Origin of the sequence: Bacillus halotolerans (assembly GCF_001517105.1) — a bacterium.
Lineage (GTDB): Bacteria > Bacillota > Bacilli > Bacillales > Bacillaceae > Bacillus > Bacillus halotolerans.
The window spans coordinates 519,043-576,713 of record NZ_LPVF01000010.1 but is presented as its reverse complement, the minus strand read 5'-3'; the positions used below and the strand labels follow the sequence as shown (position 1 = coordinate 576,713).

Below are 57,671 nucleotides of genomic sequence, written 5' to 3'. Positions count from 1 at the left end.
AAAAAGAAAACGTTATTGACGAAATGGTCACAGTTCTTGATAAGGCTGGAAAATTAAATGACAGACAAGCCTATAAAGAAGCCATTTTAAATCGTGAAAGCCAAAGTTCAACGGGTATCGGTGAAGGAATTGCTATTCCGCATGCGAAAACGGCAAGCGTTATCAACCCGGCGATTGCGTTTGGGCGTTCAAAAGACGGTGTCGATTATGAATCACTAGACGGCCAGCCGGCACACTTGGTCTTCATGATTGCAGCGACTGAAGGTGCAAACAACACTCACCTTGAAGCACTGTCAAGACTGTCTACGCTGTTAATGCGTGAAGAAATTCGCAAACAGCTGCTTGAAGCCGAATCAGAAGACGCGATTATTGACATTATCAATCAGCATGATAAAGATGATGACGAAGAGGAAGAAGAAGAAACGGCACCAGCACCAGCCGGAAAAGGTAAAATCCTAGCGGTTACAGCTTGTCCGACAGGTATCGCCCATACTTTCATGGCAGCGGATGCCCTTAAAGAAAAAGCGAAAGAGCTTGGTGTTGAAATTAAGGTTGAAACAAATGGTTCAAGCGGTATTAAGCACAAGCTAACTGCTCAAGAAATTGAAGATGCACCTGCAATCATTGTCGCAGCGGACAAGCAGGTTGAAATGGAGCGCTTTAAAGGCAAACGCGTGCTTCAGGTTCCAGTAACGGCAGGTATCAGACGTCCGCAAGAGCTTATCGAAAAAGCGGTGAATCAAGACGCACCGATTTATCAAGGCAGCGGCGGCGGTTCTTCTGCACAAAGTGATGAAAATGAACCAAAAGCCAAATCCGGCGGTATTGGAAACGCGTTTTATAAGCACCTTATGAGCGGTGTCAGCAACATGCTTCCATTCGTAGTGGGCGGCGGTATACTCGTTGCAATTTCATTCTTCTGGGGTATCCATTCTTCAGATCCGAATGATCCTAGCTACAATACGTTTGCTGCAGCATTGAACTTTATTGGCGGCGACAATGCATTAAAACTGATTGTTGCAGTTCTGGCCGGCTTTATCGCGATGAGTATTGCAGATCGTCCGGGATTTGCTCCTGGTATGGTCGGCGGGTTTATGGCCACTCAAGCGAATGCTGGATTCTTAGGCGGTTTGATTGCCGGATTCCTTGCTGGTTATGTCGTGATTTTATTGAAAAAAGTATTTGTGTTTATCCCTCAGTCCCTTGATGGATTGAAGCCTGTATTGATTTATCCGCTGTTTGGTATTTTTATCACTGGCGTATTAATGCAATTTGTAATCAATACACCTGTAGCAGCATTCATGAATTTCTTAACAGACTGGCTTCAAAGCCTTGGTACTGGAAACTTGGTGTTAATGGGTATTATTTTAGGCGGTATGATGGCGATTGACATGGGCGGTCCGCTTAACAAAGCAGCCTTCACGTTCGGTATTGCGATGATTGATGCAGGCAACTATGCGCCTCATGCAGCGATCATGGCCGGCGGTATGGTTCCTCCATTAGGTATCGCACTTGCAACAACAATTTTCAGAAACAAGTTCTCTCAGCGTGACCGTGAAGCAGGTATTACATGCTACTTCATGGGTGCGGCTTTCGTAACAGAAGGCGCAATCCCGTTTGCTGCGGCGGATCCGCTTCGCGTCATTCCAGCGGCTGTGGTCGGTGCAGCGGTTGCCGGCGGATTAACTGAATTCTTCCGTGTAACCCTTCCTGCACCTCACGGGGGCATATTCGTAGCCTTTATTACAAACCATCCGCTCCTTTACTTATTAAGTATTGTAATTGGTGCTGTGATTATGGCGATGATCCTAGGTATCGTGAAAAAACCTATAACTGAAAAATAAGGAAAAAAAGCGTCCTGTTACTAAAGGACGCTTTTTCTCTATCTTCTCGCGGCAGCGCGGTTAAGTTATGTATTTTATAATAAATTATGATAAAGTAAAAGAAGGGAAACAACTGACATAGCAATCGTCTAGGAGGAAACACTTTGACCGAAGAAAATCAAACAAAAACTGAAAAAGCGGGGAAGAAAAAAACAAATACGTATTGGGAATGGGGAAAAGCAATTGTCATTGCTGTCCTGCTGGCACTCATTATCCGCCACTTCCTATTTGAACCGTATTTAGTCGAAGGTTCATCTATGTACCCCACTTTACATGACGGCGAAAGACTGTTTGTCAATAAAACGGTACACTATATCGGTGACCTGGAGCGGGGAGATATCGTCATTATCAATGGTGAGACTTCAAAAATCCATTACGTCAAACGATTGATCGGTAAGCCTGGAGAAACCGTGGAAATGAAGGATGACACGCTTTATATAAACGGAAAAAAAGTTGCCGAGCCTTATTTGTCTAAAAACAAAAAAGAGGCAGAAAAGCTTGGTGTCAGTCTTACAGGCGACTTTGGCCCGGTGAAAGTACCGAAAGGCAAATATTTCGTCATGGGGGATAACCGGCTAAACTCCATGGACAGCAGAAATGGCCTCGGACTGATTGCGGAAGATCGGATTGTGGGTACGTCGAAGTTTGTATTTTTCCCGTTTAATGAAATGCGCCAAACCAAATAAAAACGCCTTGCTGGCCTTTGGACAGCAGGCGTTTTTTAATTGGAAAAAGAAGCGACTAATGCAATGCATAATACAGTGACAAATACTGAACCGATAATGGCCAGCACACTGAAGAAAAGGTGCACTTGCTTGTTCTCTTTGCCGCGTTTTTCTAATAACCGTTTAGAGAAGATATGTGAGAAGATATAAATCAGGGCGATCCCGATATATAAGCCGATATCTTTGGCGGTAAAGCCAGTTACGGCAAGGTAAAAGCCTGTAAAAAAGATCAATAAGCAATATTCAGTCAGTGTTAAAAGCTTCAATGTGTTCCTCCGAGTAAGAATGTATGATTTTCCATCTGGATGCATCCTCTTTGTCTTCAATTGTATCACAGCTTCGCCCTTTTAGTGTAGAAGTGTTTCTGCCTGCTTTTATCAGTGAAGCATTTCTCTTGTCTTCCATTCATGGTATACTTTTAATGATGATAGACATGATGGAGGATATTAAATGATTGCTGTAAATAATGTGAGCTTGCGCTTTGCGGATCGCAAGTTATTTGAAGATGTAAATATTAAATTTACCCCAGGCAACTGCTACGGGTTAATTGGTGCCAATGGTGCTGGTAAATCAACGTTTCTGAAAGTGTTATCAGGAGAAATTGAGCCTCAGACAGGCGATGTTCATATGAGTCCTGGCGAGCGTCTTGCCATCCTGAAACAGAACCACTTTGAGTACGAAGAGTATGAAGTGCTAAAAGTTGTGATTATGGGACATAAGCGTTTATACGAGGTCATGCAGGAGAAAGACGCAATTTACATGAAGCCTGATTTCTCGGATGAAGACGGAATTCGTGCGGCAGAGCTCGAAGGTGAATTTGCAGAGCTGAACGGATGGGAAGCAGAAAGTGAAGCTGCGATCCTTCTAAAAGGTCTCGGCATCTCAGAAGATCTTCACACGAAGAAGATGGAAGATCTTGGCGGTTCCGAAAAAGTGAAAGTTCTCTTGGCTCAGGCATTATTCGGCAAGCCCGATGTCCTGCTTCTTGATGAGCCGACGAACCACTTAGACCTTCAGGCAATTCAGTGGCTGGAAGAGTTTCTGATTAACTTTGAAAACACTGTGATTGTTGTATCCCATGACCGTCACTTTTTAAATAAAGTGTGTACACATATTGCTGACCTTGATTTTAACAAAATCCAAATCTACGTCGGAAACTATGATTTCTGGTATGAATCAAGCCAGCTTGCTTTGAAGCTTTCTCAAGAAGCGAACAAGAAAAAAGAAGAGCAAATTAAACAGCTACAAGAGTTTGTGGCCAGATTCAGCGCAAATGCGTCTAAATCAAAACAGGCGACTTCAAGAAAGAAACTTCTTGATAAAATTTCTCTTGATGATATTAAACCGTCTTCACGCCGTTATCCTTACGTCAATTTCACACCGGAACGAGAAATCGGTAATGACGTTCTCCGGGTAGAAGGATTAACGAAAACAATTGACGGTGTAAAAGTTCTCGACAATGTCAGCTTTATTATGAATAGAGAAGATAAAATTGCTTTTACAGGGCGTAACGAATTGGCTGTTACTACTCTGTTCAAAATCATTTCCGGGGAAATGGAAGCTGACAGCGGAACATTTAAATGGGGCGTGACGACATCTCAAGCGTACTTCCCTAAAGACAACAGCGAATATTTTGAAGGCAGTGATTTAAATCTTGTAGACTGGCTTCGCCAGTATTCTCCTCATGACCAAAGTGAGAGCTTTTTACGCGGCTTCTTAGGACGCATGCTGTTTTCCGGTGAAGAAGTACACAAAAAAGCAAATGTTTTATCTGGGGGAGAAAAGGTTCGCTGCATGCTTTCGAAAGCAATGCTTTCTGGCGCCAATATTTTAATTTTGGATGAACCGACCAACCACTTAGACCTAGAATCTATTACAGCGCTCAATAATGGCTTAATCAGCTTTAAAGGCGCTATGCTGTTTACATCACATGACCACCAGTTTGTACAGACGATTGCCAACAGAATCATAGAGATTACACCTAATGGCATTGTTGACAAGCAAATGAGCTATGACGAGTTCCTTGAAAATGCTGATGTGCAGAAAAAACTGGCTGAACTATACGCGTAATAAAAAAAGCAGAGAATTCTCTGCTTTTTTTTGTACATAGAAAAGAAAGGGGACATTAACTTGAAATTTTTAATTGTCGGAGCAGGTGGAGTAGGCGGTTATATTGGCGGACGGCTTGCAGAGAAAGGGAATGCGGTGACGTTTCTTGTCCGCCAAAAAAGAGCTGAACAGTTAAAACAAACGGGACTAGTTATTCATAGTGAAAAGGGTGACGTGTCCTTTCAGCCCGCAGTAATCACTGCAGGAGAAAAAGAACAGTTTGATGTGATCATCATCGCTTCTAAAGCATATTCACTCGGTCAGGTGATTAGCGATGTCAAACCTTTTGTCCACAGCGAATCAGTCATTATTCCTTTCTTAAACGGTTATCGTCACTACGAGCAGCTGTTTACGGCATTTTCGAAAGATCAGGTGCTGGGCGGGCTGTGTTTCATAGAAAGTGCTTTAAACAATCTGGGAGAAATCAAACATACAAGTGCGTCGCATCGTTTTGTGTTCGGTGAATGGAACGGTGAGCGCACGGAACGGATAAAAGAGCTTGAGGAAGCATTTGCAGGAGTGAAGGCAGAGGTCATCATTAGCGGGCATATTGAGAAAGACATCTGGAAAAAATATCTGTTTATTGCAGCACAAGCAGGAGTGACAACCTTATTTCAAAGACCGCTTGGACCAATCCTTGAAACAGAGAGCGGGCGGCACACTGCGCGAACACTCATTGGGGAAATCGGCATGATCTTGCGCAAGGAAGGAGTTCCGGCTGATCCAGAGCTTGAAGAAGACAGCTTCCGCACAATGACAAGCATGTCTTATCATATGAAATCCTCCATGCTCCGTGATATGGAAAATGGCCAAACGACAGAAGGAGATCATCTGCACGGCTTTTTGCTTGATAAAGCAAAGCGTTTGTCTCTGTCAACACCAATATTAGAAACAGTTTATGCCAATCTGCAAATGTATGAAGCAAAAAAATAAGAAGGAGGCGAAAGCCTCCTTCTTTATTTAAAAAGCCCAATTTCCATTTCTAAAGATAGGTTCTCTTTTTCCGTCTTCAGTAATTCCATCAATGTTCATATCCTTAGAACCAACCATAAAGTCTACGTGGGTAATGCTTTCATTTAAGCCTTCTTTGACAAGCTCTTCGCGAGACATCTGTTTTCCGCCCTCAATATTAAAAGCATAGGCACTGCCGATCGCCAGGTGATTTGACGCATTTTCATCAAATAAAGTGTTGTAAAAAAGAATATTTGACTGTGAAATAGCCGAATCGTACGGGACAAGAGCTACTTCACCAAGATAGTGAGAGCCTTCATCTGTTTCGACCAATTCTTTTAAAATGTCTTCTCCTTTTTCGGCTTTAATGTCAACAATACGGCCGTTTTTGAATGTGAGCGTGAAGTTTTCGATAATGTTCCCGCCGTAGCTTAGCGGTTTTGTGCTCGATACAAACCCGTCAACCCCGTCTTTTTGCGGCAGTGTGAATACTTCTTCTGTCGGCATATTGGCCATAAATTCATGTCCGCTTTCATTTACGCTTCCGGCACCTGCCCAAACGTGTTTTTTCGGCAGCTTGATTGTTAAATCAGTTCCTTCTGCTTGGTAATGTAAAGCGGCATAATGTTTTTGGTTCAAATGATCAACTTTTTCATGAAGGTTTTGATCATGATTGATCCACGCTTGAACCGGATTTTCTTCGTTTACGCGTGTGGCTTTAAAAATTTCTTCCCACAGGAGCTGTGTCGCTTCCTCTTCTGATTTGCCAGGGAATACTTTCTGAGCCCAACCTGCTGATGCAGCACCGACGACAGTCCAGCTCACTTTATCAGATTGAATGTATTGTCTGTATGTATGTAACGCTTTGCCTGCAGCTTTTTGGAAGGCGGCAATCCGTTTGGAATCTACCCCTTGCAGTAAATCTGGGTTTGAGGATACGACTGAAATGAAAGCAGCTCCTTTCTTGGCAAGCTCTTCTCTGCCTTTCGCTTCCCATTCAGGATACTCTTCAAAGGCTTCAAACGGCGCCAGGTCATATTTTAATTTGGCCACTTCGTCATCCTGCCAATTCACTGTTACATTTTTTGCGCCTTTTTCATATGCATGTTTTACAATCAGACGGACGAAATCGCGAACCTCCGTCGAAGCATTTACCACCACATACTGGCCTTTTTGGACATTAACGCCGACCTCAACCGCCAGCTGGGCATATGTATTTAGTTTCTCTGAAAATGTATCCATCAATCTTTCCTCCTCGTGCTTTTTTCTCATCATATCAAATAATCTCCTATAAAGAAAAGAAAGGAGTGCAAAGAGAAAAACCCAAAACAAAATGGTCTTGGGCTTTTCAACACTTATGGATGATTCATTTTTACAGTGCCTTCAGGCGCATGAGGCATGTTTGCCAGTGAAATGCTCATGCCTCCAAGAATGATTCCGCTCAAAATGGCTGCAATCGCTACCCGTCTTCCTAAATCTCTAAGCATCTGTTTCCTCCTTATCGTTTCTCCATTTCCCACAATATGAAGCGAGAGAGGAAAAAAGAAGCAGGAATTTCAATTACTTTCTGAGATTTTGCGAGAAAAGGATTATTTAACCGCTTTTTGGAGCTTATCAATCACCTCTAAAGAACGGCCGGTGCCGATTGCCACGGATTCAAGCGGGTTTGGCGCAACGTGTACAGGTACAACGATTTCTTCTGACAGCCATTCTTTGATTCCGTTAAGAAGCGCCCCGCCGCCTGTTAAAATTACGCCGCGATCGACAATGTCTCCGCTTAATTCAGGAGGACAGTCCTCAAGTGTGGCTCTAATCGCTTCAAGAATATGAAGGAGAGATTCACGCATCGCGTTTTGAATTTCATTTGATTGAAGCATAATGGTTTTCGGTAGCCCCGTCACAAGGTCACGTCCGCGAATTTCCATTGCATCCGGCACATGCTCAATCAATGCATGGCCAATTTCCATTTTAACCTGCTCAGCTGTGCGTTCACCGATCAGCAAATTGTACTTTTTCCGCACAAAAGCAACGATATCCTCATCAAGCTGGTCTCCGCCGATTCTGATTGAATGGCAGGAGACAACGCCTCCAAAGGAAATAATCGCGACTTCCGTCGTCCCGCCGCCGATATCTACCACCACGTTAGCAACCGGCTCGTCAACCGGCAAATCCGCTCCGATTGCAGCTGCCACCGGTTCTTCAATTAAATGGACGTTTTTCGCTCCGCAATTTTTCACCGCGTCACTGATGGCGCGGCGTTCTACTGCAGTTGAGCCTGATGGTGTGCACACAACGACATTCGGCTTTCTGAACGACATGCCGATGCTCTTTCCGGCTTTTTTCATGATGTGCTTTAACAAATCAGTTGTCATGTCGTAGTCAGCGATAACGCCGTCTTTCATCGGTCTGACAGCGACAATTTTTCCCGGTGTTTTACCGATCATATTTTTCGCGTCAGTCCCGATCGCAAGCACTGCTTTAGTCGTTGTATCTACTGCGACAACAGAAGGTTCATTTAAGATGATTCCTTTATTTTTGCTGTAAACAAGTATATTAGCTGTTCCTAAGTCAATTCCAATTTCAGTTGATTGAAACATGTTTTCACCCAATCTTTATCCTGATTTTATATGATTCTACATTTAAAGTTTCTAAGAAAAGAAGCGATTTTTGGGGGTGTGCGTCGGGAAAGAAATGTTTTTGTAAAAAACTGCGGAAGGGTGTAACAGAAGTAATACATTTTTCGGTTTTATGGAAAAAATATCTTGCGATTCTTCAAGAAAGCAGGAAACTTTTTCTGCGTTTCGTACGTCTACGATATATTGAGGGACAACCTTGAATATTACATGAAAAAAGAAACATTTAAGGAAGAAGGGTTTTTATGAAATCAATAGGTGTTGTAAGAAAAGTAGATGAATTAGGCCGTATTGTTATGCCGATAGAGTTAAGACGGGCACTGGATATTGCTATTAAAGACAGCATTGAGTTTTTTGTCGAGGGCGATAAAATTATTTTGAAAAAGTACAAACCTCATGGCATTTGTTTAATGACTGGGGAAATCACTTCAGAAAATAAAGAGTACGGCAACGGTAAAATTACGTTAAGCCCTGAAGGCGCACAGCTGCTTCTCGAAGAAATTCAAGCCGCTTTAAAAGAATAATATATGTTGAAAAAGGCGGAATGGTGTAATCTCCGCCTTTTTTTGCGTGCCGATTTCTGATTACCGCCGCCTAAGATATGACATCATGAACAAAAGGTAATGAATGATTTGGGATACTTTACATATTTTACTCAATTATTTGTCGAAGAATGGTACAATAAACAGAGAAACACAAGCGGCAGGTGGTCATATGAGAAAATATCAAGCACGTATCATTTCCATTATTTTGGCGATGATTTTTATTATGTTTTGGGATTATTTATTTTATTTTATAGGCAAAAACCCGATTAATTGGCCTGTTGACATTGTGTATACAGCAGTAACGATTTTCAGTGTCTGGATGCTGGCGTATTATGTCGATGAGAAAAAACAGCTGGTCAAGAAAATGAAAGATAATGAATGGAAGTATAAACAGCTTTCTGATGAGAAGAACCGCATCATGGATAATTTACAGGAGATCGTTTTTCAAACAAATGCAAAAGGCGAAATTACATACTTAAATCAAGCGTGGGCAGCTATCACAGGTTTTTCGATCAGTGAATGTATGGGGACAATGTATAATGATTACTTCATAAAAGAAAAGCATGTAGCTGATCACATTAATACTCAAATCAAAAACAAAGCGTCCTCGGGGATGTTTACGGCAAAATATGTGACAAAGAACGGGACAATTTTTTGGGGCGAGATTCACTATAAACTTTACTATGACCGAGATGAGCAATTTACCGGAAGCCTGGGTACAATGTCAGACATCACTGAGCGAAAAGAGGCTGAAGATGAGCTTCTGGAAATCAATGAACGGCTTGCGAGGGAGTCGCAGAAACTGTCAATCACGAGTGAACTGGCTGCCGGCATTGCACATGAAGTCAGAAATCCTTTAACGTCCGTCAGCGGATTCCTTCAAATTATGAAAACATCATATCCGGATAGAAAAGATTATTTTGATATCATCTTTTCAGAGATTAAAAGAATTGACCTGGTGCTCGGCGAGCTGCTGCTGCTGGCGAAGCCGCAGGAAATTACATTTAAAACGCACCCAATCAATGAAATTTTGAAACAAGTCACGACATTGCTTGATACGAATGCCATATTGTCCAATATTGCTATAGAAAAGAATTTTGGTGAGACGGAAGCCTGTATGATTAAAGGGGACGAAAACCAGCTGAAGCAGGTTTTTATCAATATTATCAAAAATGGAATTGAAGCAATGCCAAAAGGCGGTATCGTAACGATTTCCACTGCTAAAACAGCTTCACACGTCGTAATAAGCGTAAAAGATGAAGGAAACGGCATGTCACAGGAAAAGCTTGAGCAAATCGGAAAACCTTTTTATTCAACAAAGGAGAAAGGCACAGGGCTGGGGCTCGCCATTTGTTTGAGAATATTAAAGGAACATAACGGGGAATTGAAGATTGAAAGTGAAGCTGGAAAAGGCAGCATCTTTCAAGTTGTTTTGCCTTTGAAATCTGACAGCTGAGAGGGGAAAAACAAGATGAACTCGCTTCTGTTTGTATATGGGACTTTAAGGAAGCATGAAAAAAATCATCATTTGTTATCACAGTCGGCTTGTATCAGTGAGCAGGCGCGGACAAAGGGAAGTCTTTTTAATACGGCAGCCGAGGAACCTGCGGCCGTGTTTGGGGCTGATGGCTATATTTGCGGTGAGATATATGAAGCAGATGAATTGTGTATACATAAGCTTGATCTTTTTTATCAAGGCTACCACAAGACATCTGTACATGTCGAAACTGATGCTGGAATCAAGGAAGCAGTTGTATATTATATGAAAAAAGATGATTGTGCTGACTTTGTGAAAATAGGCAGCGGTGACTGGAAAGAACATCAGATGATCAGCAAATCTAAAGATCCCGTGTACTATTTTGCCTACGGATCTTGTATGGACAATGCCCGTTTTCAAAAAGCAGGGGTTGATCATTATTTTCAAGATCCAGTGGGAGGAGCTGTTTTAAAAGGGTATACAACCCGCTTTACGTTAAAAAGGCCAGACGGCTCAAGGGCGGATATCACTGAAGACGGAGGTACGACAGAAGGGGTGTTGTATCGTCTTCCTTTTTCAGCTGTCGCCTATTTGTATAAAAGGGAAGGGGTTGAATCTCATACCTATCGGCCGGCATTTGTAGACGTTGAAGCAGGGGGAAAGCTCTATACCGATTGTTTAACCTTTCTCGTCCTCCGAAAAGAAGCAGAAACAGCACCTCCTCAGCATTATCAAATCGAGATTGAACGGGGAGCGGAGCTTTATTTGACCAAGGGCTTTACTGAACGGCTTAAGCAGCATATGAATTCGCTGCCAAAAGGTTGATGAAATTAACACTGCCTCAAAAGAATATGTTAAAATTTGATCAATATGATGTTAGGTAAAGGAGCACCACTATGAAAAAAGAATTTGCCGTAATTGGACTCGGCCGTTTTGGTGGAAGTATATGCAAAGCATTGAGTGAAGAGGGCGTCGAGGTCATGGCGATGGATATTGATGAAGATAAAGTCAACGAGTATGCCAAGATTGCATCACATGCCGTCATCGGAGACTCGACCGATGAATCTGTTCTGAAAAATTTAGGTTTGAGGAATTTTGACCACGTCATTGTTGCGATCGGTGAAAATATTCAGGCGAGTATATTAACAACTCTGATTCTCAAAGAACTGGGTGTCAATACGATTACAGTTAAGGCTCAGAATGATTACCATGAAAAAGTGCTGTCCAAAATCGGCGCGGATCACATTGTCCACCCGGAACGTGATATGGCAAAAAGAATTGCGCATAATATCGTTTCAAACAATGTACTTGATTATTTGGAGCTGTCAGAAGAGCATAGTCTTGTCGAGATCGTTGCCAACAGCCGTCTTGCCGGAAACACTCTTCTCGATTTAGATATACGGGCGAAATACGGTATTAATATTGTAGCGATTAAAAGGGGCAAGGAAGTCATCGTGTCGCCGCTTGCGACTGAAGTGATACATCAAGAAGATATTCTCATCGTCATTGGATCGGTTACGGATATTTCACGTTTTGAGAAAAGAGTTCTTCATACGAAATAGAAGAAATATAAGCCGTCCTTAGGGGCGGTTTTTTAATATTATCAGAATATAACAACTTTAATGAACTAAGCGCCAATTTACTAAAATTTTATTGACTACGGATAAGCGTTCCGATAGCATATTGTACCATATAAATAAAAAAGAGGAGGGGGCTATTTGAATAAAGAAGCGCTGGTCAAAAGGCTGAATGCTTCAGCCCGCAGACAAAAAGCTGACATCGTCATTAAGAACGGGAAAATCATGGACGTATATAATCATGAGTGGATTTATGAAGATATTGCGATAACAGACGGAGTGATTGTAGGCCTCGGCCAGTATGAAGGTGAAGAAACCATTGATGCAGAGGGGCAAGTCATTGTGCCGGGATTTATTGATGGTCATGTACATATTGAGTCATCAATGGTGACACCGATCGAGTTTGCAAAAGCCGTATTGCCGAATGGCGTGACGACCATCATTACCGATCCGCATGAAATAGCGAACGTGTCCGGTCAGGAAGGGATCAAATTTATGATTGAACAGGCTCGGCAAACACCGCTGAATATCCATTTTATGCTTCCCTCCAGTGTGCCTGCCGCCAGCTTTGAGCGATCCGGTGCGGTACTTCGGGCGGCCGATTTGAAGCCATTTTACGAAGAGAAAGAGGTATTGGGTCTGGCTGAAGTGATGGATTATGTATCGGTTGAGCAGGGTGAAGCAGACATGGTTAATAAGCTGTTTGATGCCCGGAGCGCGGGGAAACGGATTGACGGACATTTAGCAGGCTTGTCAACTGATCTCATCAATATTTACAGAACCGCTTTTGTCTTGACCGATCATGAGGTAACGACGAAGGAAGAAGCGCTGGATCGTATCAGAAGAGGAATGTACGTCATGATGCGAGAAGGGTCAGTCGCCAAAAATACAATGAAAGTGCTGCCGGCTGTTAATGAAAAGAATGCGCGCCGTTTCTTTTTCTGTACTGATGATAAACACGTAGATGATTTATTGTCAGAGGGAAGTGTGAATCATCAGGTGAAAATGGCTATTCAAGCTGGCCTCGATCCGTTTTTGGCATACCAATTGGGAAGCCTGAATGCAGCGGAATGCTACGGACTAGATACAAAGGGAGCGATTGCTCCGGGATTTGACGCCGATTTGCTCTTTATTTCAGATGTGGAAAATGTCACTGTCACAAAGACGTTGGTAAAAGGACAAACTGTTGCTGAAAATAATAAAGCAGTCTGTCAGGCACAAGCTCATACGCTAACACCAGACCCGGCGCTGCTTCATTCCGTTAACCTTGCTGCTCCTCTTTCCGAACAGGATTTTCATATGCCAATTGATCCCCAGCAGCAGATGAATGTCATTCAAATCATACCAAATCAGCTTGAAACACGCCTGGTGAGTGTTCCGGCTCCAGAAGCACCCATTTTTCAGCCTGAAATCGATCTTGACTTGTTAAAGATTGCAGTCGTGGAACGGCATAAGGGATTAAAAGAAACGGGACTTGGTATTGTGAAAGGATTTGGTTTGAAAAGCGGGGCGATTGCAACAACGATTTCACACGATTCGCATAATATCATTGCCGTGGGGACAAATGACACCGATATCGCAGCCGCAGTTAATAAGCTGCAGGAAATTGGCGGCGGATTAACAGTTATAAAAGACGGGGAAGAACTTCACTCGGTTGCTCTGCCGATTGCGGGGTTATTATCCGACCAATCTGCAGAATTGGTGAATCAAAGCTTAATGACGCTTCATGAAAAGCTCTCATTTATCGGTTTTAAAGACCGGTTTAACCCATTTTTGACGCTTTCATTCTTGGCTTTGCCTGTCATTCCTGACATCAAAATGACGACAACAGGATTGTTTGATGTAAAGTCATTTCAGCATATAGCACTGCAATAAAAAAGATGCACTCCTAAGTGAGTGCATCTTTTTTTAAACCTCCATAATGATCGGAAGGATCATTGGGCGGCGTTTCGTTTTTTCATATAAGAACGGAGCAAGCGTATCCGTGATCTCATTTTTGATTTCTGACCATTGAGTGGTTTTTCGTTCCATAACTTTTTGCAAGTGGTTTGAAATAAGCTCCTGGGCGTCATTGATCAAATCACCTGATTCTCTCATGTAAACAAACCCTCTGGAAATCAAGTCAGGGCCCGCTGAAATCTTAAAGTCATCCATATCTATGCTGACAACGACGATCACAAGACCTTCTTCAGAAAGAATTCTGCGGTCGCGAAGCACGATATTTCCAATATCACCGATACCGCTACCGTCGATGTATACTGAACCGGATGGGATTTTACCGGCAACTGAAGCTTCATCGCCTTTAAGCGACAATACTTCACCGTTATCCATGATAAAGCAGTTTTCTTCAGGGATGCCGCAATCTGTCGCAAGCTTGACGTGCATCTTTTGCATTCTGTACTCACCGTGAATCGGCATGAAGAATTTAGGCTTGATTAAACGAAGCATCAGCTTTTGTTCTTCCTGTCCGCCGTGACCGGATGTATGGATATCATTAAGAGGTCCGTGAATAACTTCGGCCCCCGCACGATACAGCTGGTTAATTGTGCGGCTCACGCTGATTGTGTTGCCCGGGATAGGGGATGAAGAAAATACGACTGTATCCCCAGGATTGATTGAAATCTGCCGATGTGTGCCGTTTGCAATTCTGGATAAAGCCGCCATCGGTTCCCCTTGGCTTCCTGTACACAGGATTGTTACTTTATTGGCAGGAATGCGATTGATTTCGTTATGTTCAATAAACGTATTTTTAGGACAGTTAATATAGCCGAGAGTTTGTCCGATTTCGATAGCCGATTCCATACTGCGTCCAAATACGGCAACTTTTCTTCCATTTAATACAGCAGCCTCAATTACCTGCTGCAAGCGGTGAATATTCGACGCAAATGTAGCGAAGATAACTCGGCCGTCCACCTTGCGGAAAATGTCATGAATGCTTTCTCCGACACGGCGTTCAGACATAGTGAACTCCGGGTTTTCACTGTTTGTGCTGTCTGAAAGGAGGCACAGAACGCCTTCTTTGCCGATTTCGGCCATTTTCGTTAAGTTTGCCGGCTCGCCGACTGGAGTAAAGTCGAATTTGAAATCTCCAGTATGTACGATGTTTCCGGGCGGTGTTTTTACAACAATACCGTAGGAATCCGGAATACTGTGTGTTGTTCTAAAGAATGACACAGCCGTTTTGCGAAATTTTACGATATCATCCTCACCGATGATGTTAAGCTTAGTCTGTCTTAATAAACCGTGCTCTTCAAGTTTATTCCGAAGTAAGCCGATCGCGAGTTTACCGCCGTAAACGGGAATATTGACTTGTCTAAGCAGGTACGGGATGCCTCCGATATGGTCCTCGTGCCCGTGAGTGATAAAAAGCCCTTTAATTTTATCTTCGTTTTTAACTAAATACGTGTAATCGGGAATGACGTAATCAATACCGAGCAGTTCGTCCTCGGGAAACTTGATCCCCGCATCAATCAGCACAATTTCATCCTGAAACTGCACCGCATACGTATTTTTACCGATTTCACCCAGTCCTCCGAGGGCGAAAACAGCAGTCTGATCGTTTTTTACAAATTTCATACCGCTCATAACTCCAATACTTTAAAATTTTCACTCTGTTGCTCATATTCTAAAAAAGCACCGTCAACAGGTGTGATAAATTCAATATTAAATTTCTTGTCTTTCAGTTTCGTTCTGACGTCACGCTCTGATACGCCTTCAATATAAAGTGAATCTGTTTTTTCCCGAACAGGTACTTCCTCAGCTTTTTTTTGATAAAATACCTTATAAATCATCCAAATCTCTCCTTAAATGCCGTATGTTAGACTCGCTTATTCTATTATATTCGAAAACGGAATATAAGGAAAGTCTTGAGCAAAATAAGGACCTTTCAAAAAGGGACAGATCCCTTATCAGGCAATGGCTTTCCTGCGGAGCATTCCGTTCCATTGTCTTCTGAGTTTCTTTTTTAATTTCCGAAGCATAATGCGGTCCCTCCTTCGATTGATACTTGTCCAAGGCTGTTTTATACAAATAGTATGCGGAGTTTAGCACGGACTTTTCGTGGATATTAATGGAATTTTATTTTGTTTTTGAGGGAAATAGTTTGCTGAACCGAAATCTTTTTGTATGATGAGTGTGGGAATTGCAGATTTAGACGATAAAGGGGAATAACGATGGACTCAAAATTAATTTTTTTCGATATTGACGGCACGATATATGATCACGACAAAAAGATACCGGAAAGCACAAGAAAAACGGTAGCGGAGCTTCAGAGGCAGGGACACCATGTGTTTATCGCCAGCGGGCGGTCCCCGTTTCTGGTGAAGCCGATTTTAGAGGAGTTAGGCATTCACTCATTTATTTCATACAACGGTCAGTATGTCGTCTTTGAAAATGAAGTGATTTATAAGAATCCGCTGCCTGAAGAGGCAATCAGAAGATTGTTAAAGCAGGCGGGAGAAGGGAGCCACCCGGTTGTATTTATGGCTGAAGATACAATGAAAGCGACTGTTGCTGACCATCCTCATGTCTTGGAGGGAATCGGCAGCCTGAAAACCGACTATCCTGAAACCGATGACCTCTTTTATGAAGGAAAAGAAATTTTTCAGCTTCTGCTATTTTGCCAGGATGAAGAAGAAAAAGTTTATGGGGCTTTTCCAGAATTCGATCTTGTGCGCTGGCATGAGCTTTCGACTGATGTTCTGCCGCGCGGCGGATCGAAGGCGGAAGGGATTAAAAAAGTAATCGAGCGCCTTCCGTTTGATATCAGCGATACATATGCCTTCGGTGACGGATTAAATGATCTGCAAATGATTCAGTTTGTCGGAACAGGCGTTGCCATGGGGAATGCCGTTACTGAATTAAAAGAAGTTGCGGATTTTGTAACAAAGCCTGTAAACGAGGATGGAATTGCTTATGCTGTCAAAGAATTAGGCCTGCTAAAATAAAAAAGCGGCTGGCACTTATAGTGTCAGCCGCATATTTTCTTTTAGCGGTCAATCGCCATCGCGTTTTCAGGTTCTTTAAATGGATTTTCTTTATCGATATGATCATAAAACATAACGCCATTTAAATGGTCGATTTCATGCTGAAATACAATCGCCGGAAATCCTTTTAAACGAATGTCTATTTGTTCTCCCTCCAGTGTTGTTCCTTTCACTCTGATACGAGCGTAGCGCGGAACATAGCCGGGAATTGCCTCATCAACTGACAGGCAGCCTTCACCGCTTGTTAAATAGCTTCTTTCAACGGAATGGCTGACGATCTTCGGGTTAAATAATGCATAGCTGTATAACTTCCCGGAAGCATCTTCTGCATGGACTGCAATCATCCGTTTATTAATATTAATTTGAGGTGCCGCAAGTCCTACGCCGGGGCGCAGATTGTATTTTTCAGCTAATTCCGGATTTTGGCTGTTTTTTACGAATTCAATCATATCTGCCAGCTGCTGTTTTTCTTCTTCTGTGGCAGGCAGCCCGACAGGCTCTGCTGTCTCTCTTAAGGCAGGGTGGCCGTCGCGCACGATGTTTTCCATAGTAATCAAGAAACTTCACTCCTAAAGCTTAATATGTAAATTATATCGGATTTCTTCGTAAAGGTGCAACGAAACGAATGACCAGCCGTAAAGGCTGGTCAGTGTTTTACTGTGTAATTAGCAACAGCCTCCGCCTAAATAAGCAGCTCCAACAATGATTAACAGAATGAATAAAACAACGATTAACGCAAATGTGCGGCCATATCCTGCTCCGCCATATCCGTAACCATAACTGCAGCAGCCTCCGCCGTAACCATATCCATAACCGTACATGAACATAACCTCCTCTTTTAATTACGCCAGAGCCTTGTAGTAGGCATAGCGTCTACAATAACCTATGTAAAAACAAAAAAGTTGTATGGTCATCTGTCCTGATTTTTCACGATTAGATCTTATTTTTTACTCAGAAAGCCATGCGATAACCACCTGGCTATTGTCAAATATCTCTATGGATTCTATAGTAGAAATTGTCAAGATTGGGGGATTTAACGTGAAAGACAGAATAAAACGGCGCTACGGGGTGAAAATCGGAGCCTTTTGCGCTGTGGCTTTACTATTAACCGGATGTGTGGGACAGGACCCGCTGGATTCACTTCATGACTCATTAGAAAAAGTCGCTGATCTAGAAAAACCGTTTCAAGAAGAACAGAAAACGCTCGAAGAATTAGAGAAGAAAGAACATGCTCTCTACAATGATGTCATCAAGCTCAATATGGATGATTATAAAAAAATCGTTTCAATATCAGACGAAGCGCTAGAGAATGTAAATAAACGAGAAGAACATCTAAAGCTTGAAAATGAGAGCATCGAAAAATCCGAATCAGAATTTGAGGAAGCCAAAAAATCCGCAGAAAATATTAAAGATAAACACATCAAGGCAAAAGCCGAGACTGCGGCAGATCATATGAAAAAAAGATATGCTGCATACAGCTCTATGTCTGAAGAATATGAAAAAGCGATTAAACTTGATAAAAAACTGTATAAGCTGCTGAAAGACAAAGACTTGACGCTGGATAAGCTTGATCAGCAGATTGAAAAAGCGAATGCATCTTATAAAAAAGTCCTTAAACAAAGCGGAGAATTTGATGTGCAAACGGAGAAATATAATAAAGCCCGCGAAGATTTATATGACGCCGCAGGCTATCATATAAAAAAGAGCTGACTATGATCAGCTCTTTTTTTAAATTCTATTCAAAATTTAAATTTCTATTGTAGTACAGTGTGATAGGTTATACTAGTACAGTTTGAGGTACAGGCTGCATCTGTTTTTTTATAGAAAATGTAAAGCGAATACATTTATTGAAAATCAGCGATGAAAACGATTGACGGTTCTTCTTTATATGGTGTAAACTAATCCATGTTAAGCGGTGTTGTATTAGTTTTTTACAACTTCGAAATAATACAGTTCAAAGCAGAGTGTAACTATCCTACATAAATGGTTTCGGCAAACTGGGGATCGGCTAAAATATATACGACTTACTGCTGATACTTTAGGGTACCCTAAGTTTGTATGTATAAAAGGAATGCACGTCTAATGACTGTTTAAAAGAAAGGAAGAGGTGACTTTAGTATGGCTGCAAAAACGAAAAAAGTAATCGTTGATAGTAAGAAGCAATTTGATGCCATTAAAAAGCAGTTCGAAACGTTCCAAATTTTAAATGAAAAGGGAGAAGTCGTGAATGAAGCGGCGATGCCTGATTTAACTGATGATCAATTGAAAGAGCTTATGCGCCGCATGGTATTTACGCGTGTGCTTGATCAGCGCTCTATCTCATTAAACCGTCAAGGACGTCTCGGATTCTACGCTCCTACTGCGGGCCAAGAAGCTTCTCAGATTGCTACACATTTCGCGCTTGAAAAAGAAGACTTCGTTCTTCCGGGATACCGTGATGTGCCTCAGTTAATCTGGCACGGCCTTCCATTATATCAAGCGTTCCTGTTCTCTCGCGGACATTTCCGAGGAAACCAAATGCCTGATGATGTGAATGCCCTTTCTCCACAAATCATTATCGGTGCTCAATACATTCAAACGGCCGGTGTTGCGCTAGGTCTTAAAAAACGCGGTAAGAAAGCTGTCGCAATCACTTACACTGGTGACGGCGGAGCTTCACAAGGGGACTTCTACGAAGGAATTAACTTTGCCGGCGCTTATAAAGCACCTGCGATCTTCGTTGTACAAAACAACCGTTACGCGATTTCAACTCCAGTTGAAAAACAATCTGCAGCAGGCACAATTGCACAAAAAGCAGTAGCTGCCGGTATTGTGGGTGTACAAGTAGACGGAATGGATCCGCTTGCTGTATACGCTGCAACTGCTGAAGCACGCGAACGGGCGATTAACGGTGAAGGCCCGACACTGATTGAAACACTGACATTCCGTTATGGCCCGCACACAATGGCTGGTGACGATCCGACTAAATATCGCACAAAAGAAATCGAAAACGAGTGGGAGCAAAAAGATCCGCTTGTACGCTTCCGTGCGTTCCTTGAAAACAAAGGCCTATGGTCTGAAGAAGAAGAAACAAAAGTAATCGAGGATGCAAAAGAAGAAATTAAGCAGGCGATCAAAAAAGCGGATGCTGAGCCTAAGCAAAAAGTAACTGATTTAATGAAAATCATGTTCGAAAAAATGCCTCATAACCTTGAGGAGCAATTTGAAATTTATACACAGAAGGAGTCGAAGTAAGCCATGGCGCAAATGACAATGATTCAAGCAATCACGGATGCGTTACGCACAGAACTGAAAAATGACGAAAATGTCTTAGTTTTCGGAGAAGACGTTGGTGTTAACGGCGGCGTATTCCGTGCGACAGAAGGATTGCAAAAAGAATTCGGTGAAGACCGTGTGTTTGACACGCCACTTGCTGAATCTGGTATCGGCGGTCTTGCCCTTGGTTTAGGCTTAAACGGCTTCCGTCCGGTAATGGAAATCCAATTCTTCGGATTTGTTTACGAAGTAATGGATTCAGTTTCTGGCCAAATGGCTCGTATGCGTTACCGTTCTGGCGGACGCTGGACTTCACCTGTAACCATTCGTTCTCCGTTCGGCGGCGGTGTTCATACTCCTGAGCTTCACGCTGACAGCTTAGAAGGTCTTGTTGCACAACAGCCTGGTATCAAAGTTGTTATTCCATCAACTCCTTACGATGCCAAAGGACTTTTGATTTCTGCGATCAGAGACAACGATCCTGTTGTTTTCTTAGAGCACATGAAGCTTTACCGTTCTTTCCGTCAGGAAGTTCCTGAAGAAGAATACACAATTGAGCTTGGCAAAGCTGACGTAAAACGTGAAGGTACTGACCTTTCAATCATCACTTACGGCGCAATGGTTCATGAATCATTAAAAGCTGCCGAGGAGCTTGAAAAAGACGGCATTTCTGCTGAAGTTGTCGACCTTCGCACTGTAAGCCCGCTTGACATTGATACAATCATCGCATCTGTAGAAAAAACAGGACGCGCGATTGTTGTTCAAGAGGCACAAAAACAAGCCGGTATTGCTGCAAACGTAGTAGCAGAAATTAATGACCGTGCGATCTTGAGCTTGGAAGCACCTGTACTTCGCGTGGCTGCGCCTGATACAGTATTTCCTTTCTCTCAAGCGGAGAGCGTATGGCTTCCAAACCATAAAGATGTTCTTGAAACAGCAAGAAAAGTACTTGAATTTTAATCAAACTGCATAATCGAGAGGGAAGATGAACGTTTTCCCTCTATTATATATCTGTTTTCAATGCTTACGTTGTAAACTTTAAAATTGCTTAATCAAACTAGGAGGTCGAGAACTGTGGCATTTGAATTTAAACTTCCAGATATCGGGGAAGGTATCCACGAAGGCGAAATCGTAAAATGGTTTGTCAAGCCTAACGATGAGGTTGACGAAGATGATGTACTGGCGGAAGTCCAAAATGATAAAGCAGTAGTAGAAATTCCTTCACCTGTTAAAGGAAAAGTATTAGAATTAAAAGTTGAAGAGGGAACGGTTGCAACTGTTGGACAAACGATCATTACGTTTGATGCACCTGGTTACGAAGACCTTCAATTTAAAGGCAGCGATGAGTCTGGCGACGCAAAAACTGAAGCACAAGTTCAGTCTACTGGTGAAGCTGGACAAGATGTTGCGAAAGAAGAGCGTGCTGAAGAGCCTGCTAAAGAAACTGGCGCAGGACAGCAGGATCAAGCTGAAGTTGACCCGAACAAACGCGTGATCGCTATGCCTTCTGTACGTAAATACGCTCGTGAAAAAGGCGTAGATATCCGTAAAGTAACAGGTTCAGGCAACAACGGACGTGTTGTGAAAGAAGATATCGACAGCTTTGTAAACGGAGGAGCGCAAGAAGCTGCGCCGCAAGAAACGGCTGCACCTCAAGAAACAGCTGCTAAACCGGCTGCTGCACCGGCTCCAGAGGGTGAATTCCCAGAAACTCGCGAAAAAATGAGCGGTATCCGTAAAGCAATTGCAAAAGCGATGGTTAACTCTAAACATACTGCTCCTCATGTAACACTAATGGACGAAGTGGACGTAACAAACCTTGTTGCACATCGTAAACAGTTCAAACAGGTTGCTGCTGATCAAGGCATCAAGCTGACATACTTGCCTTACGTTGTAAAAGCTCTTACATCTGCACTGAAAAAATTCCCTGTTTTAAACACGTCAATTGACGATAAAACAGATGAAGTAATCCAAAAACATTACTTCAACATCGGTATTGCTGCTGACACTGAAAAAGGCTTGCTTGTGCCAGTTGTAAAAAATGCAGACCGTAAAGCGATCTTTGAAATTTCTGATGAGATCAACAGCCTTGCAACAAAAGCTCGTGAAGGCAAGCTTGCTCCAGCTGAAATGAAAGGCGCATCTTGCACAATTACAAACATCGGTTCAGCCGGCGGACAATGGTTCACTCCGGTTATCAACCATCCAGAAGTTGCGATTCTTGGTATCGGACGCATTGCAGAAAAAGCGATTGTTCGTGATGGCGAAATCGTAGCAGCTCCAGTCTTAGCTCTTTCTCTCAGCTTCGACCACCGTATGATCGACGGAGCGACTGCGCAAAATGCACTAAATCACATCAAGCGTTTACTGAACGATCCACAATTAATTTTAATGGAGGCGTAATGTTATGGTAGTAGGAGATTTCCCTATTGAAACAGATACTCTTGTAATTGGTGCGGGACCTGGCGGCTATGTAGCTGCCATCCGCGCTGCACAGCTTGGACAAAAAGTAACAGTCGTTGAAAAAGCAACTCTTGGAGGCGTTTGTCTGAACGTTGGATGTATCCCTTCAAAAGCGCTGATCAATGCTGGCCACCGTTATGAGAATGCTAAGCATTCTGATGACATGGGAATCACTGCTGAAAACGTAACAGTTGATTTCACAAAAGTTCAAGAGTGGAAAACTTCTGTTGTTAACAAGCTTACTGGCGGTGTAGCAGGTCTTCTTAAAGGCAACAAAGTAGATGTAGTAAAAGGCGAAGCTTACTTTGTAGACAGCAATTCAGTTCGTGTAATGGATGAGAATTCTGCTCAAACATACACGTTCAAAAACGCAATCATTGCGACTGGTTCTCGTCCTATCGAATTGCCAAACTTCAAATATACTGAGCGTGTCCTAAATTCAACCGGCGCTTTGGCTCTTAAAGAAATTCCTAAAAAGCTTGTTGTTATCGGCGGCGGATACATCGGAACTGAGCTTGGAACTGCGTATGCAAACTTCGGCACTGAGCTTGTTATTCTTGAAGGCGGAGATGAAATTCTTCCAGGCTTCGAAAAACAAATGAGTTCCCTTGTAACTCGCAGACTGAAGAAAAAAGGCAACGTTGAAATCCATACAAACGCGATGGCTAAAGGCGTTGAAGAAAAAGCTGACGGCGTAACAGTCACTTTCGAAGTAAAAGGTGAAGAAAAAACCGTTGATGCTGATTACGTACTGATTACTGTCGGACGCCGTCCAAATACTGATGAGCTTGGTCTTGAGCAAGTCGGTATTGAAATGACTGACCGCGGTGTTATCAAAACTGACAAACAGTGCCGCACGAACGTACCTAACATCTATGCAATCGGTGATATCATTGAAGGACCGCCGCTTGCTCACAAAGCATCTTACGAAGGTAAGATTGCTGCAGAAGCGATCGCTGGAGAGCCTGCAGAAATCGATTACCTTGGTATTCCTGCGGTTGTCTTCTCTGAGCCTGAGCTTGCATCAGTCGGTTACACTGAAGCACAAGCGAAAGAAGAAGGCCTTGACATTGTTGCTGCTAAATTCCCATTTGCAGCAAACGGCCGCGCGCTTTCTCTTAACGAAACTGACGGCTTCATGAAGCTGATCACTCGTAAAGAGGATGGCCTTGTAATCGGTGCGCAAATCGCCGGCGCAAGCGCTTCTGACATGATTTCTGAATTAAGTTTAGCTATCGAAGGCGGCATGACTGCTGAAGATATCGCTATGACAATTCATGCGCATCCAACATTGGGTGAAATCACAATGGAAGCTGCTGAAGTGGCAATCGGAAGCCCGATTCACATCGTAAAATAATAGAGATGACATAACAAACAGCCCCGCTGTAAGCGAGGGCTGTTTTATTTATTTAGACAGTACATGCTGTAATGGTTTAATAATGTCTTCTTTCTTTTTCACACATCCCTCTATTTTCACAACGACATGCCGCTGATCAACAACCATGAGAGTAGGGACGGTTTCGATTTCATCTTCCCAGCCTTTTCTGTTATCGTATACCTTCATTTTATCTATTTGGTCAGGATAATCCTTTTCTAAATCTAGCAGAGCATCATAATATGACGCCTCTTGATCAATTTGATTTTCATCAGAAAAAAATAGGATTTGAGTATGATGAATGCTGTCAATTCGGCTTTTTTTTATTGGATTGATTGTGGAAAGGGTGCAGCCCGATAAAGCAAATACTATCATCAGTATGGGAAATACCGCGCGATATCGCATCTATCTTCTCCTCTGTATAAACCATAGTAAACTAGTTTTAGTTTATCATGAGTAACCGCGTCATCTGCTTCTTGTTACCTAATTGTTATATAATTGAAACCGTTTTTAAAGAGCGATAACATCTCTTTAAAACCCAATACTCTGAACGCACACATTATTCATCGCGAATCATTTGCAATTTCGTTACACTATTCAAAAAAAGTTCGCGAAAACATGAAATCACAATGTCTTTTCAGCATAAGTATCGAATGAAAGCGTTTGTTAAGAAGATGATAATTTATGGAACCGAAAAGAAAAAACATGTTACATTAAAAATTTTCGAAATAAATGTGTTATACAATTTGTCGTTGACATTTTAAATATGACATATTAATATAATACCAACAAAAGAAATTAAGCGTTTTCAAAATTAAAAGAAATGGGGAATGAGAGATGGGTACGATTGTTTGCCAAGATTGTAACGAAGCCATTCATTACTTCGAGGATGAGAAGGTTACAACGTTATACGGAACATGCTGCGGACAATGTCAGTGTCCTCTTGATGAAGAGTAAGAAAAAGCATGCGGCTTAGCCGCATGCTTTTTGTATTTATTGAATAGCTTTTTGCTCTTTTATGACTCGAATCATGCTCAAAGTAGAATCCTCCGGTCCTTGAACAGGAAGCCCGGCATCAATGTTTTTGAAGATGTAGCTGATGTTTTCTTCTGTAATAATCTCGCCGGGGATAAAGATAGGAATTCCAGGAGGATACACCATCACAAATTCAGCGATAATCCGTCCTGCTGCTTCTTTTAATGGAACAATTTCTGTATTTGCATAGAAAGCGTCACGCGGCGTCATCGCCAGTAACGGGATTTCTGGAAGCAGTACCTCTGTCTGTTTATGCGTAACATCATTTGCTGACATTTGACGCGCAATCTCTTGTAAAGCTTCCACAAGGCGATCTGCATCGTTCTGGCTGTCACCAGGTGTGAAGATACACAAAATGTTATACAGATCTGAAAGCTCTACTTCAATATTAAAGGATTCCCGCAGCCACTTCTCGACATCATGTCCTGTGAGCCCGAGGTTTTTAACTGAAATAATTAATTTTGTCGGGTCATAATTGTAAGCCGCTTTAGAACCGAGTATTTCAGAACCGACACAGTAAATGCCGTCAATTTGGTTCAGACGTTCTCTCGTCTGATTAGCAAGCTTCAACGTTTCTTCAGCAAGCTGATAGCCCTCTGTCGCAAGCCGTTTTCTGGCGACGTCCAAAGAGGCTAGAAGCAAATAAGAAGTAGACGTGGTTGTCAGCATGCTGAGTATCGATTGCACTCTGTCTTTAGAAACAAGGCCTTCTTTCATGTTTAGAATAGAGCTTTGTGTCAGTGATCCGCCTAGCTTATGCACACTTGTCGCAGCCATGTCTGCACCTGCCTGCATTGCTGAAAGCGGAAATTGGTCGTGAAAATGAATATGAACGCCGTGTGCTTCATCGACCAGAACCGGCACATCAAAGGAATGGGCTAGTTCTACGATGCTTTTTAAATCAGCAGCTACCCCGAAATATGTCGGGTTGATCACAAGAAGCCCTTTGGCACCAGGATGTTCATTCAGCGCACGTTTAGCGGATTCAAGTGTAATGCCGTGAGAGATGCCCAGTTCATTGTCAATTTCAGGATGAATAAAGATTGGGACAGCTCCGGAAAATACAATAGCTGACATAATGGATTTGTGCACATTTCTTGGAATGATGATTTTATCTCCAGGTCCGCAGACAGCCATCACCATTGTCATGATTGCGCCGCTTGTTCCCTGAACAGAAAAAAAGGTGTGATCCGCGCCGAAAGCTTCGGCCGCCAAATCCTGCGCTTCTTTAATAATGCCTTTAGGCGCATGCAGGTCATCTAATGGTTCAATATTAATCAAATCTATACTTAACGCGTTTTCACCGATAAATTGTCTGAACTCCGGATCCATTCCTGCCCCTTTTTTATGGCCGGGAATGTGGAATTGAACAGGCTGTCTGCTTGCGTGCTTTTTCAGGCCTGTGTATAAGGGTGTTTCATGTTGCGACAATTGTTTTCCCACCTTTGTAGTAATACCTATGCATATTAGTGTGTATTAAAATCAGTTTCTCAACAGTTTTTTAGACGTAAAACAAATGAATTATATTATGAACTTGAAAGAATGTAAAGAACAATTTATGATCAAATGAAGATGCTTTTTGTAAAAGGAAAGCGAATCTATAAGGAGTGAAGAAAATGGAATACCAATATCCGATGAATGAAGATTGGACAACCGAAGAAGCAGTGGATGTGATTGCATTTTTCCAGCAGGTTGAGCTGGCTTATGAAAAGGGTGCCGACCGTGAAGAGCTGCTTAAGACGTATCGGCGATTCAAAGAAATTGTGCCGGGAAAAGCTGAAGAAAAAAAGCTGTGCGGCGAATTTGAGGAACAAAGTACATACTCTCCTTATCGTACGGTCAAGCAGGCGAAGGAATCTGACCAGGCAAAGATTAAGATGTAAAAGGAAAAGAGCCGGATGAAAGGTCCCGGCTCTTTTTTTATGCTTGTGATACTTTTTGGGTTAAGCGGTACAGAAATGCAAGCTGCTGGAAGGCACCGTCGATTCGCTGAAGGAATTCTTCGTTATTCATACTCAGCACCTCATCTTTTGAAAGCTGAATACCGCATAACAGCTCGGCTTTCTTTATGGTCTGCAAACGTTCAAACAATGTCTTGAGCTGTTCCTTGTCCATTTCTGACTGCTTATGGACCCCCGGCTTTGTGTGATCCGCAGACCAAACGAAGCTGTCTGGAATGTGATTTGTAACGCTGTCTTGATTCGCTTCAAGCAATTTGCCGTATTCTTCTTTTATAGGGGACTCATAAATGATCGCGAACCATACAAAAACATGGCTCTCCCACAAGCCGATTTGAAAATGCGGCAGTTTTTTATAGCCTCTTTTGCTGTTTGCGAATGCCACCCAGCTGTCTGCAGGAGGGTTGACTGATCTCCTTGCATGCTTGGCCACATGGGGAAACATTTCATCTCCGGTTAAAGCGGATAATGTCGGGGCAAAGTGCTCGCCTAAAGCAGTCAGCTTCGGACGAACCCGCTCTTTTAACACCTCCATGCGCGCGTCTAAGCCGTCTATTGTAAATGTGTTAAAGTCTTCTTCAGTAAAACGCATTTGTGTCATGATTTTCCTCCTTCATGCTAAGTATACATATTTTATCACAGTTAGAACGCGCAGCAAAAAGATGAGCACGCGTTTGAAGAGAGGGGGAATGTGGTAATAAACGAATAGGTAAACACACAATTTTCAGAATCATGTTACAGGTAAATAGAAGAATCATAGGATATAAGAAGTATCATTGTTGAATGGCAAAATGGGATGCTTTTTTAAAACAAATGATCTCTGGAAGGGGCGAAAGACAATGAGGCAAGTTGTGAAAGAGGGATTTAGGGAAGAGAAAAACAACCGTGTAGCTGTCTGGAGACTAGAGGTTGATTATGAATTGGCAACCCTTTATGAGGCAATGCAAAAGGAAAATGACGAACAAATTGAGCTAAGCAAAAACAAACTTGAACGTCTCAGAAAAGAATGGATTCGCCTCAACGGGTAAAAAGCTATAGTGAAAACGAACCGCGTGAATGGTTCGTTTTTACGTGAGAAGGCATATTTTTCATTTTCCTTGCTTTTTCACCGCCGTTATCAGTATCCTATAAAATAAAGGTCTACATAGAAAAGAGGTACGCATGAATGACAAATTGGGCGGAAATTGATGAGACTGCAAAGAAATGGATAAAAGAAGCAGGCGCAAGAATTAAACAGTCGATGCACGAAAGCCTGACAATTGAAACAAAATCAAATCCGAATGATTTAGTCACCAATATTGACAAGGAAACGGAAAAGTTTTTTATTGACCGCATCCAAGAAACCTTTCCTGGGCATCGCATACTCGGAGAAGAAGGACAAGGAGACAAACTTCACTCGTTGGAAGGTGTCGTCTGGATTATCGATCCGATTGACGGGACGATGAATTTTGTGCACCAGCAAAGAAATTTTGCAATCTCAATCGGTATTTTTGAAAATGGAAAAGGAAAAATCGGATTAATTTACGATGTGGTGCATGATGAACTGTATCACGCGTTTAGCGGTAAAGGTGCTTATATGAATGATACGAAGCTGTCTCCTTTAAAGGAAACCGTTATTGAAGAAGCGATTCTAGCCATTAATGCGACATGGGTGACGGAAAACAGAAGAATTGACCCGGGTGTGCTGACACCGCTTGTGAAAAGGGTGAGAGGAACACGCTCCTATGGCTCTGCCGCTTTAGAACTGGCAAACGTCGCTGCGGGAAGAATTGACGCTTACATTACAATGCGGCTTGCTCCTTGGGATTACGCAGCTGGCTGTGTGCTGTTGAACGAAGTAGGGGGCATTTATACAACGACTGAAGGGGAACCATTCACTTTTTTAGAAAATCACTGTGTGCTGGCCGGAAACCCATCTATACATAAAATAATATTTGAAGAGTATCTTCATGCTGAAAAATAGACCAATTGAACAGGATGACCTCAGTTGGTTTGAGGAAATTGCGGAGGCTCATCCTGTTTGGAAAAAGGAAGAGTTTGGGGAAAAAGATGCAGAAAGCTATATGATCTCCTACTCGATGTATAACGGATCATGGCTTGTTTGGGAAAAAGACGGTCTGCCTGTTGCCGTCAGCTATCATCTCGAATGGGCTCCTTCCAACGGAAAGCCATGGCTGGGAACAGTGCTGGTTGATCCTGCTGAAGAAAGAAAGGGACATGCCAGGAAGATCATTGAACAGATCGGCCAATCGCTTCAAGACAAACATAGAGCACTATTTACAGCGGTACCGATTGACCGGAATGAATGGATACTGTTTTTGAGCCAATGCGGCTTTGAACAGCTCAAGACGGAGAAAGATGAGGCAGATAAGCCGTACATAATCATGGTAAAGCCTTTAGTTTAAGCTGCCGTATATATGACGGCAGCTTATTTTCATGCGCAAAAAACCTCCCAATCCTTCACCATCGATTGAGAGGCGAGCCTGGTGAAGAACCAGGGGGGTTATTTTTTTACGGCATGTATATAATGAATGGTTTCAAACGCTGACAAATAATCCGTTCGTTTCTTGAAGAAAAGGTCATTGATTTCGGCTGGTGTTACATGTTCATAGATGAGTAAACCAGCTGAATCTAATGCTTCTTCGATTTCAAGATAAGTAAAACACGATTTCATCGGTTCACCGCTTGCTGAAGCCATTTTCACCATATGTTCAACTCTATTCGACTTTCCTTTTGTTTCAAAGAGCGTTTCGTCTGCATAATCAAAAACGATAGAGCTTCCTGAGGGGACACGGGCAAATAAATGGTTAAGCAGGCTATGATTATCTTCTTTCGTCAAATAATAAGAAACTCCTAAAAGGCTGAAGAACGTTTTTTGGTTATCAAAGCCTTCATCTAAGAGAGGCTGATAGGAAAACGTTTTGGTAAAGTCCATAGGAACCAAATGAAGATTCGCTGGAATAGTAAGCCTTGCATCATCCAGTCTTTTCTTTTTCAATTGCTGTGTAGCCGGGTAATCAATTTCAAATATGTCTAAGCTGTCTTCCAGCTCTGGATGCCGGAAGCAGAATGTATCTAACCCGGCGCCAAGAATGACATACTGTTTTGCTCCCAGCACCACTTCGTTGCGCAATACTTTCTCACAATATGCTGCTCGAGCTAAGGGCGTAGGGGAAAGCTGGACTTGTGTAATCCACTTTAGTATCTCCTCTGGGTCATCTTGAAACTTTTGGGCAATATCTTTATTGAAAAACTGTATGCCTTGTATCATATTTTGACTAATGTCGGAAAACTCTTTTTCAGAAATAAGGTCTTTGGCGATATAATCGTCAAAAATTTTAGGTGTATCATATTGACTGTGATAGGCTCGGCTAAACGCTGATATCAAAGCAGTTAAACTGGATTCATTTTCCCTCATACCATGTCCTCCTGATAAACAAAAATAAGATTCCCCTGGCCAGGAGAACCTTATTATACACACAACTATATGAATAGTAAATTATAGCATAAATGAAAATTTTTGTCAATGTATTTGAGGTTGGAAGAGTAAGATTCTTCTATTCAATTTCTGGCTGTTTAAATGAGAATGAAAGAATGTTTTTACAATACGAAGTGTATGGTCTTGGGTAAACCGATATGTCCGGCACCTTTTACTTTATACATAACTCATCATGACCTGCTTTTGTAAGTGCCCTGTATAAATCAGCGCTTCTTATACAGAACAACGTTATCCTGATCACCGCACATAATGAGAAGCGGAGTCGCCTCGCGATGAACATAAGCGGCTTGGGCCTAGCTCTAGAACCTGCAGTTTAAATGTTCGGGTCCAGCAGTCGGGATGAGAGTTTTCATGAGTGTGGAAAGCTCACCTTCTTCAACAATCTCTTTTGACATCAATGAAGCCCGATTTTTTTAACAATCGGCTGATTTGGCGGATAATGACCGAGTTTGTAATTACACTGTCTGCGATTTGTTCAGAGGCAAGGTAGTCATATGTACGGCTATCATGAAACAGCTGCTGATTTACAAACAAACTTGAAAATCAAGAAAAAGCCTGAGATATCTCAGGCTTTTCAGTTTAGACATTACAAACCGACGGCTTTCCAGGCTGCTTCAACTTTTGCGGCATCAGTTGAGCCATAAAGGTCACGGGCAGACTGAATGAGGGCGGCCTTCGCATCTTTGAAAGTGGAATAAGGCGTAAGGTACGTTGTTAACGCACGGTAATAAATCTGCTGTGATTTAGATATGCCCAGGCTTGTAATGGTATTATAAGCGGCTTTGTTTGGAATTCCGCTGTTTATGTGTACACCGCCGTAATCGCCTTCATCTGTATTCGGAAGGTTTTGATAGTTGGCGTAATTGTCAGGCTGGTCATATTTTGTCGGATTAGACAAGCTGCGGAGAGCCGGCTGGCTGACCGTAATGTCTTCACCGATATCCCAATCTTCTGTATCAGTGAAATAACCGAACACATCAGAGAACGACTCGTTTAATGCCCCAGGCTGATTTTCATAGACAAGGTTGGCTGTTTCTTGAGTGACACCGTGTGTCATTTCATGAGCCGTCACATCCAATGAGCCGGAAAGCGGGGAGAAGAAGGAGCCGTCTCCATCACCGTAAATCATTTGATCCCCTGTCCAAGCGGCGTTATTATAACGGCTGCCGTAGTGAACAGAAGAAACGATTTTACTGCCTTTGTTGTCATAGCTGTTTCGTTTAAATGTCGAGTAAAAATAATCGTACACTTTACCCAGGTTATAGTGGGCATCTACAGCTGCGCGCTGTGATGAAGTTGTGAATTTATTTGTTGTGCTTGAGACAAGTGTTCCCGGAAGGCGGCTTTGTCTGTTTTGTAAATCATACGTGATAATTTGAGTGCCGGTTGGTTTTGACAGATCTCTTAAAACATATTTGCCGCTTTCATAAGAAATATTCAGAGGAACTGTTGCGCCTTTTAGTGTTGTCCCTGATCCTGTTGCGGCTGCATGTTCTACTTTATTTTGCTGTTTTAAAATGGTGCCTGATTCGGCATCCACTAAGACTTCCCAGTTTGCAGGTTCAGGTTCGACATAGCGAATCGTGACATCGTAAGCCAGACGATAGCCGCCGTCCTCTGTTTCTACCGCTTTTAACTCTGCTTTATCGCTGTTTTTTGCGCTTCCGTTAGAAACGGCGTCTGGTGATTTGCCAATGGCTTTAAAAGCGAGTGCCAGAGCTTTGTCAGAGGATACCTTTTGGCTGTTTTCTGTTTTTGAAGCAGACTGATTGTGCAATTCTCCATTGATCGCATAGACATTATCAGATTTATCGACGTGAACGATCACTTGCGAATCTTTAATAGGCACTCCGTTAATGACAGGCACATATCGAAAGTGCTTGTACCCAAGATCGTCAGTTGTGCTTTCCACAAGTTTCAGTCTTTTGGCGGGATCGCCTTTAAACACTTTGCTGTTCTTTTTCAAAAACTGTTTAACAGCTTTGTCATTTGGAGCAGAGAGCTCTGTTTGTGCAATGGCGCTTTTGGGGAGAAAGTTTGTTTGATTCTCCTTAAGCCGGTCATTCTCAGCAGCCTGAACACCCGGAAGGCCGATTGATAAACTCATAAACGAAGCAGCGACAACGACGGACAATTTCTTACCTAAACCCACAATAAATCCCCCTTTTTGAAAATACTGAAAAATCTTTATATCGTTATATTAAACGAGCAATCTGGCATTCTCAACAAAAACTAACATAACTAGACAAAATTGATAGAATTGTCCTGTGTTTATTTTTGTTGAATAATATCAAGATGAGTCAAGTGTCATGCGATGGATGAATTGCAAGAGTTATGTCGTCTTTATCGAAGGGGGAGATGAGAAATTTTTGGTTTTTATTGAAACTTTTTAACAAGCGGCTTGTCTAACCTGATGAGGCCTTAATAAGAAGTAAAGGATTGTTGTTCGTGTTTGATTTATTCAGTCATTATGTATTGCATTTTGAACGTTACTTTATTTTGAGCAGGCAAAGCACTTTGCTGATTCAATGGTCAATTGTTGCCCTTGCAGCACTGTATATATTGGCATATCACCCGAAAATCAATCGGTGCCATACATTGTTTTTTGCTGGAGTATTATTACGGGTTGTTTTGCTGGCGGGCGTGTCTGTTGAACTTGTTCATCAGGTGCAGGTAACGAACTTTACCAGCGCTTATTTAAGGGATGAGGGGAACGAATTGCTGCCGCTGCTGCATTTTTTCTTATACGGGTATGTGCTGCTGACGGCTTTTCATTATATGTTAATGCTTCGTGATACTGGCGGAAAAGGGATGTTTTTTACGTTTGATCTGGCTGTTGTCAGCTTGCCGATTGTGCAGATGGTATTCAGTCTCTTTTCGTTTTGGAAGCAATATCCTGATGAGATCGAGCCGATTGTATACGGTTCTCTGTTTTTAATGATCATTCTTCCTATTGTATTGAATGTGCTATTTTTCAAACTGTATTGGAGAACAAATAAGATTTTACTAGGTTTATTTTATTCGCTGATTGTCGGACTCCTTGTACTGCTGCTTGTGCCATATTCCGAGCACATTTCGATTGACTATGGAGCTGCAATGCCGTATACGATTTATTTGACAATGGCGGGGTTTTTGATGAGTTATCATCTGTTCCAAAAGTCAGGGAAAGCTTATGTGCGTATTAAGAAGGGGCTGACGATCGCTGTCATTGTGATGTTTATTTTGCTCTTAAATCCGATATATAACTTAGGAACGGTTGCTTTCGCTATATCAAAGCCAGCAAATGTCACCGATACATTCAATTTTGTAGGAGAGCACATTTCATCTGAAAAAGCGGAACAGATTTTAAAGTCATTTTTTCCGACGGATGAGACATTATTTTTACACAACACAAATATGGATGTGCATTATTTCTACTCATTTAAAAGCATGAGTTATGAGGCAGAGGTTGATGAAGTATCCCAGATGATACGTAATTATCAGTACTTGAAAAAGGCACATGGGAAAACGCTGGCTGATCAGGAATACGTACGAAAGTCAATCGCTTTCCTTGAGCGACACGGACGAGTGTTAAGTAAGGATCATATCGAAACAAAGGTATCTAAAGAAGACGGTCAGACAGCCGTTCGTATATTCCTCAAAAATCAATTTCATAAAAAAGATAACGATGATGATGGCACAGTATTTTATTGGGAAAAGGGAACCTTAATGGGCTTTAGTGAAGACCCTTCAATTTATCAGCTTGATTCCCTTCGGCATGTTCATATCACAGAACAAGACATACACAACAAAGTGAAGGAAATGTTTACAGCTTTGAAAATACCTCAACAGCCTTATCAAATTACAGATATTGAAAGTAACAGCCTGCTTGGAAGCCTGGTACGGGTTGAAACAAAAGAAGGAATGGTTTTGTCCTTTGAGGCTGAAACCGGCAGTTTGCAAAGTCTTTCACTTCCAATTAAAAGAAAAAGTTCACTGGCAAACAGTCAGCTGCAGCAGCAGATGTTGTCGGTCTTCGAAGCGGATGTATCAGAAATAAAGAAAAAAAGCAGGCAGAGTGATAAGGCGGTGTATTCTGATTCCTCTAAAACATATGAGTTTTTTGAAGATCAAGGGTTGCTAAACGTTTATGTTTACAACGGTACACCCGATAATTCATTCCCGTATACGTATCGTGATGGCAAATTGGCTTATGAAAAAGTAGCTTCTGTATATAAGGATGTCATTTACAAAAAACGCATGCGTCCGATTATCGTTCAAAGAGGGAATGAACGCCATTATGCATGGCTGATCATTATTCAGCCGTTCGGCTCAAATCGTCATGATGCTTATGTGGTGGATGGAGAAACTCAAGAGGTGAAAAGTCTTTATGAATCATAGAGAAAAAGAGGCTGTGTTTTTAGATTTATACGACCTATATAAAGAAAGAGAGCTAGAGGATGAATCAATGGACTGGATGAAACAGCATGAGCCGTTATATCAAAAAAATGCGGAAGCCTTAAAGAGTGAATCATGTTCAAAGAGAACTGAAGATGAGAGCCAAATCAGACATATGAAAGTATATATGTCTTCCATGTATATCTGTTTCATTTTATTGGCCATTTGGATGACGGTGTGGTTTTATTTTTAATGAAACAGAAGGATTCGATTGAGAATTTGTATCGACAGTATTACCAGGAGATTTTGAATTATTTATTCCGGAGAACTCATCAACTCGAAACAGCCAAGGATTTAGCTCAGGACACTTTTGTGAAAGCCTTTAACGGGCTTGCTTCGTTTAAAGGGCACTCCTCCATCAGAACGTGGCTGTATACGATTGCACACCATACATTTATTAATTGGTACCGAAGGGAAGTTAAATACCAATTTACTGATATCAGCTTAAATGATGGACTGAAACAAACGACTTATGAACAGCCTGAACAGTATCTTTCGCGGACGGTTAAAAGTGAAACGTTGCGGCAAGAGCTCCTGCAGCTAAAAGATCAGCACCAATCCGTTTTAATTTTAAGAGAATTTCAAGAGCTTTCTTATGAGGAAATCGCCGAAATCTTAGGCTGGAGCCTTTCGAAAGTGAAAACCACACTTCACCGGGCTAGATTAGAGCTCAAGAAAAACATGACGAAAAGCAGAGAGGAGGAGCGGATATGACCTGCTTTCTAGTAAGAGACCTTCTCCCTCTGTATATTGAAGGTGATTGCAAAAAAGAAACGGAAAACTTCATTGAAAAGCATATGAACACCTGCCGCAGCTGCAGAGAAATGTTTGAACAGATGTCTGAGCCTTTTGAGTTTAAAGATGAACAGCCCCCTCAAGATGCTTTTCTGCCTGAAGAAGAAATCCGTTTTAAACAAAGATACTATGGTTTGCTGATTATTAAAGCAGCCTTCTGGTTTGGAGCTGTGTTTGCTGTGATGCTGATCATCAAACTGCTGATATAAAGGAAAAGCGCTTGCCGGATTTACGGACAAGCGCTTTTATTACATTAAGCTTGCGGATGAAGCATTTGGTAGATGGCTGCAAGCTGTTCTTGAGACAGTGCACCGAAGAGCTTTTCATAAAAATCAGCCTGCTCCGGTGTCGCACCAGCTTCTAAAGCTGCATCTTTATCAAAGCTGTACGCTCCATCTTCTGAAACAATGGATGCCTGCAGAATATGAATTTTAAGGGAAACAGCGGCGAAAAATTGGTCAAGCGTGAGTGCTTCTTTTTCTGTGAAGCCGAGCTCAACAGCTTTTTCTGTATCAAATTTGTAGCTGCCGTCTTCAACATACACACATTGTGAAACAATATCGAAGAATTCAGATGTCGATTCCCACAATTTCGTAATGATTTGAGCCTCTTCTTGAGTCATTCCTAACTCGACAGCTTTTTCACTGTCGAAATAATAAACTCCGTCTTCTTCATATATACATTGATTTAATAAATCGAAAAATGTATTCAGGTCTTCATTTGTGATTGTCTCCTGCAAAGCAGGTGTGCTGTGATTAACTGTTTTTGCGCTTGCGGCATCAGGTCCGAAAGTAAGCAGGGTGGCTGAGGTCAGTGCGGCAGTTGTAAGTATGGCTTTTTTTACAAATGGTTTCTTCATGTTTCGTCTCTCCTTTTTGTGAATTGTGGTACAAATCCCATTATAGGGAGAGGATGGTGTGAGGGAAATAGGCTTTATGGTAGTTTGTGTATATCAATGTCGAACCACTTTTGTTTGGTTAAAAGTGTCATATTTAGAACGATTGTCCATGAATGGATGTTGTTTTGCTTCTTCCCGCCTAGGAAACAGGGGAGATAAGCCTTACGTAACGAAAAAACACCGCATTCATTTGCGGTGTTTTTGATTACAATGTCTTTAGCAAGGATAAGCTTTTAATCGAGCAATCCTTGCTCGCGCATTTTCTTTTTTAACGTAAATCCGCTTCCCATAACGGCGCAAACGAGCACAATGCTGGCGATAATGCCCCACGCGCTTTTTTCGGCGATAAAGACGCCGATCAGCATTATGCTGAAAACCGCTGCAAATGCAAATAATAATAAAAGCCAATTCATTTTTTTCATATTTCCATCCCCTTTTACGTCTTATGATAAGTTTACAGAAAAACGTGACGCTTTTAAAGAGGATGTGTGGTATAATATGAAAGTTATCTAATTTTTTTAGGAGATGAAAAAGTGAAACTTCGAAATGATCTTCGCAACATCGCGATTATTGCCCACGTTGACCATGGGAAAACGACTCTAGTCGATCAGCTTTTACACCAGGCTGGTACATTCCGTGCCAACGAACAAGTTGCTGAACGCGCAATGGACTCAAACGATCTTGAACGCGAACGCGGCATTACAATTTTGGCGAAAAATACTGCGATTAACTATAAAGATACACGCATTAATATTTTGGATACCCCTGGACACGCAGACTTTGGGGGAGAGGTAGAACGGATTATGAAAATGGTTGACGGCGTACTGCTTGTCGTTGACGCATATGAAGGCTGCATGCCTCAAACTCGTTTCGTTTTGAAGAAAGCTCTTGAGCAAAACTTGAACCCGGTTGTTGTTGTGAACAAAATCGACCGTGATTTCGCACGTCCTGAAGAAGTTATCGATGAGGTTCTTGACCTGTTCATCGAGCTTGACGCAAATGAAGAACAGCTCGAATTCCCGGTGGTATATGCTTCCGCGATTAATGGAACAGCGAGCCTTGACCCTAAGCAGCAAGATGAAAACATGGAAGCTTTATATGAAACGATTATTAAGCATGTTCCGGCACCTGTTGAGAATGCAGATGAGCCGCTTCAATTCCAAGTTGCACTTCTTGATTATAACGACTATGTAGGCCGTATCGGAATCGGACGTGTTTTCCGCGGTACGATGAAAGTCGGTCAGCAGGTTTCTCTTATGAAGCTTGACGGTACAGCTAAATCATTCCGTGTGACAAAAATCTTTGGTTTCCAAGGCTTAAAACGGGTGGAAATTGAAGAAGCAAAAGCGGGAGACCTCGTTGCGGTTTCCGGGATGGAAGATATCAACGTCGGTGAAACAGTCTGTCCTGTAGAGCATCAAGAACCGCTTCCGGTGCTTCGTATTGATGAACCGACACTTCAAATGACATTTGTCGTAAATAACAGCCCGTTTGCCGGCCGTGAAGGGAAATATGTGACAGCCCGTAAAATTGAAGAGCGCCTTCAGTCACAGCTGCAGACTGATGTCAGCTTGCGTGTCGAGCCTACAGCTTCTCCAGATGCTTGGGTGGTTTCTGGCCGCGGTGAGCTTCACCTGTCTATTTTAATTGAAAACATGCGCCGTGAAGGCTATGAGCTTCAAGTGTCAAAACCTGAAGTTATCATCAAAGAAATTGACGGTGTACGCTGTGAGCCTGTAGAGCGCGTGCAAATTGATGTTCCGGAAGAGCATACAGGCTCTGTAATGGAATCAATGGGAGCGCGTAAAGGTGAAATGATCGATATGATTAACAACGGTAACGGCCAAGTCCGTTTAATCTTTACAGTGCCTTCCCGCGGATTGATCGGTTACTCAACAGAGTTCCTGTCATTAACACGCGGCTTCGGTATCCTGAACCATACGTTTGACAGTTACCAGCCGATGCAGGCGGGCCAAGTCGGCGGACGCCGTCAAGGTGTGCTTGTGTCAATGGAAAACGGAAAAGCGACATCTTACGGAATTCAAGGGATTGAAGACCGCGGTGTGATCTTTGTTGAACCTGGTACTGAAGTTTATGAAGGAATGATTGTCGGAGAGCATAACCGTGACAACGACCTTGTTGTCAATGTCAGCAAAATGAAACAGCAGACAAACGTCCGCTCTGCAACAAAAGATCAAACAACAACAATTAAAAAAGCGCGCATCATGTCTCTTGAAGAATCTTTAGAGTACTTAAACGAAGATGAATACTGCGAAGTAACGCCTGAATCCATCCGTTTAAGAAAGAAAATCCTTAATAAAAACGAACGTGAAAAAGCGGCTAAAAAGAAAAAAACAGCAGGATTGTCTTAATCCCTTGCAGAATTTGAAAAGATAGAACCCGTACGCTGCAGGGGAGGGAATCTTTTTGAATGATGTAAGCGAACGCCTGTCGTTCTTCGCCGCTCTATATCAAGTGGATCGGCAGCCAGCAGCAGGCATGTGGCTGCTGTATGGCACCATTTTTGTTTTAGCTGTTATTGTGTTTAAGCTTGGATTTGCAAAACGGCTTCCGGTATTAAAATCCGCAGTGGTGTACTTATTTCTGGCTTTAGGTTGCACTGTTTTGACTTTTCTCGGTGTATTTTTGCCTGTGGCAGAGGGATTGGTCGTCGCTGCATTGATTTTAATCATTTACAAAATTCGGCTGTATCAGTCGAAAAAGGAACAGTCCGCAAAATCATGAAAAAAGACTCAGCATCTCGCTGAGTCTTTTTTTTGTATTCTGTATGAATAGCTGCCGCTTTATTTTTTAACTTTTTCTTTCTTCTGCTGTCCCGGGTGAAATGTGAACTTTCCGGTTTTCAGCCGTTCTTCTGTTTTTTTGGCAATTCGGTCATGGCATTCCTGGCACATATATGTATGGATCGGACGGTTTCTCAGCCGTTTCGCGATCAGGGTTTCATCATCAATCGTTTCAATTTTATCGCAAATGGAACATTGGACCCTCATCATATCACCTCTTTCACTCTAATATGCATTATATCATGGATCAGATGCTGTCCAAAATAAGAAAAAGCTAAAGCCGAAAGGGCTCTAGCTTAATCATTATTATTCTTTTTCATATGATGATCAGATTGATCGTTTTGTTCCGTTTCCATTTCCTTCTCTTGCTTTCTGTTTAATTGATCGTTTTGCTGCTTGGTTTGCGGTTCATCTTCATCGTCAATCACATCGTTAGGCACTTCCGGAAGCACCCGGCCGACAATCGCGGCCAGTTCATCTAAAATCCCCGTAACAGGACGGCCTTCACTGATCTCTCTTCCCATTTCATTGAGACGGCTGACGGTATCAGGATCAGCGACCACTACTGCTTTGGCGCCGTGCCGATCATTTTTTAAAGCCTGTGCCACAGAGTATTTGATGGTTTCGACTTTGCTTCTATCCAGGTTATCGTCGACGTCAATTCCTACTACAGCATATCCTCCAAGCACAACAGCTGTCGCATCCTTGACATCCGGCACTTTTTCCGCAACGCCGACAAGATGCTTGGCAATATCAGTTCTAGTTCCATTGTCTTTTGTTTCCTGAGATGTGTCCTTTACGTGAATCGGTTTTGTTTCCTGCTGTCTTGTTGATTCTTTTTCAATATTTTGCTCCTGTCTTCCCTGTTGAACAGCGCAGGCGGATAAAATGAGTGTGAGCTGTATGATAATGAAAAGAATTCGCACTTGCGGTTTCCCTCCTTGAAATGCATTCATTAATTTTATTGTTGAATTAACCTTCTATCTTTATTCACAAAAACATATATTTTAGCAGGCGTTCACCTTTTTCATCGTAAGAGAAGCAGGAAGAACTTTGACCACCCTTATATCAGGAGGCTGAGACTTGAGTAAAATTTATGTGTTAGATACGAATGTGTTATTACAGGATCCTAACGCTATTTTTTCTTTTGAAGAAAATGAAGTTGTCATCCCTGCTGTCGTTTTAGAAGAGGTTGATTCCAAGAAACGATATATGGACGAAGTTGGGAGGAATGCGAGGCACGTATCTAAGCTGATAGACGCGCTAAGACTGAAGGGGAGGCTGCATGAGAAGGTTCCGCTTGATACGGGGGGAACGCTGCGAATTGAATTGAACCACCGTTCCTTTCACCAGCTTCAAGAAATCTTTATCGAAAAAACGAATGATAATCGTATATTAGCCGTTGCTAAAAACTTAAGCCTTGAAGAAGAGACGAAGGAAGACGGTAGGCCTGTGATCCTTGTCAGCAAGGATGTATTAGTCAGAGTCAAAGCGGATGCCATCGGCCTTCTTGCTGAAGATTTCTTAAATGACAGGGTTGTGGACAATGATGAAATGTACAGCGGATATAAGGATTTATATATAAACCAGCAGCTATTTAGCTCTTTTTACGGAAAAAAACAAATTTCAGTTCAGGATATGAAGCAGCATGCATTTTACCCAAACCAGTTCGCCTTAATGAAGGATGAATTAGGAGGGTCGTCCTCTGCCGTCGGTATTGCGGATAAAACGGGCACGGTCCTAAAAAGACTTGTGTTTGATGATGAACACGTATGGGGAATCAGGCCGAGAAATGTTCAGCAGACAATGGCGTTAGAGCTTTTGCTGCGAGAAGATATTCCGCTGGTGACGCTGATCGGAAAAGCCGGAACCGGGAAAACGTTGCTTGCTTTGGCAGCGGGGCTTTTACAGACAGAAGATTTAGGGATATATAAAAAGCTGGTCGTGGCAAGGCCGATTGTTCCTGTCGGCAAGGATATCGGATACTTGCCGGGTGAAAAAGAGGAAAAGCTAAAGCCTTGGATGCAGCCGATTTTTGATAACTTAGAGTTTCTGTTTAATGCCAAGAAACCGGGAGAGCTCGAGGCGATTTTGGCGGGGATCGGTTCAATCCAGGTAGAGGCGCTGACGTATATCAGAGGGAGAAGCATTCCTGATCAATTTATTATCATTGATGAAGCGCAAAATTTGACCAGGCATGAAGTGAAAACACTTCTTACAAGAGTGGGCGAAGGCAGTAAAATTGTCTTAATGGGCGATCCTGAACAAATTGATCACCCATATTTAGACAGTCTGAATAATGGTCTGGCATATGTCGTTGAGCGGTTTAAAGGACAACCCATCTCCGGCAGTGTGAAGCTTTTAAAAGGTGAGAGATCCGGGCTTGCCCAGCTTGCCGCTGACTTGCTGTGACGATTTAAATGATGTCGATCACTTTTATATTGGTGATTGGCTGTTTGTGATCAACTGGATCTTCAAAATAAATATGAACTGGGCCGCCTTCCTGAATCGGCTTGCCCGCCTGGCTGAAATGGACAATGCTGTTCAGCGCGGTTTCAAGAGGAACGGCGGCTTTACCGGAACTTGTAATAAATACACATTGTGATGCAGAGCTGAGCGGCTCGGCATTTTTCAGCACAGTTCCCAATTTCATTGCGAAGCTGCCGTTCATCAGTTTTTGTTTCTCAAATTGTTTTTCCGTCTTTAATGTAGGCGGCGCAATCCGTCCTTCTCTAATAACACGTTCAGTATCAAGGCCAGATTCATTCTCAGCCGTATGAAAATTGACTTCTTGGCCGTCCCCTTTACGGTCAAATGAAAATTTGCGATCATCAAAAATCCATACGCTCGGATCAATCGTAATCGGATATGTAACATTGCCTTTTACTTGTATAACGCTCATGGTATAACCCCCTTCTCTCAAAATTATAAAAGTTTTCGCATGAATTGTCACTTTGTGTAACAAATTATATGTATTGAGATGCTCAGGGAGCGAGGGTGGTCGCATGGTATGCCGGCATAATGACGAGCTGGAAGCGTTAGTGAAAGAAGCGAAAAAAGTGACAGACAAGGGAGAGGTGGCCAGCTATATTCCCGCTTTAGCAAAAGCTGATCAGCACGATCTCTCGGTAGCGATTTATTATTCCAATAATACTTGTCTGTCAGCGGGTGACGTAGAAAAAACATTTACTCTTCAAAGTATATCGAAAGTGCTCTCGCTTGCCCTTGTGTTAATGGAATACGGCAAGGACAGAGTCTTCAGTTATGTCGGACAGGAGCCGACCGGTGATCCGTTTAATTCAATCATTAAGCTTGAAACCGTGAATCCGAGCAAACCGCTAAATCCTATGATAAATGCCGGAGCATTGGTTGTAACCAGCTTGTTGAAAGGACAAACGTCTAAAGAGAGACTCGATTATCTCCTTTCTTTCATCAGAAAACTGACAAACAACCAAGGCATCACCTACTGCCGGGACGTAGCTGATTCTGAATACAGCACATCAATGATTAATCGGGCGATGTGTTATTATATGAAGCAGTACGGGATTTTTGAGGATGATGTTGAAGCAGTAATGGATTTATATACGAAGCAATGTGCGATTGAGATGAACAGTCTTGATTTAGCAAAAATCGGGGCTGTGTTTGCGCTCAACGGCAGGCACCCAGAAACAGGAGAACAAGTCATTTCAAAAGATGTCGCGAGAATTTGCAAGACGTTTATGGTTACCTGCGGAATGTATAATGCAAGCGGAGAATTTGCGATTAAGGTCGGAATTCCTGCGAAAAGCGGAGTGTCAGGAGGGATTATGGGCATTTCACCCTATGATTTTGGCATCGGGATTTTCGGCCCGGCTTTGGATGAAAAAGGGAACAGCATTGCTGGTGTAAAGCTTTTGAAAATAATGTCTGAAACGTACAAGCTGAGTATTTTTTAATTTATGTCATCTGTTTAAATCCTCTTGCATTTTCTGCTGATACCCTTTATGATAAATAGAAGAATTAGGTACTCGCCTGGGGAACGGAGGGATACTTTTGGCTTCAGAGATGATAGTTGACCATCGGCAAAAAGCTTTTGAGCTACTGAAAGTTGACGCTGAGAAGATTTTGAAGCTGATCCGAGTACAAATGGATAACTTAACGATGCCTCAATGTCCTCTATATGAAGAGGTATTAGATACTCAAATGTTCGGACTTTCGAGGGAAATCGATTTTGCTGTCCGCCTGGGATTGGTTGACGAAAAAGATGGAAAAGACCTTTTATACACATTAGAACGCGAATTGTCTGCTTTGCACGACGCGTTTACAGGTAAATAAATGATAAAACTCAAACTAATTAACAGTTTGGGTTTTTTTATAACTGCTTGCTTTTTTCACCGTTAATGACGGTCTCTTTTTGTGCATTTCATCCGAATCGTATAGAGAATCTTCGTGTCGTTTGATAAATTGTAGTAAAATAAAAAATATAAATACATAAAAACCATAGGTAATGGAAGTTGGAAGCAGGGAAGAGGATGTTATGTTAAAAAAAATGCTAAAATCTTATGATTACTCACTGATATTCGCAATTGTTTTACTATGCGGATTCGGTTTAGTGATGGTGTACAGCTCAAGTATGATTACGGCTGTTTCTCGGTATGGGGTGAGCAGTAATTATTTTTTCATGCGGCAGCTGTTTGCTTTAATTGCAGGAGGAATCCTTTTTATTGTTATGGCCGTGTTTCCTTATAAAGCACTGGCTCATCAAAAATTTCAAAAGGTAATGCTGCTTGCTTCTGTGTTTGCGCTTATCTCACTGTTTATATTCGGGCATGTTGCCGGAAATGCGCAAAGCTGGTTTAAAATCGGCGGAATGAGTATCCAGCCGGGTGAATTTGTCAAGCTGGTGGTCATTTTATATCTAGCAGCTGTATATGCAAAAAAACAAAGCTATATTGATCACCTGTTAACGGGAGTTGCGCCTCCTGTGGTGATGACGGTTATTATCTGCGGTTTAATTGCCATGCAGCCTGATTTTGGTACAGCGATGATTATCGCCATCATCGCAACGTGTATGATTTTGTGCTCTGGTTTCAGCGGAAAGACGCTGGCAAGGCTAGTTTTGCTGGGCGGAATTGTTTTAATCCTGGTCAGCCCGCTTATTTATTTAAATAAGGATGATATTTTAACTAAAGGGCGTTTAGCTCGTTTTGAGAGTCTGGAAGATCCGTTTAAATATGCGGATTCATCTGGTTTGCAAGTGATCAATTCTTATTATGCGATTGGGTCTGGCGGTATTTTCGGTCTCGGACTCGGTGAAAGTATCCAAAAATACGGGTATCTTCCAGAATCCCATACTGACTTTATCATGGCCGTGATTGCTGAAGAACTTGGCATTTTTGGGGTATTATTTGTTGTTTTCCTGCTGGGCTTTATCGTATTAAAAGGTTTCTATATTGCGAGAAAATGCGAGGACCCGTTTGGAAGTCTTCTGGCAATCGGCATTTCAAGCATGATTGCCGTACAATCGTTTATTAACCTTGGCGGTGTCAGCGGGCTAATCCCGATTACGGGTGTTACGCTGCCATTTATCAGCTACGGAGGCTCTTCTTTACTTCTATTATTGGGAAGCATGGGGATATTAATCAATATCAGCATGTTTGTGAAATATTCAGAGAATAAGAAAAAGAGAGAGTCCTTGGCGCCAAAGGGAATGAAAAAGAAGCAGCTCGAAAAAACTGTTTATCTGTAAAAAACAAGTGTGTACACGTGAAGGATATTCCGATATGATAGATTATATTCCATTCGGGTAAGGGGGAAAAAAGTTTGTCACAGCAATCGATACAAAAAGTGTTAGTAGCAAACAGGGGAGAAATTGCAATCCGTATATTCCGCGCTTGTACAGAATTGAATGTTCGTACAGTTGCTGTTTATTCAAAAGAAGATTCCGGTTCCTATCATCGTTACAAAGCCGATGAAGCGTACCTGGTTGGCGAAGGGAAAAAACCAATTGATGCCTACCTGGATATTGAAGGTATTATTGATATTGCGAAAAGAAACAAGGTGGATGCGATCCACCCGGGATATGGTTTCTTATCTGAAAATATACATTTCGCAAGGCGCTGTGAAGAAGAAGGCATCGTGTTCATTGGTCCGACTTCTGAACATTTAGATATGTTTGGTGATAAGGTAAAAGCGCGTGAGCAGGCGGAAAAAGCCGGAATTCCTGTAATACCAGGAAGCGACGGCCCTGCAGAAACGCTTGAAGCAGTCGAACAATTCGGACAAATTCACGGTTACCCGATTATTATTAAAGCTTCGCTTGGCGGCGGCGGCCGCGGCATGAGAATTGTCAGAAGCGAAAGTGAAGTCAAAGAAGCATATGAACGTGCGAAATCAGAGGCAAAAGCAGCCTTTGGCAATGATGAAGTATATGTAGAGAAACTGATTGAAAACCCTAAGCATATTGAGGTCCAGGTTATCGGGGACAATCAGGGAAACGTGATTCATCTATTTGAACGTGATTGTTCTGTTCAAAGACGCCACCAAAAGGTAATCGAAGTAGCACCGAGCGTTTCGCTGTCAACTGAATTGAGAGACCAAATTTGTGAAGCTGCGGTTGCGCTTGCTAAAAACGTGAACTATATAAATGCTGGTACGGTTGAATTCCTTGTCGCGAACAACGAGTTTTATTTTATAGAAGTAAATCCGCGTGTTCAAGTTGAACATACAATTACGGAAATGATTACCGGTGTTGATATTGTGCAGACACAGATACTTGTTGCCCAAGGCCACAGCCTACATAGCAAAAAAGTCAACATTCCGGAGCAGAAGGACATTTTTACAATCGGCTTTGCGATTCAGTCACGGGTAACGACTGAAGATCCGCAAAATGATTTTATGCCTGACACAGGGAAAATCATGGCTTACCGTTCAGGCGGAGGCTTTGGTGTTCGTCTTGATACAGGAAACAGCTTCCAAGGCGCCGTTATTACGCCATATTACGATTCACTGCTCGTTAAGCTTTCAACTTGGGCTTTAACGTTTGAACAGGCGGCGGCCAAAATGGTTCGAAACCTTCAGGAGTTTAGAATCAGAGGAATTAAAACAAACATTCCGTTCCTTGAAAATGTCGCAAAGCATGAAAAGTTTCTGACAGGACAATATGATACGTCTTTCATTGATACAACGCCTGAGTTGTTTAATTTCCCTAAGCAGAAAGACCGCGGAACAAAAATGCTTACTTATATCGGGAATGTGACCGTGAATGGTTTCCCTGGAATCGGCAAAAAAGAAAAACCGGCGTTTGACAAGCCTTTAGCTGTAAAAGTCGACGTTGATCAGCAGCCTGCAAGAGGAACAAAACAGATTCTAGATGAAAAAGGCGCTGAAGGGCTTGCTAATTGGGTTAAAGAACAGAAATCTGTTCTATTAACTGATACAACATTCCGGGATGCCCATCAGTCTTTACTGGCGACTAGATTCAGATCACATGATTTGAAAAAAATCGCTAATCCGACGGCTGCGTTATGGCCGGAGCTGTTCAGCATGGAAATGTGGGGAGGTGCGACCTTCGATGTAGCCTACCGCTTCCTGAAGGAAGATCCATGGAAGCGTCTGGAGGACCTCCGCAAGGAAGTGCCGAATACGCTGTTCCAGATGCTGCTTCGCTCCTCAAACGCTGTCGGCTATACGAATTATCCGGATAATGTGATTAAAGAATTTGTGAAGCAATCCGCTCAATCCGGTATTGATGTTTTCCGTATTTTTGACAGCTTAAACTGGGTAAAAGGGATGACGTTAGCCATCGATTCCGTTCGGGATTCAGGTAAAGTGGCTGAAGCGGCAATTTGTTATACAGGTGATATTCTTGATAAAACCCGTACAAAATATGATCTTGCTTATTATACATCTATGGCGAAGGAGCTTGAGGCTGCAGGGGCCCATATTCTCGGAATTAAAGATATGGCAGGTCTGTTAAAACCGCAAGCTGCATATGAGCTGGTGTCTGCGTTGAAAGAAACGATCAATATTCCGGTTCACCTTCATACGCATGATACGAGCGGCAACGGAATTTATATGTATGCAAAAGCAGTAGAAGCAGGCGTTGATATCGTAGACGTGGCGGTCAGCTCAATGGCTGGCTTAACATCGCAGCCTAGCGCGAGCGGATTTTACCATGCGATGGAAGGCAACTCCCGCCGTCCGGAAATGAACGTGCAAGGCGTGGAATTATTATCCCAGTATTGGGAATCAGTTCGTAAATACTATAGTGAATTTGAAAGCGGGATGAAGTCTCCGCATACCGAAATTTATGAGCATGAAATGCCTGGAGGCCAATACAGTAACCTGCAGCAGCAGGCGAAGGGAGTAGGCCTGGGCGATCGCTGGAATGAAGTCAAAGAGATGTACAGACGAGTAAATGATATGTTCGGTGATATCGTGAAGGTTACGCCTTCCTCTAAAGTAGTCGGGGATATGGCGCTGTACATGGTGCAAAATAACCTGACTGAAAAGGACATTTACGAAAAAGGCGAATCATTAGATTTCCCTGATTCTGTTATTGAGCTTTTCAAAGGAAATATTGGACAGCCTCATGGCGGATTCCCGGAAAAACTTCAAAAGCTCATTTTAAAAGGGCAGGAGCCGATCACAGTGAGACCGGGAGAATTGCTTGAGCCGGTATCCTTTGAAGCGATTAAACAGGAGTTTAAAGAGCAGCATGATCTGGAGATCTCAGACCAGGATGCTTTGGCGTACGCCCTTTATCCTAAAGTCTTCTCTGATTATGTAAAAACTGCTGAAAGCTATGGGAATATTTCGGTATTAGATACTCCGACCTTCTTCTATGGCATGACATTAGGCGAAGAAATAGAAGTGGAAATTGAACGCGGGAAAACGCTGATCGTCAAACTGATTTCAATCGGTGAACCTCAGCCGGATGCAACTCGTGTGATCTATTTCGAACTGAACGGCCAGCCGCGTGAAGTGGTCATAAAGGACGAAAGCATTAAGTCTTCCGTTCAGGAAAGATTAAAAGCAGACCGTACAAACCCAAGTCATATTGCGGCTTCTATGCCTGGAACTGTCATCAAGGTACTGACAGAAGCGGGTGCCAAAGTTGATAAAGGTGATCATTTGATGATCAACGAAGCCATGAAAATGGAAACAACGGTTCAGGCGCCATTCTCAGGAACAATCAAACAGATTCATGTGAAAAATGGAGAGCCGATCCAAACGGGAGATCTGCTTCTCGAAATTGAAAAAGCATAATCAAAAAGAGTGTATATCATTTGATATACACTCTTTTTTAGTGAGGAACGAGATATGAACGTGCAGCTGCTGCAACGAGCGGGGGCTGTTTCAAACGTGTGTGAAGGACGCATGGGTTGTCTGCTCGCGGGTGCAGGAATGAGAAAAGCAAGCTGATGCTTAATAAGCTTCGTATAATTACGGCTTCTTTTCGGGTGAGAATGAATTGACTTCTAGAGGAAAAGTTATTTTAATTAAAATCCTGTCCCAAACATCGATTGAGCAGCGCGTTTAGAATACATCATCGCCCGAGATGATCCAAACCTTATATAAATCATCAAGTTCAGTATGCAAACCGAAAGTTGAATTATATGAAGCTGCCGAAATGGAATGATAAAAAAGACCAAAGCGTATAAGAGCTTTGGTCTTGTGTCTTATGCCCGTCTTGATTCGTAACGAAAGCGTGCAATCAATAATAAGAAGTAGCATAAAACCCCAAACAGGCAGGCAATAAAAAATGAGTGCGCAAGCGCAAAGCCCAGCGCCAGTTCAGAATACACGATCATAATGCCGGATAGTGCCTGTAACGTGATAAAAATAAGACACGAAATCCAGCCCCAAAAGATTTGCTTTTGTTCTTTATAGGCAGTAATCGCATGAACAGCGGCAACGATAATCCATACAAACAGGAGCAAGGCTGCAGTTCTGTGCCCCATTTGCACCCATTCGTGAAATTGGGTCGGAAGTCCATTGTTCAGCCGGCTGCACAGCGGCACATCAGGACACGCCAGACTGGATTCTGTATGTCTTACGTATGCGCCAGTATACACAACGATATAGGAATATATCAAAATACCTATCATGTGAAATTGCATTTTCTTGCCGATTTGAAGCGGTTTGACCAGTTTTCTGGCTGATTTATCAGCTTCAAATATAAGCAATGTCAATATTAAAACAGACGCAAAAGAAATCAGTGAAATCCCAAAATGTAGCGCCATAATAAGCGCGTTTGAACCGAACACGACAGCCAACGCGCCAAGCAGTGCCTGAAGAAACAAAAAGATAATGGACATGATGGCGAGAAACGTTGTTTCACGGAAAACAGGTGTGATTTTTCTCCATGACCAAAAGGCAAGGCTTAATACAAGAATAATTGAGATGCCGCTTGCGAATCTGTGGCTCCATTCAATAATAGAAGCGGGATTCAGTTCAGGGAAGAAACGCCCGTGGCACAGCGGCCACTGTCTGCCGCATCCTTGGCCTGAACCTGTTTTAGTAACGAGGGCTCCCCCGATTAAAACAATAAGCATCACAAATGTTGTCAAAACACCGAGAGCTTTTAATGCTTTATTCATACAATATTCACCTTCTTAACAAACTGCTGCGATTTTTTATACGTACCAAGTGTAAGCGAATATGTGTTTTGTGGCAATTCTTAGAGCCCTTTGTTCACAAAAATATAATAGAATCACGACTTCTGGAAATGTATACTTGATTATTCATGCCGGGTCTGATAGAAATAAGGTAAACGCATTATCGAATTGGCGTTTGCCTTCATCTTTGGTAAAATTCATAAAAAGTTCACAAATAAATTCCTGTTTCTCGTTTAATATTTAATAGGATGTTTTTTTACAAGTTGTTATCTTGTATGATAGAGTTGCAGGTTATTATAAACCTGCGTTAGGTTTGTAAGGGAGGTTTACGTTATGGCTAACTCCAGAATCTTAAATGATACAGCTATAGACGGACAAATTGAAGAAACAACGGCATGGAAAGATTTTCTGTCCCTCATTAAAATAGGGATCGTAAATTCTAATCTCATCACAACTTTTACTGGAATGTGGCTTGCTTTTCATATTTCCGGTTTAAGCTTTTTAGGCAATATAAACACCGTTCTTCTTACTTTATTTGGATCATCTTTGATTATTGCGGGGTCCTGTGCGATCAATAACTGGTATGACCGGGACATTGACCATATTATGGAGCGTACAAAAGTAAGACCGACGGTTACGGGTAAAATTCAGCCGAATCAGGCATTATGGTCTGGAATTTTGCTTGTTGCTTTAGGATTGATCATGCTGCTGATGACCACTGTGATGGCTGCTGTTATTGGTTTTATCGGAGTATTTACTTATGTTGTCCTGTACACAATGTGGACGAAACGCCGCTATACGATTAACACAGTAGTAGGAAGTGTTTCCGGAGCGGTGCCGCCTCTGATTGGATGGACGGCAGTAGAAGGAAATATCGGCGTCGTGGCATGGGTATTATTTATGATTTTATTCATTTGGCAGATTCCTCACTTCTTATCGCTTGCCATTAAGAAAACTGAGGACTACAGAGCCGCGAATATCCCAATGCTTCCTGTCGTATACGGATTTGAAGTAACGAAAAGACAAATTATTGTATGGGTTGCGTGCCTGATGCCGCTTCCATTCTTTTTAGGAAGCCTCGGTCTTCCGATTGTGATTCTCGGATTGCTGTTAAATATCGGCTGGCTGATTCTTGGCTTGATGGGCTTCCGTTCAAAAAATATCATGAAGTGGGCGACGCTAATGTTCGTTTACTCATTGAATTACATGACAATCTATTTCGTTGCAATGGTTGTCTTTACGCTTTTCTAAAAAATAGATACATTGCTTGTTTTATCGCTTCAAAATAAACGATGACAACTAGTAAATGCCGCCTTGACCTTTTGTTTAATCAGGCGGCTTTACTTTTATACATAGATGGCATTTTGAGTAAAAAAACTCATAATTTAAGAGAAGAGGAAATGTAAGTGCTTTATTGGGAGGCGGGCTGGATTGCATTAAGAATCAATCTATTCTCCGCCGTTGTATTGACCAGAAAAGGGGTTGGGTGAAATGGTAAAGCATTGGCGTCTTATCTCATTATTAGCCTTAGTGCCGCTTCTGTTAAGCGGATGTGGAAAACCTTTTTTATCCACGCTCAAGCCTGCTGGCGAGGTGGCTGATAAACAGTATGACCTGACAGTGCTCAGTACATTGATTATGGTTGTTGTCGTAGCAGTCGTATCTGTTATCTTCTTTTATGTGATTGTGAGATTCAGAAGGTCGCGGGTTGGGGAGAACACGATACCAAAACAGGTGGAAGGGAATAAATTTTTAGAAATCACATGGACAGTGATCCCTATTTTGCTGCTCATCATTCTTGTTATCCCTGTCGTATTATATACGCTTGAACTCGCAGATACATCACCTATGGATAAGAAAAACCGCAAAGCCGAGGATGCTCTTGTTGTCAATGTCAGAGCAAATTTGTATTGGTGGGAGTTCGAATATCCTGATTACGGCATTATCACAAGCCAGGAGCTGATCGTACCGACAGACCAGCGGGTTTATTTCAGTTTAAAAGCCTCTGATGTAAAACATTCTTTCTGGATTCCTTCAGCAGGAGGAAAAATTGATACCAATACTGATAACGAAAATACGTTCTTCTTAACCTTCGATTCAAAACGCAGCAAAGAGGCGGGAGATACGTTCTTTGGAAAGTGCGCTGAGCTATGCGGGCCTTCACACGCACTCATGGATTTTAAAGTAAAGGCGCTTTCTGCGAAAGAATTCCAGTCATGGACAAAAGATATGAAAAACTATAAGACGGCAGCAGAAAGTGATTTGGCTAAGCAGGGGGAAGAGCTGTTCAAAGAGAAGAACTGCCTGAGCTGCCATGCGGTCGAGCCAAATGATAAGCGTGCAGAGGCAGCAAGAACGGCGCCAAACCTTGCTACATTCGGTGAAAGGACAAAAGTGGCAGGGGTGAAGGATGCGAATAAAGAAAATGTGAAAGCCTGGCTGAAAGACCCTGAGAGCATAAAGCCGGGGAACAAAATGACAGGAACATATCCGAAGCTTTCAGACAGTGAAATGGACGCGCTTTATGAATACTTAAAAGGCTTGAAAGCAGAAAGCAAGTAGGGAAGAAAGGGAGATATTGGGGGAGGTCACATATGTTGAATGCGCTTACAGAAAAGCGGACGCGCGGATCTATGCTTTGGGATTATTTGACGACGGTGGACCATAAAAAAATAGCGATACTTTATTTAATCGCAGGGGGATTCTTCTTTCTTGTCGGGGGAATTGAAGCGATGTTTATCAGAATCCAGCTTGCAAAGCCGGAAAATGCTTTTCTCAGTGCTCAAGCGTACAATGAAGTGATGACGATGCACGGGACGACAATGATCTTTTTGGCTGCGATGCCGCTTTTATTTGCTTTGATGAATGCGGTTGTTCCATTGCAGATCGGGGCGCGGGATGTTTCGTTTCCATTTTTAAACTCGCTTGGTTTTTGGCTCTTCTTTTTCGGCGGCATTTTCTTAAACTTAAGCTGGTTTTTGGGAGGAGCGCCAGATGCGGGATGGACGTCATATGCCTCGCTTTCGCTTTATTCCAAAGGACACGGCATAGACTTTTTCGTCCTTGGACTGCAAATATCCGGACTGGGGACGCTGATAGCCGGGATTAACTTTTTGGCCACGATTATTAACATGAGGGCTCCCGGCATGACGTACATGAGGCTGCCTTTGTTTACATGGACGACATTTGTGGCGTCGGCATTGATTTTGTTTGCGTTTCCGCCGCTTACGGTTGGCTTGGCTCTTATGATGCTGGATCGGCTGTTCGGCACAAATTTCTTTAATCCAGAGCTTGGCGGTAACACGATTATTTGGGAGCATTTATTTTGGATATTCGGACATCCGGAGGTTTATATTCTGATTTTGCCTGCTTTCGGTATTTTCTCAGAGGTCATCCCTGTGTTTTCCAGAAAGCGATTGTTTGGATATTCTTCAATGGTTTTTGCGATCGTGCTTATCGGTTTTCTTGGCTTTATGGTTTGGGTGCACCACATGTTTACGACAGGTCTCGGGCCGATTGCGAACGCAATCTTTGCAGTTGCTACAATGGCGATCGCGATTCCGACCGGGATTAAGATATTTAACTGGCTGCTGACGATTTGGGGAGGAAATGTGAAGTACACGACGGCCATGCTGTATGCCGTCTCATTTATCCCATCCTTTGTGCTTGGCGGTGTGACAGGTGTCATGCTGGCTGCGGCAGCTGCAGATTACCAGTTCCATGATACGTATTTTGTTGTGGCGCACTTTCACTATGTCATTATAGGCGGAGTCGTATTCGGGCTATTAGCCGGTGTTCATTTCTGGTGGCCGAAAATGTTTGGTAAAATTCTGCATGAAACAATGGGGAAAATTTCATTTGTTTTGTTTTTTATCGGTTTCCATCTTACTTTTTTCATCCAGCACTTTGTCGGTTTAATGGGAATGCCGCGCCGTGTGTATACCTTCTTGCCAGGCCAGGGGCTTGAAACCGGCAACTTGATCAGTACAATCGGGGCGTTCTTTATGGCAGCAGCAGTTATCCTCCTGCTTGTCAATGTCATCTGGACCTCGGTGAAGGGCGAATATGTCGGAGATGATCCATGGCATGACGGGCGTACGCTTGAATGGGCTGTTTCGTCACCACCGCCAGAATATAATTTTAAACAGCTTCCATTTGTCAGAGGGCTTGACCCGCTGTGGATCGAGAAGCAGGCGGGACACAAATCTATGACACCGGCTGAACCGGTTGAAGATATCCATATGCCAAACGGTTCAATTCTGCCGCTGATCATTTCCTTCGGACTCTTTGTCGCTGCCTTTGGTCTCTTGTATAGAACCGAGCACGCTTGGGGTCTGCCGGTGATCTTTATCGGACTTGGCATCACATTTTTTACAATGCTGCTCCGTTCAGTGATTGATGATCACGGTTATCATATTCACAAAGAGGAACTGCCGAACGATGATAAAGGGGTGAAGGCGTAATGCAAATTGAAGAAAAACTCACCGCAGAGACCTTTCCAGCTTCTCCCGAAAAAGCAACACTGGAAGGGAAAAATAAATTTTTAGGCTTTTGGCTTTTTCTTGGGGGAGAGACTGTTTTGTTCGCGTCTCTCTTCGCCACTTTTCTTGCACTCCGGAATTCAAACGCCGGTGACCCGCCTACGACAGAAATCTTTGATGTCACACTCGTTTTTATCGCCACAATGCTCTTATTAACGAGCAGTTTAACGAGTGTGTATGCGATGTACCATATGAAAAACTTTTCATTTGGCAAAATGCAGCTCTGGCTGGGAATTACCTTGTTATTGGGTGCGGGATTTTTAGGCTTGGAAATTTACGAATTTAAGCATTACACACATGAGTTTGGCTTTACCATTACAAGCTCGGCGCTTGGCTCATCGTTTTATACGCTTGTCGGCACACATGGTGCACACGTGGCGTTTGGCCTTTTGTGGATCAGCACGCTGATGATTCGCAATGCAAAGAGGGGCTTGAGCTTATATACCGCGCCTAAGTTTTACGTGGCCAGTCTTTACTGGCATTTTATTGATGTCGTGTGGGTCTTTATCTTTACCGTTGTATATTTAATGGGGATGGTGGGATAAACATGGTCGATAAAAAAAGCAGAGGACATATCAGCGGCGACCTTGAATATAAGAAAAAGAAGCATGCTCAGGAGATGAAATATCAAGTCATGTCTTTTGGCCTGATGATCGGTCTTACGCTCGTTGCATTTCTGACTGTGGCAACAGACGGCATCGGCAGCTGGTTTACGATTCCTTTCATTATACTGCTTGCGGCTGTTCAAGTGATATTTCAGCTGTATTACTTCATGCATATGAATCAGAAAGGTCATGAAGCGCCGGCATTGTTTCTGTATTCAGGCATGTTTGTCGCGTTCATTACGGTGCTTGCGTTTGTTACAATTATATGGTGGTAATTTAAGCAGCCGCCGGAGGTGAAGACATGAATCAGTTAGACGTGTTTGGGTTTCGCGCCATGTGGAGCCCTTATCTTTTTTGTATCCTTTTAGGCATCACGGTGCTTTACATCTTTTTTTACAGACGGATGTCTTCAAAGCCCGACCGTATCACGGGTAAAGAAATGGCCTGTTTTCTGTCGGCGATGCTGTTTTTATATGCAGCCGAAGGAAGCCCGGTTGATCTGCTCGGACATATTATGTTCAGCGCCCATATGGTGCAGATGGCTGTTTTGTATTTAGTGGTTCCGCCTTTATTAATCGCAGGAATTCCCGCATGGGCCTGGGAAAAAATGATTTTTCGGCCTGCCATTAAACCGTTTTTTACATTTTTCTCTACACCTTTAATTGCATTGCTTTTATTTAACGGCATTTTTTCTCTATATCATGTGCCGCTAATATTTGATACTGTCAAAACGGATACGCTTTACCATGCGTTAATGACTTGGCTCATCTTCGTGTTAGCGTTTTTTATGTGGTGGCCGCTCGTACACAAGGTGGCTCGGCTCCCGCAGCTCAGCGGCCTGATGAAGCTGGGCTATATTATGGCGGACGGTATGCTGCTCACGCCTGCTTGCGCCCTGATCATGTTTAGCGGCACGCCCTTATATGCCACTTATACCGATCCGTCTGCCTGGGCGGAAGCCATGAAGCTTTGTGTTCCTGCGGATATGCTGGGACAGGTTCCGTTAACAGGACCGGAAATGTTTAACACACTTCCTTTGTTAGAGGATCAGCAGCTTGGGGCAGTTATGATGAAAATCATTCAGGAAATTGTGTACGGCGCTTTTTTGGCTATTGTCTTTTTCCAATGGGTGAAGAAGGAAAGGGAAAAGGATGGACAGGAGGAGCCGCCTTATATTCAGCAGACGATATCATAAAAGGTACAGCGGCAATCGGCTGTACCTTTTTTATTACATTTGAACTGTTTTCAGCATGTCGGAGATGTCCTGGATGAGTGCCTTGCTTTTGGTCACAACCTGCACTGGGAATTCTTCTGTTTCTCCATATTCCACTCCGTGCGGGTAATAGTGTTTTCCTAATAGAGGGGGCATTAATTGAATAACGGCGCGGCCGCTTCCGACATCGCCCTCTGTCGCAATGCCTTGAACCCGCAGGTAAAACGTTCCCTCAATCGTCGAAAACTTTCTGTCATAGGTCACTCTTTCATAATCCCATTGACCGGCTCTGATGAGTCCTTTGCTTTCCATCAAATCGTCCAAGAGGCTGAGCTCAGCCTTTACCCCTTCAAGTCCGCTATCAGTAAACTTCAACACTGACCCCTCCTTATAAAAATTACCTTTCCTGACAATCATAGTATGAAAGCGTTAAACTTTCAATGAATCTTCTTCTTTTGAAAGTATGCAAAAATGAAAATTTGACGAAAATATCACTAGATAAAAGGAGGTTTTACGGATGACAAAAATAAAAGATCTGATGACAGCTAACTTGCAATATTGCACGGTATTAGATAATGTATATGAAGCTGCGGTAAAGATGAAAGACGCGGATGTAGGAGCCATTCCGGTAGTTGATGAGGATGGAGAAACACTGGTCGGCATCGTAACTGATCGTGATCTGGTGTTAAGAGGCATCGCCTCAAAAAGGCCGAACTCACAAAAAATCACTGACGCTATGACTGAAAAACCTGTCAGTGTGGAAGAGGACGCGCCAGTTGATGAGGTTCTTCATTTAATGGCATCCCATCAGCTCAGACGCATACCTGTAACCAAAAACAACAAGCTGACTGGTATTGTCACGCTTGGCGATCTATCCTTATCTGAACAAACAAATGAACGTGCCGGCAGTGCTTTATCAGATATTTCAGAGGACGAAAACAGAGAGCAAGGCTTTTTGCATTAACACATAAATCTTTGACATGTTAAATAGGCTGTATTGTAATGAAAAATAAGGCAAGACATGCAATTCACATCACGGGGGTGATAGATTGAAAAATATATTAAGAGCCATGGTTATCCTCTTGATTATTTGCGGAACTTATGTTCTGTTTATTCAATATGGGGCTGTTCCTGAAAAAAAATCAAATGACAGCGAGCCTCAAGTCTCTAACGAGGAAGCGGCAAGCGGCAAACGAATACATATGCCGACTTCGGGATTATTGTCCTTTATGGGCAAATCCGCCGACGATGTAAAGAAAAAACTTGGGGAACCGGAACGTATTGACCCCTCGGCTTATGATTACGAA

General features: G+C 42.5%; 60 protein-coding genes (2 of these 60 only partly in view). 40 read left to right on the top strand and 20 right to left on the bottom strand.

Going from position 1 to position 57,671, the window contains the following annotated elements; all coding sequences use genetic code 11:
* Positions 1-1,844, top strand: the 3' portion of a protein-coding gene (locus tag AU387_RS13255) for a PTS fructose transporter subunit IIABC (protein WP_059335862.1). Its footprint begins 58 nt before the window's first position; only the last 1,844 of its 1,902 coding nucleotides appear in the window; its start codon lies beyond the left edge, outside the window; its stop codon occupies positions 1,842-1,844.
* A 143-nt stretch (positions 1,845-1,987) separates the two neighbouring features.
* Positions 1,988-2,569 (top strand): signal peptidase I sipT, encoded by a 582-nt coding sequence (gene sipT / locus AU387_RS13250; protein ID WP_044156035.1) that lies wholly within the window; start codon positions 1,988-1,990, stop codon positions 2,567-2,569.
* Between the two features lie 35 nt (positions 2,570-2,604).
* Here the strand turns inward: sipT and AU387_RS13245 are convergent, their stop codons facing one another.
* Positions 2,605-2,874: a hypothetical protein gene (locus tag AU387_RS13245; protein ID WP_059335861.1), complete on the bottom strand. Its 270-nt coding sequence runs from the start codon at positions 2,872-2,874 to the stop codon at positions 2,605-2,607.
* A 50-nt stretch (positions 2,875-2,924) separates the two neighbouring features.
* Here AU387_RS13245 and AU387_RS21710 point away from each other — a divergent pair, with 50 nt between their 5' ends.
* From AU387_RS21710 to AU387_RS13235, 3 genes are read left to right on the top strand one after another with little or no spacing between them, the layout of a single operon-like run.
* On the top strand, positions 2,925-3,062 hold the full coding sequence (locus AU387_RS21710; RefSeq protein WP_157722710.1) for a hypothetical protein: 138 nt from the start codon (positions 2,925-2,927) through the stop codon (positions 3,060-3,062).
* Complete coding sequence (locus AU387_RS13240; RefSeq protein WP_024121248.1) at positions 3,059-4,678, top strand: ABC-F family ATP-binding cassette domain-containing protein; 1,620 nt, start codon at positions 3,059-3,061, stop codon at positions 4,676-4,678. The genes AU387_RS21710 and AU387_RS13240 overlap by 4 nt, the downstream gene beginning before the upstream one ends.
* A gap of 60 nt (positions 4,679-4,738) precedes the next feature.
* Positions 4,739-5,650: a ketopantoate reductase family protein gene (locus AU387_RS13235; protein ID WP_059292851.1), complete on the top strand. Its 912-nt coding sequence runs from the start codon at positions 4,739-4,741 to the stop codon at positions 5,648-5,650.
* A gap of 27 nt (positions 5,651-5,677) precedes the next feature.
* Here the strand turns inward: AU387_RS13235 and AU387_RS13230 are convergent, their stop codons facing one another.
* From AU387_RS13230 to mreBH, 3 genes are all read right to left on the bottom strand, one after another.
* Complete coding sequence (locus AU387_RS13230) at positions 5,678-6,910, bottom strand: aminopeptidase (protein ID WP_059335923.1); 1,233 nt, start codon at positions 6,908-6,910, stop codon at positions 5,678-5,680.
* Between the two features lie 113 nt (positions 6,911-7,023).
* Positions 7,024-7,155, bottom strand: a complete 132-nt coding sequence (locus AU387_RS20640) for a protein YkpC (protein WP_024121251.1) — start codon at positions 7,153-7,155, stop codon at positions 7,024-7,026.
* Between the two features lie 102 nt (positions 7,156-7,257).
* Positions 7,258-8,265 carry a cell shape-determining protein MreBH gene (gene mreBH, locus AU387_RS13225; protein WP_024121252.1) on the bottom strand — a complete coding sequence of 336 codons (1,008 nt, stop codon included), beginning with the start codon at positions 8,263-8,265 and terminating at the stop codon, positions 7,258-7,260.
* 281 nt (positions 8,266-8,546) lie between these two features.
* On the opposite strand from mreBH, the gene abhA reads away from it, so the two are divergent.
* From abhA to ade, 5 genes are all read left to right on the top strand, one after another.
* Positions 8,547-8,825: a transcriptional regulator AbhA gene (gene abhA, locus AU387_RS13220; protein ID WP_024121253.1), complete on the top strand. Its 279-nt coding sequence runs from the start codon at positions 8,547-8,549 to the stop codon at positions 8,823-8,825.
* Between the two features lie 190 nt (positions 8,826-9,015).
* Positions 9,016-10,302 (top strand): two-component sensor histidine kinase KinC, encoded by a 1,287-nt coding sequence (kinC, locus tag AU387_RS13215; protein ID WP_059335860.1) that lies wholly within the window; start codon positions 9,016-9,018, stop codon positions 10,300-10,302.
* Between the two features lie 15 nt (positions 10,303-10,317).
* Positions 10,318-11,148, top strand: a complete 831-nt coding sequence (locus AU387_RS13210) for a gamma-glutamylcyclotransferase family protein (protein ID WP_059335859.1) — start codon at positions 10,318-10,320, stop codon at positions 11,146-11,148.
* A 71-nt stretch (positions 11,149-11,219) separates the two neighbouring features.
* Positions 11,220-11,885 (top strand): Ktr system potassium transporter KtrC, encoded by a 666-nt coding sequence (ktrC, locus tag AU387_RS13205; RefSeq protein ID WP_010334094.1) that lies wholly within the window; start codon positions 11,220-11,222, stop codon positions 11,883-11,885.
* Positions 11,886-12,041: 156 nt separating this feature from the next.
* Entirely contained in the window at positions 12,042-13,775 is a 1,734-nt protein-coding gene (gene ade, locus AU387_RS13200; RefSeq protein WP_059335858.1) for an adenine deaminase, read from the top strand.
* A gap of 33 nt (positions 13,776-13,808) precedes the next feature.
* Here the strand turns inward: ade and rnjA are convergent, their stop codons facing one another.
* Both rnjA and rnpZA read right to left on the bottom strand, forming a co-directional pair.
* Entirely contained in the window at positions 13,809-15,476 is a 1,668-nt protein-coding gene (rnjA, locus tag AU387_RS13195) for a ribonuclease J1 (RefSeq protein ID WP_059335922.1), read from the bottom strand.
* Between the two features lie 5 nt (positions 15,477-15,481).
* A complete protein-coding gene (gene rnpZA / locus AU387_RS13190) occupies positions 15,482-15,691 on the bottom strand; it encodes an RNA polymerase subunit omega 1 (RefSeq protein WP_010334097.1) in 210 nt (69 codons plus the stop codon).
* A 381-nt stretch (positions 15,692-16,072) separates the two neighbouring features.
* On the opposite strand from rnpZA, the gene AU387_RS13185 reads away from it, so the two are divergent.
* Positions 16,073-16,846: a Cof-type HAD-IIB family hydrolase gene (locus tag AU387_RS13185; RefSeq protein ID WP_059335857.1), complete on the top strand. Its 774-nt coding sequence runs from the start codon at positions 16,073-16,075 to the stop codon at positions 16,844-16,846.
* Positions 16,847-16,887: 41 nt separating this feature from the next.
* Here the strand turns inward: AU387_RS13185 and def are convergent, their stop codons facing one another.
* Positions 16,888-17,442, bottom strand: coding sequence for a peptide deformylase (def, locus tag AU387_RS13180; protein ID WP_044156028.1), 555 nt, complete (start codon positions 17,440-17,442; stop codon positions 16,888-16,890).
* A gap of 108 nt (positions 17,443-17,550) precedes the next feature.
* The gene (locus AU387_RS20635) at positions 17,551-17,706 is read right to left on the bottom strand and encodes a YjcZ family sporulation protein (RefSeq protein ID WP_024121259.1); all 156 of its coding nucleotides are present in this window, start codon (positions 17,704-17,706) and stop codon (positions 17,551-17,553) included.
* A gap of 217 nt (positions 17,707-17,923) precedes the next feature.
* Here AU387_RS20635 and AU387_RS13175 point away from each other — a divergent pair, with 217 nt between their 5' ends.
* The 5 genes from AU387_RS13175 (at position 17,924) to lpdA (ending at position 23,960) form a co-directional block, all read left to right on the top strand.
* The gene (locus AU387_RS13175) at positions 17,924-18,595 is read left to right on the top strand and encodes a YkyA family protein (RefSeq protein WP_059292844.1); all 672 of its coding nucleotides are present in this window, start codon (positions 17,924-17,926) and stop codon (positions 18,593-18,595) included.
* 408 nt (positions 18,596-19,003) lie between these two features.
* Positions 19,004-20,119 carry a pyruvate dehydrogenase (acetyl-transferring) E1 component subunit alpha gene (gene pdhA, locus AU387_RS13170; protein WP_024121261.1) on the top strand — a complete coding sequence of 372 codons (1,116 nt, stop codon included), beginning with the start codon at positions 19,004-19,006 and terminating at the stop codon, positions 20,117-20,119.
* Between the two features lie 3 nt (positions 20,120-20,122).
* Positions 20,123-21,100 (top strand): pyruvate dehydrogenase complex E1 component subunit beta, encoded by a 978-nt coding sequence (gene pdhB, locus AU387_RS13165; RefSeq protein WP_014113660.1) that lies wholly within the window; start codon positions 20,123-20,125, stop codon positions 21,098-21,100.
* 114 nt (positions 21,101-21,214) lie between these two features.
* A complete protein-coding gene (gene pdhC, locus AU387_RS13160; RefSeq protein ID WP_024121262.1) occupies positions 21,215-22,543 on the top strand; it encodes a pyruvate dehydrogenase complex dihydrolipoyllysine-residue acetyltransferase in 1,329 nt (442 codons plus the stop codon).
* Positions 22,544-22,547: 4 nt separating this feature from the next.
* The gene (gene lpdA / locus AU387_RS13155; protein WP_044156025.1) at positions 22,548-23,960 is read left to right on the top strand and encodes a dihydrolipoyl dehydrogenase; all 1,413 of its coding nucleotides are present in this window, start codon (positions 22,548-22,550) and stop codon (positions 23,958-23,960) included.
* Between the two features lie 48 nt (positions 23,961-24,008).
* On the opposite strand, the gene slp is transcribed toward lpdA, so the two are convergent.
* Entirely contained in the window at positions 24,009-24,383 is a 375-nt protein-coding gene (gene slp, locus AU387_RS13150; protein WP_024121264.1) for a peptidoglycan-associated lipoprotein Slp, read from the bottom strand.
* A 432-nt stretch (positions 24,384-24,815) separates the two neighbouring features.
* Here slp and AU387_RS21290 point away from each other — a divergent pair, with 432 nt between their 5' ends.
* The gene (locus tag AU387_RS21290) at positions 24,816-24,935 is read left to right on the top strand and encodes a GapA-binding peptide SR1P (protein WP_010334106.1); all 120 of its coding nucleotides are present in this window, start codon (positions 24,816-24,818) and stop codon (positions 24,933-24,935) included.
* Between the two features lie 36 nt (positions 24,936-24,971).
* Here the strand turns inward: AU387_RS21290 and speA are convergent, their stop codons facing one another.
* Positions 24,972-26,444 (bottom strand): arginine decarboxylase, encoded by a 1,473-nt coding sequence (speA, locus tag AU387_RS13145; protein WP_059335856.1) that lies wholly within the window; start codon positions 26,442-26,444, stop codon positions 24,972-24,974.
* A gap of 185 nt (positions 26,445-26,629) precedes the next feature.
* Between speA and AU387_RS13140 the strand changes: the two genes are divergently transcribed.
* Positions 26,630-26,896 (top strand): UPF0223 family protein, encoded by a 267-nt coding sequence (locus AU387_RS13140; RefSeq protein WP_024121266.1) that lies wholly within the window; start codon positions 26,630-26,632, stop codon positions 26,894-26,896.
* 37 nt (positions 26,897-26,933) lie between these two features.
* On the opposite strand, the gene AU387_RS13135 is transcribed toward AU387_RS13140, so the two are convergent.
* Complete coding sequence (locus tag AU387_RS13135) at positions 26,934-27,572, bottom strand: YktB family protein (protein WP_044156023.1); 639 nt, start codon at positions 27,570-27,572, stop codon at positions 26,934-26,936.
* Between the two features lie 238 nt (positions 27,573-27,810).
* Here AU387_RS13135 and AU387_RS13130 point away from each other — a divergent pair, with 238 nt between their 5' ends.
* From AU387_RS13130 to AU387_RS13120, 3 genes are all read left to right on the top strand, one after another.
* Positions 27,811-27,999: a hypothetical protein gene (locus AU387_RS13130; RefSeq protein WP_010334110.1), complete on the top strand. Its 189-nt coding sequence runs from the start codon at positions 27,811-27,813 to the stop codon at positions 27,997-27,999.
* Between the two features lie 137 nt (positions 28,000-28,136).
* Complete coding sequence (gene suhB, locus AU387_RS13125; protein ID WP_059335855.1) at positions 28,137-28,934, top strand: inositol-1-monophosphatase; 798 nt, start codon at positions 28,137-28,139, stop codon at positions 28,932-28,934.
* The gene (locus tag AU387_RS13120) at positions 28,921-29,376 is read left to right on the top strand and encodes a GNAT family N-acetyltransferase (protein WP_059335854.1); all 456 of its coding nucleotides are present in this window, start codon (positions 28,921-28,923) and stop codon (positions 29,374-29,376) included. Before suhB ends, AU387_RS13120 begins: the two co-directional genes overlap by 14 nt.
* Before the next feature lie 98 nt (positions 29,377-29,474).
* Here AU387_RS13120 and AU387_RS13115 read toward each other — a convergent pair whose 3' ends face one another.
* Together AU387_RS13115 and AU387_RS13110 are read right to left on the bottom strand one after the other, a co-directional pair.
* Positions 29,475-30,389, bottom strand: a complete 915-nt coding sequence (locus AU387_RS13115) for a class I SAM-dependent methyltransferase (RefSeq protein WP_059335853.1) — start codon at positions 30,387-30,389, stop codon at positions 29,475-29,477.
* Positions 30,390-31,056: 667 nt separating this feature from the next.
* Complete coding sequence (locus AU387_RS13110; RefSeq protein WP_044156018.1) at positions 31,057-32,622, bottom strand: M4 family metallopeptidase; 1,566 nt, start codon at positions 32,620-32,622, stop codon at positions 31,057-31,059.
* Between the two features lie 287 nt (positions 32,623-32,909).
* Between AU387_RS13110 and AU387_RS13105 the strand changes: the two genes are divergently transcribed.
* The 4 genes from AU387_RS13105 to AU387_RS13090 are packed head-to-tail and all read left to right on the top strand — an operon-like array spanning position 32,910 to position 35,911.
* A complete protein-coding gene (locus AU387_RS13105) occupies positions 32,910-34,850 on the top strand; it encodes a hypothetical protein (protein ID WP_082687901.1) in 1,941 nt (646 codons plus the stop codon).
* Positions 34,840-35,100 (top strand): hypothetical protein, encoded by a 261-nt coding sequence (locus tag AU387_RS13100; RefSeq protein ID WP_059335852.1) that lies wholly within the window; start codon positions 34,840-34,842, stop codon positions 35,098-35,100. Before AU387_RS13105 ends, AU387_RS13100 begins: the two co-directional genes overlap by 11 nt.
* Entirely contained in the window at positions 35,100-35,621 is a 522-nt protein-coding gene (locus AU387_RS13095; RefSeq protein ID WP_059335920.1) for a sigma-70 family RNA polymerase sigma factor, read from the top strand. Before AU387_RS13100 ends, AU387_RS13095 begins: the two co-directional genes overlap by 1 nt.
* The gene (locus tag AU387_RS13090) at positions 35,618-35,911 is read left to right on the top strand and encodes an anti-sigma factor family protein (protein WP_044156016.1); all 294 of its coding nucleotides are present in this window, start codon (positions 35,618-35,620) and stop codon (positions 35,909-35,911) included. The genes AU387_RS13095 and AU387_RS13090 overlap by 4 nt, the downstream gene beginning before the upstream one ends.
* Before the next feature lie 44 nt (positions 35,912-35,955).
* On the opposite strand, the gene AU387_RS13085 is transcribed toward AU387_RS13090, so the two are convergent.
* A complete protein-coding gene (locus AU387_RS13085; RefSeq protein ID WP_059335851.1) occupies positions 35,956-36,561 on the bottom strand; it encodes a hypothetical protein in 606 nt (201 codons plus the stop codon).
* 272 nt (positions 36,562-36,833) lie between these two features.
* Positions 36,834-37,022, bottom strand: coding sequence for a YlaF family protein (locus AU387_RS13080; protein ID WP_010334117.1), 189 nt, complete (start codon positions 37,020-37,022; stop codon positions 36,834-36,836).
* A 111-nt stretch (positions 37,023-37,133) separates the two neighbouring features.
* On the opposite strand from AU387_RS13080, the gene typA reads away from it, so the two are divergent.
* Positions 37,134-38,972: a translational GTPase TypA gene (gene typA / locus AU387_RS13075; RefSeq protein ID WP_010334118.1), complete on the top strand. Its 1,839-nt coding sequence runs from the start codon at positions 37,134-37,136 to the stop codon at positions 38,970-38,972.
* A 55-nt stretch (positions 38,973-39,027) separates the two neighbouring features.
* A complete protein-coding gene (locus AU387_RS13070; RefSeq protein WP_024121276.1) occupies positions 39,028-39,345 on the top strand; it encodes a YlaH-like family protein in 318 nt (105 codons plus the stop codon).
* Between the two features lie 59 nt (positions 39,346-39,404).
* Here the strand turns inward: AU387_RS13070 and AU387_RS13065 are convergent, their stop codons facing one another.
* On the bottom strand, positions 39,405-39,614 hold the full coding sequence (locus AU387_RS13065; protein ID WP_081638297.1) for a YlaI family protein: 210 nt from the start codon (positions 39,612-39,614) through the stop codon (positions 39,405-39,407).
* Positions 39,615-39,700: 86 nt separating this feature from the next.
* Positions 39,701-40,330 (bottom strand): YhcN/YlaJ family sporulation lipoprotein, encoded by a 630-nt coding sequence (locus tag AU387_RS13060; RefSeq protein WP_059335850.1) that lies wholly within the window; start codon positions 40,328-40,330, stop codon positions 39,701-39,703.
* Between the two features lie 157 nt (positions 40,331-40,487).
* On the opposite strand from AU387_RS13060, the gene AU387_RS13055 reads away from it, so the two are divergent.
* Positions 40,488-41,816: a PhoH family protein gene (locus AU387_RS13055; protein ID WP_024121278.1), complete on the top strand. Its 1,329-nt coding sequence runs from the start codon at positions 40,488-40,490 to the stop codon at positions 41,814-41,816.
* A gap of 4 nt (positions 41,817-41,820) precedes the next feature.
* On the opposite strand, the gene AU387_RS13050 is transcribed toward AU387_RS13055, so the two are convergent.
* Positions 41,821-42,306, bottom strand: a complete 486-nt coding sequence (locus tag AU387_RS13050; RefSeq protein WP_059335849.1) for a hypothetical protein — start codon at positions 42,304-42,306, stop codon at positions 41,821-41,823.
* A 103-nt stretch (positions 42,307-42,409) separates the two neighbouring features.
* Between AU387_RS13050 and glsA the strand changes: the two genes are divergently transcribed.
* From glsA to pyc, 4 genes are all read left to right on the top strand, one after another.
* On the top strand, positions 42,410-43,339 hold the full coding sequence (glsA, locus tag AU387_RS13045) for a glutaminase A (protein ID WP_044156011.1): 930 nt from the start codon (positions 42,410-42,412) through the stop codon (positions 43,337-43,339).
* Between the two features lie 97 nt (positions 43,340-43,436).
* Positions 43,437-43,718, top strand: coding sequence for an Fpa/YlaN family protein (locus AU387_RS13040; RefSeq protein WP_003221339.1), 282 nt, complete (start codon positions 43,437-43,439; stop codon positions 43,716-43,718).
* Between the two features lie 202 nt (positions 43,719-43,920).
* Positions 43,921-45,132 carry an FtsW/RodA/SpoVE family cell cycle protein gene (locus AU387_RS13035; RefSeq protein ID WP_059335848.1) on the top strand — a complete coding sequence of 404 codons (1,212 nt, stop codon included), beginning with the start codon at positions 43,921-43,923 and terminating at the stop codon, positions 45,130-45,132.
* A 74-nt stretch (positions 45,133-45,206) separates the two neighbouring features.
* The gene (gene pyc, locus AU387_RS13030) at positions 45,207-48,653 is read left to right on the top strand and encodes a pyruvate carboxylase (RefSeq protein WP_059335847.1); all 3,447 of its coding nucleotides are present in this window, start codon (positions 45,207-45,209) and stop codon (positions 48,651-48,653) included.
* A 413-nt stretch (positions 48,654-49,066) separates the two neighbouring features.
* Here pyc and ctaA read toward each other — a convergent pair whose 3' ends face one another.
* Positions 49,067-49,987, bottom strand: a complete 921-nt coding sequence (ctaA, locus tag AU387_RS13025) for a heme A synthase CtaA (protein WP_044156006.1) — start codon at positions 49,985-49,987, stop codon at positions 49,067-49,069.
* Positions 49,988-50,338: 351 nt separating this feature from the next.
* On the opposite strand from ctaA, the gene cyoE reads away from it, so the two are divergent.
* The 6 genes from cyoE to ctaG all read left to right on the top strand — a co-directional run bounded on the left by cyoE (position 50,339) and on the right by ctaG (position 56,346).
* A complete protein-coding gene (cyoE, locus tag AU387_RS13020; RefSeq protein ID WP_044156005.1) occupies positions 50,339-51,256 on the top strand; it encodes a heme o synthase in 918 nt (305 codons plus the stop codon).
* Between the two features lie 240 nt (positions 51,257-51,496).
* Positions 51,497-52,567 (top strand): cytochrome c oxidase subunit II, encoded by a 1,071-nt coding sequence (gene coxB / locus AU387_RS13015; protein ID WP_044156004.1) that lies wholly within the window; start codon positions 51,497-51,499, stop codon positions 52,565-52,567.
* Between the two features lie 32 nt (positions 52,568-52,599).
* Positions 52,600-54,468, top strand: a complete 1,869-nt coding sequence (ctaD, locus tag AU387_RS13010) for a cytochrome c oxidase subunit I (protein ID WP_044156002.1) — start codon at positions 52,600-52,602, stop codon at positions 54,466-54,468.
* A complete protein-coding gene (gene ctaE / locus AU387_RS13005) occupies positions 54,468-55,091 on the top strand; it encodes a cytochrome c oxidase subunit III (RefSeq protein WP_059335846.1) in 624 nt (207 codons plus the stop codon). The genes ctaD and ctaE overlap by 1 nt, the downstream gene beginning before the upstream one ends.
* 2 nt (positions 55,092-55,093) lie before the next feature.
* Entirely contained in the window at positions 55,094-55,426 is a 333-nt protein-coding gene (gene ctaF, locus AU387_RS13000; protein ID WP_044156000.1) for a cytochrome c oxidase subunit IVB, read from the top strand.
* 26 nt (positions 55,427-55,452) lie between these two features.
* On the top strand, positions 55,453-56,346 hold the full coding sequence (gene ctaG, locus AU387_RS12995; RefSeq protein WP_044155999.1) for a cytochrome c oxidase assembly factor CtaG: 894 nt from the start codon (positions 55,453-55,455) through the stop codon (positions 56,344-56,346).
* Positions 56,347-56,379: 33 nt separating this feature from the next.
* On the opposite strand, the gene AU387_RS12990 is transcribed toward ctaG, so the two are convergent.
* On the bottom strand, positions 56,380-56,742 hold the full coding sequence (locus tag AU387_RS12990) for a YugN family protein (protein WP_081638298.1): 363 nt from the start codon (positions 56,740-56,742) through the stop codon (positions 56,380-56,382).
* 139 nt (positions 56,743-56,881) lie between these two features.
* Between AU387_RS12990 and AU387_RS12985 the strand changes: the two genes are divergently transcribed.
* Together AU387_RS12985 and AU387_RS12980 are read left to right on the top strand one after the other, a co-directional pair.
* A complete protein-coding gene (locus AU387_RS12985) occupies positions 56,882-57,328 on the top strand; it encodes a CBS domain-containing protein (RefSeq protein WP_059335845.1) in 447 nt (148 codons plus the stop codon).
* Positions 57,329-57,413: 85 nt separating this feature from the next.
* On the top strand, positions 57,414-57,671 hold the 5' portion of the coding sequence (locus AU387_RS12980) for a CAP domain-containing protein (protein WP_024121290.1). Its footprint extends 780 nt past the window's final position; the window shows 258 of its 1,038 coding nt (coding positions 1-258); the start codon lies at positions 57,414-57,416; its stop codon lies beyond the right edge, outside the window.

Bases quoted from the DNA above. Each gene is read 5' to 3' on its own strand.
- rnpZA (WP_010334097.1), bottom strand. From the start codon at position 15,691: ATGATTTATAAGGTATTTTATCAAAAAAAAGCTGAGGAAGTACCTGTT.
- AU387_RS13230 (WP_059335923.1), bottom strand. From the start codon at position 6,910: ATGGATACATTTTCAGAGAAACTAAATACATATGCCCAGCTGGCGGTT.
- lpdA (WP_044156025.1), top strand. From the start codon at position 22,548: ATGGTAGTAGGAGATTTCCCTATTGAAACAGATACTCTTGTAATTGGT.
- glsA (WP_044156011.1), top strand. From the start codon at position 42,410: ATGGTATGCCGGCATAATGACGAGCTGGAAGCGTTAGTGAAAGAAGCG.
- slp (WP_024121264.1), bottom strand. From the start codon at position 24,383: ATGCGATATCGCGCGGTATTTCCCATACTGATGATAGTATTTGCTTTA.
- AU387_RS13065 (WP_081638297.1), bottom strand. From the start codon at position 39,614: ATGATGAGGGTCCAATGTTCCATTTGCGATAAAATTGAAACGATTGAT.
- AU387_RS21290 (WP_010334106.1), top strand. From the start codon at position 24,816: ATGGGTACGATTGTTTGCCAAGATTGTAACGAAGCCATTCATTACTTC.
- ktrC (WP_010334094.1), top strand. From the start codon at position 11,220: ATGAAAAAAGAATTTGCCGTAATTGGACTCGGCCGTTTTGGTGGAAGT.
- AU387_RS13185 (WP_059335857.1), top strand. From the start codon at position 16,073: ATGGACTCAAAATTAATTTTTTTCGATATTGACGGCACGATATATGAT.
- cyoE (WP_044156005.1), top strand. From the start codon at position 50,339: ATGGCTAACTCCAGAATCTTAAATGATACAGCTATAGACGGACAAATT.
- ctaA (WP_044156006.1), bottom strand. From the start codon at position 49,987: ATGAATAAAGCATTAAAAGCTCTCGGTGTTTTGACAACATTTGTGATG.
- AU387_RS13120 (WP_059335854.1), top strand. From the start codon at position 28,921: ATGCTGAAAAATAGACCAATTGAACAGGATGACCTCAGTTGGTTTGAG.
- pdhB (WP_014113660.1), top strand. From the start codon at position 20,123: ATGGCGCAAATGACAATGATTCAAGCAATCACGGATGCGTTACGCACA.
- AU387_RS13085 (WP_059335851.1), bottom strand. From the start codon at position 36,561: ATGAAGAAACCATTTGTAAAAAAAGCCATACTTACAACTGCCGCACTG.
- mreBH (WP_024121252.1), bottom strand. From the start codon at position 8,265: ATGTTTCAATCAACTGAAATTGGAATTGACTTAGGAACAGCTAATATA.
- AU387_RS13140 (WP_024121266.1), top strand. From the start codon at position 26,630: ATGGAATACCAATATCCGATGAATGAAGATTGGACAACCGAAGAAGCA.
- abhA (WP_024121253.1), top strand. From the start codon at position 8,547: ATGAAATCAATAGGTGTTGTAAGAAAAGTAGATGAATTAGGCCGTATT.
- AU387_RS13240 (WP_024121248.1), top strand. From the start codon at position 3,059: ATGATTGCTGTAAATAATGTGAGCTTGCGCTTTGCGGATCGCAAGTTA.
- AU387_RS13100 (WP_059335852.1), top strand. From the start codon at position 34,840: ATGAATCATAGAGAAAAAGAGGCTGTGTTTTTAGATTTATACGACCTA.
- AU387_RS13090 (WP_044156016.1), top strand. From the start codon at position 35,618: ATGACCTGCTTTCTAGTAAGAGACCTTCTCCCTCTGTATATTGAAGGT.
- AU387_RS12985 (WP_059335845.1), top strand. From the start codon at position 56,882: ATGACAAAAATAAAAGATCTGATGACAGCTAACTTGCAATATTGCACG.
- AU387_RS13115 (WP_059335853.1), bottom strand. From the start codon at position 30,389: ATGAGGGAAAATGAATCCAGTTTAACTGCTTTGATATCAGCGTTTAGC.
- ctaG (WP_044155999.1), top strand. From the start codon at position 55,453: ATGAATCAGTTAGACGTGTTTGGGTTTCGCGCCATGTGGAGCCCTTAT.
- AU387_RS20635 (WP_024121259.1), bottom strand. From the start codon at position 17,706: ATGTACGGTTATGGATATGGTTACGGCGGAGGCTGCTGCAGTTATGGT.
- pdhA (WP_024121261.1), top strand. From the start codon at position 19,004: ATGGCTGCAAAAACGAAAAAAGTAATCGTTGATAGTAAGAAGCAATTT.
- rnjA (WP_059335922.1), bottom strand. From the start codon at position 15,476: ATGAAATTTGTAAAAAACGATCAGACTGCTGTTTTCGCCCTCGGAGGA.
- ctaE (WP_059335846.1), top strand. From the start codon at position 54,468: ATGCAAATTGAAGAAAAACTCACCGCAGAGACCTTTCCAGCTTCTCCC.
- AU387_RS13210 (WP_059335859.1), top strand. From the start codon at position 10,318: ATGAACTCGCTTCTGTTTGTATATGGGACTTTAAGGAAGCATGAAAAA.
- AU387_RS13050 (WP_059335849.1), bottom strand. From the start codon at position 42,306: ATGAGCGTTATACAAGTAAAAGGCAATGTTACATATCCGATTACGATT.
- AU387_RS13080 (WP_010334117.1), bottom strand. From the start codon at position 37,022: ATGAAAAAAATGAATTGGCTTTTATTATTATTTGCATTTGCAGCGGTT.
- AU387_RS20640 (WP_024121251.1), bottom strand. From the start codon at position 7,155: ATGCTTAGAGATTTAGGAAGACGGGTAGCGATTGCAGCCATTTTGAGC.
- ctaF (WP_044156000.1), top strand. From the start codon at position 55,094: ATGGTCGATAAAAAAAGCAGAGGACATATCAGCGGCGACCTTGAATAT.
- AU387_RS13035 (WP_059335848.1), top strand. From the start codon at position 43,921: ATGTTAAAAAAAATGCTAAAATCTTATGATTACTCACTGATATTCGCA.
- kinC (WP_059335860.1), top strand. From the start codon at position 9,016: ATGAGAAAATATCAAGCACGTATCATTTCCATTATTTTGGCGATGATT.
- AU387_RS13095 (WP_059335920.1), top strand. From the start codon at position 35,100: ATGAAACAGAAGGATTCGATTGAGAATTTGTATCGACAGTATTACCAG.
- AU387_RS13130 (WP_010334110.1), top strand. From the start codon at position 27,811: ATGAGGCAAGTTGTGAAAGAGGGATTTAGGGAAGAGAAAAACAACCGT.
- coxB (WP_044156004.1), top strand. From the start codon at position 51,497: ATGGTAAAGCATTGGCGTCTTATCTCATTATTAGCCTTAGTGCCGCTT.
- suhB (WP_059335855.1), top strand. From the start codon at position 28,137: ATGACAAATTGGGCGGAAATTGATGAGACTGCAAAGAAATGGATAAAA.
- AU387_RS13135 (WP_044156023.1), bottom strand. From the start codon at position 27,572: ATGACACAAATGCGTTTTACTGAAGAAGACTTTAACACATTTACAATA.
- ctaD (WP_044156002.1), top strand. From the start codon at position 52,600: ATGTTGAATGCGCTTACAGAAAAGCGGACGCGCGGATCTATGCTTTGG.